Genomic DNA, 57,671 nt, shown 5'->3' on the forward strand with positions numbered 1-57,671 from the left:
GACCTGGCCGCCAAGCACTTCGAGGAAGGCCTCGCCATAACGCTCCAGCTTGCGCGCGCCGACACCGCTGACCGTGGCCATTTCCGCCAGCGAGGTCGGCTGGCTGCGCAGCATCTCCAGCAAGGTCGAGTCGGGGAAGATGACGTACGGCGGCACGCCATGTTCTTCGGCGAGCTTGCGCCGCAAGGCGCGCAAGGCTTCCCATTGTTCGCGCTCCTCGCCACGGACCAGTTGGCTCGCCTGGCTCTTGCTGCTTTTCGCCACGGTTTGCGCCTTGAGATCGCGGCGCAGCTCCAGGGTCACTTCGCCCTTGAGCAGCGGCCGGCAACTGTCGCTCAGGCGCAAGCCGCCGTAGCCTTCGAGGTCGATGTCCGCCAGACCACGGGCCACCAGTTGGCGGAACAACGAGCGCCATTCGCCCTCAGCCATCGCCTTGCCAACACCAAACACCGACAGGTGCTGATGGCCAAAGTTGCGGACCTTTTCGTTGTCCTTGCCGAGCAGTACATCCACCAGGTGCCCGACGCCGTAGCGTTGACCGGTGCGGTAGATCGCCGACAACGCCTGACGCGCCGGCTCGGTGGCATCCCAGGTCTGCACGCCGTCGACGCAGTTGTCGCAATGCCCGCAAGGCTCGGGCATGTCTTCGTCGAAGTAGGCCAGCAGCGTTTGCCGACGGCAGCGGGTTTCTTCGCAGAGCGAGAGCATGGCGTCGAGCTTGTGCTGCTCCAGGCGTTTGTGACGCTCGTCGCCTTCGGAGTTCTGCAGCATCTGCTTGAGCATCACCACGTCTTGCAGGCCGTAGGCCATCCAGGCATCCGCTGGCAGGCCGTCACGACCGCCGCGACCGGTTTCCTGGTAATAGGCCTCAAGGGATTTCGGTAGGTCGAGGTGCGCGACAAAGCGCACGTTGGGCTTGTCGATGCCCATGCCGAACGCCACGGTCGCGACCATGATCAAGCCTTCCTCATTGAGGAAGCGTTTTTGATGGTAGGCCCGCAAATCATTGGGCAGGCCGGCGTGGTACGGCAGCGCGGGGAAGCCTTGCTCGCTGAGAAACGCGGCGACTTCCTCGACTTTCTTGCGCGACAGGCAATACACGATGCCCGCATCACTACGGCGCTCGGCGAGGAATGCCAGCAACTGCTTGCGCGGCTGTTCCTTGGGCACGATGCGATAAAAGATGTTCGGCCGGTCGAAGCTCGACAGGAAGCGCTCGGCGTCTTGCAGGTGCAAACGGGTGACGATTTCTTCCCGGGTGCGCTTGTCGGCCGTGGCGGTCAGGGCAATGCGCGGCACGTCGGGGAACATTTCCGCCAACTGGCCCAGTTGCAGGTATTCCGGACGGAAATCGTGGCCCCATTGCGACACGCAGTGTGCTTCGTCGATGGCGAACAGGGAGATGTTCAGCCCCTGCAGAAATGACAGCATGCGCGGCTGGACCAGACGTTCCGGCGCCAGATAGAGCATTTTCACTTCACCGCGACGGATGCGGGCGGCCAGATCGCGCTGCTGCTCGGCGCTGAGGGTGGAGTTCAATGCGGCGGCCGCCACGCCCAGCTCTTCGAGGGTGGCGACCTGATCGTCCATCAGTGCGATGAGCGGCGAGACCACCACGGCCAGGCCTTCACGCAACAGCGCCGGGACCTGGAAGCACAGGGACTTGCCGCCACCGGTAGGCATCAGGACCAGGGCATCGCCGCCACTGGCCACGCGCTCAATGATTGCACCCTGGCGGCCACGGAAACTGTCGTAGCCGAAGATGTCCTTGAGGACGCGTTGAGCCTGTTCGAGCATAGAAACTCCAAAAATCACCGAAACATCCCTGCAATGCTGGTTCAGAACCCGCGATGCTGCACCGACAAATCGTAAGTGCGCATTGCATGACGCTTCACATTTCAGCCGTAACGCCAGCAGGGCATCACAAAACGCGCGAGTATACCCGAGCCCCGTTCGGCAAAGGGTGCCGCTGATAAGACTCACACAATCGGACTGTGGGAGCGGGCTTGCTCGCGAAGAGGGAGTGTCAGTCGACATTAATGCAGCCTGGCACACCGCCTTCGCAAGCAAGCCCACTCCCACAAAGGTGCAAATATGCCGTGCGGCTGGCCCAAGCGCTCAAGAAGGCCTAGAATTCCCGCATCGAACATTCCCCAAGGTAGTCCTTTAATGTCCTTCGCTGAGCAACTAACCCGCCTGCAAGTCTTCCTCGATGCTGATGAACTGCATGACGAGGCGCTGGACTACGTGGCCGCCCACGGCTACCTCACTGCGCTGTCGATCTGCTCCGAAGTGGTTCCGGACCGCGAATGGATCGATGCCCTCTTCGCCGAAGAGCCGCATTACAGCGGCGAAGCCCAGCGCGAAGAGATCGAAGCCACGCTGATCGGCCTCAAGGCTCACATCGCCCGTCAACTGGCCTCCGACGAAGAATTCGAGCTGCCGTGCGACCTCGACCTGGGCGACGACCCGGACGATTCCGAACTGCGCGGCTGGTGCATCGGTTTCATGGAAGGCGTGTTCCTGCGCGAAGAAGCCTGGTTCGAAACCGCCGAAGACGAAGTCAGCGAAATGCTGCTGCCGATCATGGTCGGTTCGGGCCTGTTCGACGAGCAACCGGAGTTCTCCGACATTGCCGCCGATGCCAACCTGATGGACGACATGATCGTGCAGATCCCGGAAGCCCTGACCGCGCTGTACCTGCTGTGCAACGCACCAGACGAAAAACCGGCGATCCTCAAGCCACGTCACCACTAAGGTTCTGCCTATGGACAACCCCATAGGCAACCGCCCCCTGATGTTGCGCTACGGGCTGCTGGCCATCGGCTGGCTGAGCGTGGCGCTGGGGGTAATCGGGATTTTCCTGCCGGTATTGCCCACCACCCCTTTCCTGCTACTGGCGGCCGCCTGCTTCGCCCGCAGCTCTCCGCGTTTCTATCAATGGCTGGTTGAGCATCCACGGCTTGGCCCGTGGATTCGCGATTACCTCGATGGCAACGGCATCCCGCTCAAGGGCAAGGTCTACGCCATCGGCCTGATGTGGGCGAGCATCCTGTTCTCCTGCTACCTGGTGCCGCTTCCCTGGGCACGGAGCTTCATGCTGACCAGTGCGGTGCTGGTGACCGTCTACATCCTCAAGCAGAAAACCCTGCGCAAATCCTGAAGTCTCCCGGGACCCTTGTGGCGAGGGGGCTCTGCGCAATCCCGACGATCTGCCCTCCCCCCGCAAAAACCCCACCTAAACTTCACCCATCTACACTCGAGCAGCCAGACATGGCCCGCAGTCTGCGTAGTCCAGGATGGCCAACGCTCCGACTTCGGCTCGGCGGGTGGTTACTGCTGGCAGGTTTGCTACTGGTCGCATTCAACGGGGTCCGGGCCGATTGGGATTTTGCGCAGATTCTGCTAACCGTTGAAAAACGCTACGGCCCGCTCGGACCGGCGCGTGGCCGGATCGAGGCGTGGAGTCAAATGCTGCAAAGTGCACGCGGCGCCCCCGAACGCGATCAGCTCAACGCGGTGAACCGTTTCTTCGATCAGCAGCTGAACTTCCAGGACGACACGCGCATCTGGCAACAGAACGATTACTGGGCCACGCCCGTCGAAGCCCTGATCAAGGGCGCCGCCGATTGCGAGGACTACGCTCTGGCGAAGTATTTAAGCCTGCGCCGACTCGGTATTCCCAGCGAAAAACTGCGAATCACCTACGTCAAGGCCCTGAGCCAGAACCAGGCGCACATGGTGCTGACGTTCTACAGCACCCCCACGAGCGACCCACTGGTGCTGGACAACCTGATTGGCGATATCCGCCCCGCATCCCAACGCAAAGACTTGCTGCCGGTATACGCCTTCAACGCCGAAGGGCTGTACTTGCCGGGCAAGAACGGCGGTCAGCGCAGCAGCGACTCGAAAAAGCTGTCGCGCTGGCAGGACGTGTTGAAAAAGATGCAGGCCGAAGGGTTCGACATCGGCGACGGTTAACCGCCTTGGCAAGGAGCGAAGCATGACACTGCGTAAACAGTTGTTCCTGGCCATCTGCCTGTTCCTGCTGGTGGCGTTCAGCGGCAGTTTTTTTGCCAGCCTGGAAAGCTCCCGCGAGCAAACGCTCAGCCAGCTGCGCGCCCACGCCCAGGACGCGGCCACCGCACTGGGGCTGTCGCTGACGGCACAGGTCGATGACCCGGCAATAATGGAGCTGATGGTCAGTTCGATTTTCGACAGCGGCTATTTCAGCAGCATTCGCGTCATCAGGCTCAAGGATCAGCAAACCCTGGTGGAACGCACCGCACCGACAAAAGTCGACGGTGTGCCTGACTGGTTCGTCAACCTGGTCGACCTGCGCCCGGAAGGTGGCGATGCACTGATCATGCGCGGCTGGGAACAACTGGCACGGGTCGAAGTGCTGAGCAATCCGCAATTCGCCCTGGCCAAGCTCTGGGACAGCACCCTCGGCAGCCTGATCTGGTTGCTGTTGTGCGGGTTGTTCAGCGCGGTGATTGGTGGATGGATGCTGCGCCGGCAATTTCGCCCACTCGACAGCATGGTCCGACAGGCTGAGGCCATCAGTAAACGCGAGTTTCTCAGCCTGCCGAAACTGCCGCGCACACCGGAACTGAAACGGGTGGTGCTGGCGATGAACCAAATGGTCGAGAAGCTCAAGACCCTGTTCGTCGAAGAGGCTGCGCGCAGCGAAAAACTGCGGGCCGAATCCTATCTGGACAGCCTCACCGGCCTGGCCAACCGGCGCCTGCTCGACGAGCAACTGACCGACCATTTACGCGTGTGCGAACAGAGCCGCGACGGCCATTTGCTGATGTTGCGGATCAACGACCTGAACGGCCTCAACCAGCGCCTGGGTGGCCAACGGACTGACGCGCTGATCACTGCCGTCGGTGAATTGCTCAAGCGCCTGACTCAATTGCCGCAGCGTCACACCTGGCTGGCGGCGCGCAACCGTGGCGGCGAATTCAGCCTGCTGACACCGGGTCTGGATGCTGAAAGTGCCGCGCGCCTGGCTGCCGATGTCAGCGTCAGCCTGGAGAACCTGCACCTGACCGGCGCCAGCGATTGCATGCCGGTCGCCCATCTGGGCGTTGTCGCCTACCACCCCGGTGAGCCGATCAGCACCGTACTCCTGCGCCTTGATCAGGCACTGACCGAGTCCCGGCAGCATCCCGAACGACCCTGGGTTCATTTGAGCCATCGTGACACGGCGCCGAATCACTCCCAGCACGACTGGCGCACCTGGATCGACGACGCCCTGACCCACGGCAAAATGCAGTTGTACTTCCAGCCCGTCGTGCAATGCGCCGACACCCGCCAGGTGCTGCATCACAAAGTGCTCGCACGCCTGCTCGACCCGCAGGGCGAGGCGATTACCGCCGGACATTTCCTGCCATGGATCGAGCGTCTCGGCTGGTCGGCACGCTTCGACCTGGCGATGCTCGAAGCCACGCTGGACGACCTGGTGGTCAACCGCAGGCCCTTGGCGCTAAGCCTGTCCGGGAGCACCCTGCGCGACCAGGTGCAATGGCGAACAATCCTCGACCTGCTTGATTCCCTTCCCGAACTGGCGCCGCTGCTGACCCTGGAAATCGACGAGCGCCAGTTGCCATCCCCCGAAGTGCTGCAGAACCTTTGCAGCACATTGCTCAAGACCGGTTATCGAGTCGGCCTGCAGCACTTTGGCGGGCGCTTCAGCCAGATCGGCAACCTGACCCAGTTGGGGTTGGCGTACCTGAAAATCGATGGGGCCTACATTCGCAACATCGACGAGCAGCCTGACAAGCCGCTGTTCATCGACGCGATCTTTCGCGCGACCCACAACATTGATCTGCCGCTGATTGCCGAGATGGTCGAGACACCGGGGGAACTGGAAATCATCCGGGAGTTGGGCGTATTCGGGGCGATGGGGAGGTTAATCGGACCACCGAAGCCAACGTAGCAAGGCAGCCTATACAACTTCAACCATTGATTGGAAACCAACCTGCAGCTGTTATTTATGACAGTAGGCAAGCTATCTGACCAGGTTTTAAATCACTCCGGCACCCTCACTTTTCAATACCCGGAGTCATCATCATGACTGCTAAACCACCGAACACCTCAGCACTCACGCCAGACACACAGAGTGAAGTAATCGCTAGAGTAACCCTCGATGAAATCCTAGACAGCAGCGGTGCTCTCGTTGACAAAAACAGCGTTACTTTTGACCCAATCCTGGAATTAAGGGGTACCGCCGCCCCTGATAGGGAGCTCAATATTCGCGATCGCTCATCCCCTATCAGTAATGTGACCAGCGGTAGTACAGGAAACTGGAACAAAGAACTCGACTTTCAACAGGGATTCAAGCGTTACAGCCTTAGTGCTATTGAAACAAAGAGACCTTACGACTTCTCCACATCGTATACGTTCGTTCTGGCGACCGAGACACCGATCATCGACAAAGTCACTGGCAAGGATGGTCCGATTGAAAGTGGCGCGATCTACGACGGCGACTGGTTGGTGATCTCCGGCTACGCACCTCCCGATATGGAAGTTGTAGCTTTCAACAGCGACACATCCACGGGCAAGAAAGCCACTGTTGATCGTGACGGCCTGTTCAATCTCACCTTCGATGGGATTACCGCTGGCACCTACAGCATCAAGATCAAGGCAACCAATGGCAAAGCGTCCAGCGTGTTCGAATTCCGCGTCGTATCGGATGTAAAACTGATCCTTGATACGGTCCTCGATTCCGAGGGGAGGGTGATCGCTGAAGGCACCACCACCTACGACGACAAGGTTACGGTCAGTGGCTATGCCAAGCCCGGCAAAAAGGTGCAACTGCGCAATAACGAGACCCCCATCGACGGAGCAACGGCGACCGCCCGGGAGGGCGACGGACTCTGGGAAATCGTACTTGAGGTGTCCCCCAGTTCGTACAGCCTTGACGCTCAGGCGCTTGATGACGAGAGCGAGATTTCCAAGCCGCCACGCACCTTTACCGTGGAATCCACCATCAAGCCGCACAATACCCGGGTGTACGATACGGACGGCCTGATCGAAGACAACGGTAATACCCGATACAACTATGTCGTTGTCAGGGGTAATGCTGAACCGTCAGCCGAGATCAAGCTGAAAATCAACGACGTCACCGACCCTAGGCCGGAAGCGACCGACGATAAGGGTAAATGGGCCAGACTCGTTTCAAATCTGAACTACGGAACCACTTATGAATTCCGTGCGGTGGCAGAGTATGGAGAAAATTCAGAGTCCGATTCATGGACTATTTCTGTAGAAAGCGAGCGCCTTCGTGCCGATCCTTGCCTAGTCCTGAAATAGGTTTACACCTGTTTCACCCTAACGCCCGATGCACCGCATCGGGCGTTTTGTATTTCAAAGGAGAGGTGCGGGCGCTCCTGGTTGTAGATCAAGATCGGCGCCCGCGCAGCATCGCTTTGTAATCGAGCAACCGTTGCTGTTGAGCAGACAATTTTTTGAATGTCGACATTTCGTAGTTCCTTTCCGTGACCGGACACAATGCGCCAACGGTGTAGCTATCTGACGCCCGGTAAAATCAAAAACCGGCGGTTGTTCGAAAAAGCTGACATACGCCCGAAAACGAGAAAAGCCCTGCAAGCGTAAACCTGCAGGGCTTCTCGGTCAGGCTGACCATCTCATTAAACCCGCCACTCCTTCACAGGGATGGCGGGTTCTTTAATGGTTTTTCAGATCACACGGTGTCCACCTTCAACGAATGGTCATTGAGCATGCCGTTGATGATGGTCGCCGTGTCTTGCCCGCCCGCGATCACCCCACCCGCTCCCGGCGTTACACCGTAATGGCTGGCGAGGTTGACGCCAGCCAGGTCGACGGTCTGGTTTGGCGCGGCGCCGGCCATGGCGCTGACGTCGATGCTGGTCACCGTCGACGGCCCGCTACCGGTGACGGTGAAGTGCAGGTAGTCATCCAGTGAAGCCGTGGTGCCGCTCTCCCCTTGCAGCAGTTGCGACAGATCGAGCTTGTCGGTGCCGGGCGTGAAGTCGGTGATCACGTCATGGCCACTGTTGCCCTTGAGCCACTGGAAAGTATCGGCCCCGGTTCCGCCGGTCAGGGTGTTGTTGCCCAGGCCGCCGATCAGCAAGTCATCGCCGCCCCCGCCGTTGAGGATGTCGTTGCCCAGGCCGCCATTGATCACGTTGCCATTGTTGTCACCGGTCAGGGTGTCGTTAAAGTTTGAGCCGGTTAGGCTTTCGATACCGGTCAGGGTGTCCGAGCCCGCGCCCAGGGTGTTCTGTGCAGCGAGCAGGCTGAGGTCGACCGTCACTCCGGCGCTGGCATGGGCGTAACTGGCCGTGTCGATGCCCGTACCGCCATCGAGGATGTCATTGCCCTGCCCGCTGAAGAGCAGATCATTGCCGGCGCCGCCGTGCATCTCGTTGTTGCCGGAGCCGGCAGTGAGCACATCGTTGCCGTCGCCGGCATTGATGATGTTGTTGCCCGGGCCTGCCACCAGTACGTCATCGCCGCTGGTGCCGGTGAGGGTGTGGCCGTCCTGATAGCTGATGGTCAGGTTGGCCGAGTCGCTGCCGCCATGGTTGTCGTTGGCGGTGTAGGTGCCGTGGTAGTCCGGGGTGACGTCGTGTGCCCCGGCGTAATTCACGGTCATGGTCAGCTGATAGTCTTCCGCCGCATTCGTATTGCCGTTACCGGGGTTGGTGATGTTGGTCAGGTGGATCTGGTAGGTGCCATCCGCGCTTGCGGTGATGGTGCCGCCATCGGCGATGCTGACGAACGCCCCACCGTTGAGCGAATACTCCATCGTGACGTGCCCGGCATCCAGGTTGTGATCGAGATTGAGCGTCTCGCCTTGTTTCAGCTTGACCGTGATGAGGTCTTCATTGTTGCCATTGGAGTTGTTCGCTGCGCCGAGATAGCCACTGATCACCAGCAGCGCCGTCATGGTCGCCGCGTTGGCCGCAAAGGCATTGCGCACGTCTGCCAGACTCTGGTTGGCGGGGTTGTTGTTGGTGCCGGTGAAGCTGATCGCGCCGGTGCCAGTGAAGTCCGCGCCCTTCGCTATCCAGCCGGTGTTGAACGAGGTCGGAGTCGCCGAGAGTTGATCGCCATTGGGGTCGGTGTCGTTGGCCAGCAACAGTTCGCCCGGCACCACGACAGTGCCCGAGAGCACGTTGGTGATGACGTTATCATCGGCGGCCACTGGCGGTGCATTCGGTATGACTTTGACCGTCAGGGTGGCGCTGGCCAGGTCGCCGTCGTTGTCGCTGGCGGTGAATCCGATGTTTTCGGTGATCAACACCGACGTGGTTTTCTGCGAAATGTAGGCGTATTCACCGGTGTCGAGATTGATCTGCAAGGTACCGCTGTTGTTGGTGGCAATGCTCAACGTGTTGTCCACGGTGTTGAACGTGCTGTGGTTGAGCCCGCCGCTGAAGCTCAGCGAGCCCTGATTGCTATTGCCGCTCGGATCGTAGGTGTACGTGGTGCCGTCCACCGTGATGGTCTTGATGAAGCCGCCATCGGCGCCGAATGTGCCGCCCTCGCCCAGCAGCGAACCGGTTACCGGTGCGCCGATCACCGTGCCGGACAGCACCGAGTTGAGCTGGTTGAGGTCGGTCACCACCACCGCATTGGTGTCGGTGTGGCTGCTGCCGTCATAGGCCAGTGGATTGAGATTGTCATTGCTCACACCGCTGCCCAGGCCGATCGCGTAGTTCTTGATGTTGTTGGCATTGAGGAAGACTTTCAGCGCGGTCTCGTCGGCGGTGCCGATTTCCAGGCCAGTGTTGGGCTTGCCGTCGGAGAAGAAGTAGCCGACGTTTTGCGCACCGGTCAGTTTGCCCGAGGTGTTGAACGCGGTCTGCATGGTCACCACGGCCGCGTCGTAGTTGGTGCCGCCGTTCGCGATGAGGCCGGCCAGCAGTGTCTTGGCGGTCGCTACATCGACCCACACCGAGGTCATGTCGGTGGCGCTGCTGCTGAAGGTGACGAGCTGCACTTTCACATCCCCCAAGTCGTCGTATTTATCCAGCAAGGCACTGATGGCCTGCTTGGCCAGATCCAGCCGCGACAGGTTCGACACACCGGAAGGGTCGGCCATGCTGCCGGAGACGTCGAGCACGATCAGCAGGTTGGAATCGATCTCCACCGCCGCCACCGAGCGGTCCGTTGCCACCGCCTTGGGCACGTCATCGACAATGTTGACCACGATGGTGCTGGTGCTGCTGTTGCCCAATGCATCGGTGGCTTTGTAGGTGAAGCTTTCACTCAGGCTGTTCGGCCCGTCGTTGGCATTAGGCGAGGTTTTCGGTGCCGAGGTCAGGGTGTAGGTGTAGCTGCCGTCGGGGTTGAGCAGGATCTGCCCGTAGGTGCCGGTGGCGCTGCCGACCAGGGTGTAGGTGAGCGCGCCGCTGCCACCCGAGACCGAACCGACCAGGGTCCCGGACGCGGTTTCGCCAGTGTTGCCCGGGTCGCTGCCGGTGACGGTGCCGGCGGCCAGGTCCTGCCCGTCCTTGCTCAGGTCGAGGGCTTTTTCGTAGACCGTCACGTCGCTATCGGGGTTGGCCTTGATAATGCTGTCGGCCACGTCGATGGTGATGGTGGTGGTGCTTTCATCGCCATCGGAATCACGCACGGTATAGGTGAACGTATCAGTGGCCCCCGCATCGCCGACCGAGTTCTGGTTGCTGTGATACACCGCGTTGCCGTTGGCATCGAGGGTCAGGTAGCCATAAGTGCCGTTGATCGGGTTGCCCAGCCCGCCGATGGCCGACGTCGAGGTATTGCTGCCGGCGCGTACGCCGACCACCGTCGCCGGACCATCGGCGCCGCTGATGTCGTTGCCCAGCACACTGATGTTGACGGTGCCGCCCTCCACTACCGACGACGAGTCAGGTTTGGCGCTCGGCAGGTCATCGACGATGTTGACGTTGATCTGCCCGGTCGCACTGTCGCCGTCCGTATCGGTGGCCACGACGTTGAAGTTCTCGGTGAGGCTGTTGGCGCCGTTGGCCGTTGGATGGGCTTCGTTATCGTTCAGCGTGTAGCTGTAGCTGATCACCCCGGTGGCGGCGGCGAACCCGGTGATGGTCAGAGTGCTGCCCAGTGGCGTGACGGCGGTTTGCGGGAAGCCGGCGACCACGCCACCGCTGACCACAGTGATGCCGCCCACGGTCAGTGTCTGCAGGCCGTCGAGGGCAGCCACGGTGAACGTCCCGGTCTGGGTCAGGGCCGACGTGTTGGGGCTGGTGCCGTCGCTGAGGTTTTTTTCGTAGACCGTCAGCTCACCCCCATACACGTCGAGGCCGTTGAGGGTCACCGTATCGTTGTTGTTGTAGACGTTGAGCACCAGGTTGGCAGTGCTGCTGTCGCCGTCCGAATCGGTGATGGTGTAGGTGAAGGATTCGGTGCCGTCGCCACCACCGTGCAGGGCTTTGAAGTCGGCATCATTGGGGTTCAGCGTGTAGGTGTAAGTGCCGTTGGCGTTGAGCACCAGGGTGCCGTAAGTGCCGGTAAAGGTACCGGGGGTGATCGGTCCGGTGTTTTCACCGACCGTCACCCGGTCGGCGCCTTGCACGTCGTTGCTCAGCACGTTGCCGTTGAGCGTCAGCAGGGTTTCCGAAGCGGTATTGGCATTGCTGTCGTACACGCCTTTTGGCAGGTCGTCGACGATGTTCACGTCGAGGCTGCCCGTCGCGGTGGTGCCGTTGTCATCGACCACGGTGACGGCGAACTGCTCAGGTAGGGTGTTGGCGCCGTTGGCGGTTGGGTGGGCTTCGTTATCGTTGAGGGTGTAGCTGTAGCTGACGACACCGGTCGCGGCATTGAACCCGGTGATGGTCAGGGTGCTGCCCAACGGGGTGGTGATCGATTGCGGGAAGCCGGCGGCCACACCAGCGGTGACCACGGCAATGCCGCCGACGGTCAGGGTTGTCACGCCATCGAGTGCGGTGACGGTGAAGGTGCCGCTTTGAGTCAGGGCCGGCGTGTTGGGGCTGGTGCCGTCGCTGAGGTTTTTTTCGTAAACCGCCAGCTCGCCGCCATACACGTTGAGGCCGTTGAGGGTCACCGGATCGTCGTTGTTGTAGACGTTGAGCACCAGGTTGGCGGTGCTGCTGTCGCCGTCTGAATCGGTGATGGTGTAGGTGAAGGATTCGGTGCCATCGCCACCGCCGTGCAGGGCTTTGAAATCGGCATCGCTGGTGTTCAGGGTGTAGGTGTAAGTGCCGTTGGCGTTCAGCACCAGGGTGCCGTAAGCGCCGGTGAAGGTGCCGGGGGTGATCGGGCCGGTGTTTTCACCGACCGTCATTCGGTCAGCGCCTTGCACGTCATTGGTCAGTACGTTGCCGTTGAGGGTCAGCAGGGTTTCCGAGGCCGTTGAAGCATTGCTGTCGTACACGCCTTTTGGCAGGTCGTCGACGATGTTCACGTCGAGGCTGCCCGTCGCGGTGGTGCCGTTGTCATCGACCACGGTGACGGCGAACTGCTCAGGCAGGGTGTTGGCGCCGTTGGCGTTAGGGTGGGCTTCGTTATCGTTGAGGGTGTAGCTGTAGCTCACGACACCGGTCGCGGCATTGAACCCGGTGATGGTCAGGGTACTGCCCAACGGCGTGGTGATCGATTGCGGGAAGCCGGCGGACACGCCACCGCTGACCACGGCGATACCGCCCACGCTCAGGCTCGTGACGCCGTCCAGTGCGGTGACGGTGAAGGTGCCGTTCTGGGTCAACGCCGTGGAGTCCGGTGCGCTGCCATCGCTGAGGTTTTTCTCGAAGACGGTCAACTCGCCGCCCTCGACGTTCAATCCGTCAATCGTGATCGAGTCATTGTTGTTGTGGATCTGCAGCACCAGGTTCGCGGTTCTGCTGTCGCCGTCCGAGTCGGTGAGGGTGTAGGTGAAGGATTCGCTGCCATTGCCGCCACCGTGCAGGGCTTTRAAGTCGGCACCGCTGGGGTTGAGGGTGTAGGTGTATGTGCCGTTGGCATTGAGCACCAGGGTGCCGTAAGTCCCAGTGAAAGTGCCGGGGATGATCGGTCCCGCATTTTCCCCGACCGTCACGCGGTCGGCGCCTTGCACGTCGTTGCTCAGTACGTTGCCGTTGAGGGTCAACAGGGTTTCCGAGGCGGTACTGGCGTTGCTGTCGTCCACGCCAGTGGGCAAGTCGTCGACGATGTTCACGTCCAGTGAACCGGTCGCGGTGGTGCCATTGTCGTCGACCACGGTCACGGCGAACTGCTCAGGCAGGGTGTTAGCGTCGTTGGCCGTCGGATGGACTTCGTTATCGTTRAGGGTGTAGCTGTAGCTGATCACCCCGGTCGCCGCGTTAAATCCGGTGATGGTCAGGGTGCTGCCCAACGGCGTGGTGATCGATTGCGGGAAGCCGGCGGCTACACCGCCACTGACCACGGCGATGCCGCCGACGCTCAGGGTCGTGACGCCATCGAGGGCGGCGACGGTGAAGGTGCCGCTCAGAGTCAGCACCGTGGCATCCGGTGCGCTGCCGTCGCTGAGATTTTTCTCGAAGACGGCCAACTCGCCGCCCCCAACATTCAAACCGCCAATCGTGTCCGGATCATCGTTGTTGTGGATCTGTAGCACCAAATTGGCGGTGCTGCTGTCGCCATCAGCGTCTGTCAGTGTATAGGTGAAGGTTTCAGTGCCGTCGCCACCACCGTGCAACGCCTTGAAGTCGGCATCGCTGGTGTTCAGCGTGTAGGTGTAAGTGCCGTTGGCGTTGAGCACCAGGGTGCCGTAAGTGCCGGTGAAGGTGCCCGGGGTGATCGGGCCGGTGTTTTCGCCGAGCGTCACGCGGTCGGCGCCTTGCACGTCGTTGCTCAGTACATTGCCGTTGAGGGTCAGCAGGGTTTCCGAGGCGGTGCCATTGTTGTCATCGACTGCTTTGGGCACGTCGTCGGTGATGCTGATATCCAGCGTACCGGTAATGCTGTCGCCATTGCTGTCGCTGGCCACCACGGTGACGTGTTCGACAAGACTATTGGCACCCTCGCCGCTTGCGTGAGATTCGGCACGGTTGAGGGTGTAGCTGTAACTGACCACGCCCGTGGCCGGGTTGTAACTGGTAACGGTCAGCGTGCTGCCCAGCGGGGAGATGATCGACTGCGGGAAACCTGCCGCCACGCCGCCGCTGATCAAGTTGATCCCGCCGATGCTGAGGCTGCTCAGCCCGTCGGGCGCATTGATGGTGAAGGTGCCGCTTCGCGTCAGCGAGTCTGCGTTCCTCGCTGAACCGTCGGCCAGGTTGGCTTCATTGACGGTCCGCTCGCCGTTCTGCTCCGACAGGCCGTCGAAGGTGACCGGATTGTTCGGCACTTCCGGAACCACCGGCGGCACCACAGGAGCATCGGCCGCTATAGCGTTGTCCGGATTAGCGTTCAGGCGTTCTTCTGGAAGTTCGGGAATGCCATTGAACCCGGCAGTGGGGAAGCCGATGATCGGATCGACTCGCCCGCCCACTTCTTCGAGCAGGACGAAACCATGGCCACTGCCCTGGACGCCGCCCGGCACACCGGCAGTCGTGGCAGGCCCGGCAGCGGTGGCTTCAGCGGTTTGGGTCGGGTCGTCGCCCGCCGCAATGGCTTTTTGCAGCTGTGCGACATCCGTCAGCTGCGCTTCGCTCGGCGTCAGCGCTTCAGGTGAGTCCACATGGGGAATCTGATTGGCGAGCAGCTGCGGTGTCATCTGCATGCTGCTGCCGCGCCCGAGGGTCAGTTCCTGGCCATTTTGCAGATGCACCGCCACCGCGCCTTCAACACCAGTGCTCAGTTGGTCGCCGGCGAACAGCCGGTCCCCTTCGACCAAAGCACGCCGGGAGCCGTCGCTCGCAACCGCGAACACCTGACCGATGACCTTACTGACGATACCGATGAGCGTAGCCATGTGCACTTCCTCCGCTGCCAACCGCTGTCGGCAGCTTGTTTGTGCGAAGAACGTGCTCATGGCTCAAGCGGGTTGTCTGGCGGATCGTGCTGCGGGTACCGGTTTACTTGAGTAAGCCGTGGCCCCGGCAACGATCTCGCCCAGCCAGTCGCTCACGGCGCTGTTTACGATTTCGGGAAAAACCCTCTGCAATCAATGGCATCGGATCCCTGTACGCAACAACGTTGCCTGTGAGCGGTGCGTAACGATCTTGAATCACCAAAGTGACAAAAAACCGTCACCATCAGATCGCTCGCATCCCTCCCCTCCAGCACTTCTCCGCTCTTTGTCGATAAGTGGATTGGAACTTTCCTCAAACCCCGATGAGCACCCTAGAGCTCGTAAAACAAGGGCTTTCGAATTGAACAATGTGCTGGATTTTGCAGAGCGCATAAGTTTTTTTTGGCATACCGGTTATGAAAAAAATTTCTTAGCTACGCTCCAGAATGTTCTTAGCTCTTTTGTTAAAGATGTGAAACAACTCCACCTATAAATATCGTCAAATAATTGGCGACTGATAAGCACCACCAGGAATCAGGGAGATGTACCATGCGCCTATTAACCCCCCTCTGCAGCGCGGTTCTTTTGGCCATGGCCTGCTCGTCCCAGGCTCAGGCCATGACGCTGACCGACGCAATCCAGAGCACCATCGCGACCCACCCGGAACTGGCATCACGGGTAGACAGCCGTCTGTCGGCGGATGAGGACGTGAAGGTCGCCAAAGGGGGCTTTTATCCATCGGTTGATCTGAACGCAGCCTACGGGCGCGGGTACAGCGATAACACCAATACCCGGGCGTTCGGCAATCACCACACCGAAACTCTCAACTACACCCAGTCGGAATTGCGCCTGCGGCAAATGCTCTTTGACGGGTTCAACACTGCCAATGAAGTCGGGCGCACCGAGGGCGTGGTCAACTCACGAGCCTATTACGCTCAGGGTACGGCTCAGGATCTGGCCCTGCGCACCACCGAGGTTTACCTAGAAGTGCTCAAGCGCCGCGAACTGGTGACACTGGCCAAGAACAACCTGCAAGCGCACTTGCGGGTCAACGACCAGATCGGCCTGCGCACCCAGCGCGGCGTGGGCAGCAACGCCGATGCCGACCAATCCGCGGCTCGCCGGGCACTGGCAGAAAACAACCTCGACACCGCCGAAGTCGATCTGGCTGACGCCGAGTCGAACTTCTACGCCGTTGTGGGGCGCATGCCCGATGAACTCGAAACCCCGCCGTCGATTCGCGGCGAAGTCCCCACCTCCCTCCCTGAAGCCCAGCAGAGCATGGTGGAAAACAACCCTTACCTGAAATCCGCCCAGGCCGACGTGCAATCGGCCGAAAGCCAGTACGAAGTCGCCAAGTCGCCGTTCTACCCACGCTTCGACGCCGAGGCCGCTGTGGGTGCGAACAACAACGTGCAGGGTGATGTAGGCCACGACAATGAATGGCGGGTCGGTGTGATAATGAACTACAACCTGTTCCGCGGCGGCAGCGACAAGGCGCGTCTGGCCTCTGACTCGCACAAGATCAACCAGGCCATGGACATCCGTAACAATGCCCTGCGCCAGCTCAACGAGAATATTCACCTGGCCTGGAACGCCATGGTCAATGCCAAGAAACAAACCCCGACCGCCCGTGAATACGCCGACACCAGCAAACGCGTACGCATCGCCTACCAGGATCAGTTCGGCCTCGGTCAACGGACCCTGCTGGACCTGCTCGACAGTGAAAACGAACTCTACAACGCCAACCGTCGCTACACCGAAGTGCGCTACACCGAAGAGTTTTCGATGTACCGAGTCCTGGCGAACATGGGCCAGTTGTTGAGCAAACAACGGGTCGTACTGCCCGCCGATGCAATCGCCCAGACCGAAGTGAAAAACGAAGCGCGTCTGCCTGATATGAAGTAGTGCCCGGGAGGGTTCAATGACCAGCATGGAACCTGGCAACACCGGTGTCGATCCGCGACTGAGCTTCGATGACCCGCTTCTGGACGGTCTGCTGATCCTCTGCAAACTCCACGGCGCGGCGGTCAGCCGCGCCAGCCTGAGTGCCGGGCTGCCCATGGCACACCAACGCCTGAGCCTGGACCTGCTGCCCCGTGCAGCGGCCCGGGCCGGTTTGCAGGCGCGCTTGCTGCGCCGTGACCTCAAAGACATCTCCGCGCTCAACCTGCCCGTGCTGCTGTTGCTCAACAACGGCCGCACGGCCGTCCTGCGCCGTTATGGCGAAGACGGCAAGGTGCTGATCCTGCCCAGCGAAGCCGACGGCGGCGAACAATGGCTCAGCCCCGAGGAGCTGGCCGAACACTACAGTGGCCAGGCGTTGTTTGCCCGGCCACGCCACGAACTCGAAGACTTGCGTTCGCCGCTGGTGCCACGGGTCCAGGCCTGGTTTCGCGATACGCTGAAGCTGTCGAAATGGCTCTACAGCGATGCGATCCTCGCGAGTTTCCTGATCAACCTGCTGGGACTGATGGTACCGCTGTTCGTGATGCAGACCTACGACCGCGTGGTGCCGAACCAGGCCACCTCGACCTTGTGGGTGCTGGCGATCGGACTGCTGATCGGCACCGTGTTCGAACTGGTGCTGCGGGTCGTGCGTGCGCATTTGCTGGATACCGCCGGCAAGAAAACCGATGTGATCCTGTCGGCCACCCTGTTCGAGCGCATCACCGGCATGGCGATGAAAGCGCGGCCGGCGACCATCGGTGGCTTCGCCCAAAGCATTCATGACTTCCAGGGCCTGCGGGAGTTTCTCACCGCCGTGACCCTCACCAGCCTGATCGACCTGCCCTTCTGCCTGCTGATGCTGCTGGTGATCGGCCTGCTCGGTGGCTGGCTGGTGGTGATCCCGATACTGGCATTTCCCATCACCATCCTCTTCGCCATGGTGATCCAGGTGCGCCTGCGCGACACCGTGCAGAAAAGCCTCAGCCTCGGCGCCGAACGTCAGGCACTGCTGATCGAAACCCTCAGCGGCCTGGAAACCCTCAAGGCCTGCAGCGCCGAAAGCGAACGCCAGCACAAATGGGAAAGCACCCACGGCGCCCTCACCCGCCTCGACAGCCACGCACGCAACCTCTCGGCCCTGGCCACCAACGGCACGCTGTTCATCCAGCAACTGTCCGGCATGGCAACCATCGTCGCCGGGGTCTATAGCATCATCGCAGGCAACCTCAGCGTCGGCGCCCTGGTGGCCAGCTACATGCTCGGCAGTCGGGTGCTGGCGCCACTGGGACAGATCGCCGGCCTGATCACCCGCTACCAGCAAGCGCAACTGACCATGAAAAGCACCGATGCGCTGATGGGCCTGCCCCAGGAGCGCGACGCCAGACAACGGCCGCTGGAGCGCACCCAACTGCAAGGCGCGCTGGATGTTGTCGGAGTGACCTTTCACTACAACGGCCAGAGCTCTCCCGCCCTGGCCAATGCCAGCTTCAGTGTGAAACCCGGTGAGCGCATCGGCATCATCGGCCGCAGTGGCTCAGGCAAAAGCACCCTGGCGCGACTGGTGATGGGGTTCTATGAACCGGATGAAGGCCAGTTGCTGCTCGATGGCCTGGACCTGCGGCAACTGGACGTCGCCGACCTGCGCCATCAAATCGGCTATGTCGCCCACGACCTGCCGCTGCTGGCCGGCAGCCTGCGCGACAACCTGACTCTGGGCGCGCGCTATATCAGCGACTCTCGCATGCTCGAAGTGGCGGAAATGACCGGCGTCACCGAACTGGCCCGGCAACACCCGCAAGGCTTCGACCGGCCCGTGGGCGAACGTGGGCAACTGCTGTCCGGCGGCCAGCGCCAGGCAGTATTGATGGCCCGGGCGATGTTGCTCGACCCGCCGATCATGCTGCTCGACGAACCCACCAGCGCCATGGACAACAGCAGCGAAGACGTCCTGCGGCAAAAACTTCACGGCTGGGTCGAGGGCAAAACCATCCTGCTGGTGACCCACCGCACCTCGATGCTGAGCCTGGTGGACCGGTTGGTGGTGCTGGACAACGGACGGATCGTCGCCGACGGTCCGAAAGAAGCGGTCATCGATGCACTGCGCAAGGGCCGTGTCGGCTCTGCGGCCGTCTAGGAGTCGTCCATGTCTGCCGATCAAGGATCCCGTGGCTACTTCGACAGTTTCAACAAAAGTGCCGAAACCGAGTTCATGCCGGAAACCGCCGGCGCCTCCTTGCAGGACTCACCGCGCTGGTCGCGAATCACCGTGTGGCTGGCCGCCGCGCTGGTGGTCAGCGCACTGGTCTGGGCCAAATTCGCCGTGTTGCAGGAAGTGACCATGGGCGAAGGCAAGGCGATTCCGTCGAGCAAGGTCCAGGTGATCCAGAACCTGGAGGGCGGCATCGTTACTGAAATTTTCGTCCGTGAAGGGCAAATGGTGAACAAGGGCGACACTTTGCTGCGCCTGGATGACACCCGCTATCTGTCGAACAAGGGCGAAAGCGAAGCCGATCGCTATGCCTTGACCGCGCAGGTCGAACGGCTTTCGGCCGAAGCCGAAGGCCGGCCGTTCAAGCTGTCAGAAGAAGTGATCGCCAAGGCTCCGCAAGTGGCTGAAGACGAGCGCTCGCTGTACGAACAGCGGCAACGCCGACTCGCCAGCGAGCAGCGCACGCTGTCCGAGCAACTTCGGCAAAAAACCCAGGAGTTGGCAGAGTTCCGCTCGAAACAGGGGCAGTTCAGCTCCAGCCTGGCGCTGCTGCAACAAGAGATGAACATGTCCACGCCGCTGGTGGGCACCGGTGCGGTGTCGCCGGTGGAAATCCTGCGGCTCAAACGCAGCGCGGTGGAGATTCGCGGCTCATTGAACGCTACGACCCTGGCGATTCCCCGGGCCGAATCGGCGATCAACGAGATCAAAAGCAAGATTGATGAATCGGAACAGACCTTTCGCTCGGAAGCGGCAAAAGAGCTGAACGAGAAACGCACCGACCTGTCGAAAATCACGGCCTCGAGCATTGCCATCGACGACCGCGTGACCCGTACCACCGTGGTCTCGCCGGTGCACGGCATCATCAAGGTGTTGAAGGTCAACACCATCGGCGGCGTGGTCCAGCCCGGCAGTGACATGGTGGAAATCGTGCCGCTGGAAGACAACCTGCTGATCGAAGCCAAGGTCCGTCCACAGGACGTTGCATTCCTGCATCCGGGCCAGAAAGCCATGGTCAAGTTCAGTGCCTACGACTACACCATTTACGGCGGCCTGAGCGCCAAACTGGAGTTGATCGGCGCCGACACCATCACCGACGACAAGGGCAACAGCTTCTATCTGATTCAGGTGCGTACCGACAAAAACCATTTGGGCGGGGACGTCAAACCGCTGCTGATCATTCCGGGGATGGTGGCGACGGTGGACATTATTACCGGGGAGAAAACGGTGCTGGATTACTTGCTTAAACCGGTATTGAAAGCGCGGACCGAGGCGATGCGGGAGCGGTAGTCACTATTCAAGATCTTCTGTGATTGTTCCACCGCCATCGTGAGCAGGCTCGCTCCCACATTGGCTCTTCGGTGAACACAATTTTTGTAACCACCGAAAATCCCCTGTGGGAGCGAGCCTGCTCACGATGGGACCAGTATAAACAACAACTATTTCGACCCATGGTTACGCTGGTAAACCTCCTCCCCCATCGCCGCAATCTGCCCCTCGATCAACGCCTCGAACGGCTTCAGCAACGGCGCAAATATCGCCGGTGCTTCGAGGGTTTCCAGCGCCTGCACAATCGCCTCCACCGTCGACAACGCCCCCGGCCCCGGTGCCTTGCGCAGGCGATAACGGGACACTCCGCCTTCGGCCAGCGTCACCCTCGGCAGCGCCGCCAGCAGCGGATTGAGGTGCAGCATCTTGCGCGCCTTGCGCCAGGTACCGTCGGGGACCACCAGCAACAAGGGTTCGTCCGTCGCGGCACAAGCCTGCATAGGTTGGGCATCGTCGCCGGGAAACAGCAACCGCGCCCGATACCCCGGCTGATTCAACAGCGCCGGCAAATCCTCGAACACTTCCCCCACGATCAACTCGGCATTGTTCAAGCCCAACGCCGCCAGACGCGCAGTGTTCAACGCATGATTCACTTCGCTCGGATGCTGCAACAACAGTACCCGGGTGCGGCTGTCGAGGCTGGGAATCAACGGGCACAGGCAATGAGTTTGCGGGCGCAGACAACGCGGACATTGAATTCTGGACATCGTCTTTATGCCTGATTCAGTTGTGCTTTGAGCAGATCACGGAATGTCTGGATCAGCGGCTCGCGGCTACGCCCCCGACGCACGATCATCGAGAACGGCGCCTGATAACCAAAGGTCGCCGGCAGCAACACCCGCAGGTCACCCTTGTCGGCCCAGGCCTGGGCGTAGTGCTCCGGCAAATAGCCGATGTAGGCGCCGGACAGCACCAGAATCAACTGGGCCTCCATACTTTCTACCGTCGCGGCGCTGTGCTTGAAACCGTGGCGCGCCAGTTCGGCCTGGCTCCAGTAGCCACGACCGACCATGCGCTGCTGGGTGATGACTTGCTCGGGGATGCGCCGCTCATTGAACAGCGGATGCCTCGTACTGCAATACAACCAGTGTTGTTCACGGTACAGCGGCATGTACACCAGGCCGCTCATGCGCGTGGAAAACGCGCCGATGGCCAGGTCGAGACGGTTGTCCTGCACCCCGAGTTGCAATTCGTAAGGGCTCATCACCGACAGGTGCAAGTGCACGGCCGGGTGTTCCTGGCTGTAGGCGCCGATGGCCTCGGCAAACGGCAAGGCCTTGTCACTGACAGTGGAATCGATCACCCCGAGGTTCAACGTACCGCGCAACTCGCCCTTGAGGGCGGCGGCGTACTGCTCGAAGCCTTCGAGTTCGCCCAACAGACGCAGGGTTTCCTGATGGAACAACTCGCCCTTGCTGGTCAGGCTGAACCCGCCACGGCCGCGATGGCACAACACCAGGCCGAGGGCTGCTTCGAGCTGGCTCATGTAGGTGCTGATGGCCGACGTCGAGAGATTGAGCTCCTGCTGGGCGTTGGCGAACCCCTGATGGCGCACCACGCTGACGAAGATGCGCAATAGTTTCAGGTCGGGTAAAGCGTTGGCCATGGGGACTCCTGCTCTTGTGGCGAGGGAGCTTGCTCCCGCTCGGCTGCGCAGCAGTCGTAAAACCTGCTCATGTGGTTTGTCTGCCGCACTGAGGTGAATGGTTTGGGGCTGCTTCGCACCCCAGCGGGAGCAAGCTCCCTCGCCACAGGATTCTGCGGAGCACTTTAAGTCTATCGCTGTCCCAGCCATTAGTTTAGAAAAATCTGAACTAAGTATTTGCCCGTAGCGATTCTTCCCGGCCACTACATTTCGCAGAATCGGCGCCACAAGGTTCGCCCGTACTCCCGTGAACGGCGCAATCCAATAAATAAAACAACGACGATGAGGCCCTACCCGTGGACAAGATTCTTCACCAACCACTGGGCGGCAACGAAATGCCGCGCTTCGGCGGCATCGCCACCATGATGCGACTCCCCCATTTGAATACCGCTGCCGGCCTGGACGCTGCCTTCGTAGGCGTGCCTCTGGACATCGGTACCTCGCTACGCCCTGGCACCCGCTTCGGGCCTCGTGATATCCGCACCGAATCGGTGATGATCCGTCCTTACAACATGGCCACCGGTGCTGCTCCGTTCGACTCGCTGTCGGTTGCCGACATCGGCGACGTAGCGATCAACACCTTCAACCTGCTGGACGCCGTTCGCATCATCGAAGAAGCCTACGACGACATCCTCGAACACAACGTGATCCCCCTGACCCTGGGCGGCGACCACACCATCACCCTGCCGATCCTGCGTGCCATTCATAAAAAGCACGGCAAGGTCGGCCTGGTGCACATCGACGCTCACGCCGATGTGAACGATCACATGTTCGGCGAGAAAATCGCCCACGGCACGACTTTCCGTCGCGCTGTTGAAGAAGGCCTGCTGGACCCAGACCGCGTCGTGCAGATCGGCCTGCGCGCCCAGGGTTACACCGCTGACGACTTCAACTGGAGCCGCAACCAGGGCTTCCGTGTGGTTCAGGCCGAAGAGTGCTGGCACAAATCGCTGGAGCCTTTGATGGCTGAAGTCCGCGAGAAAGTCGGCGGCGGCCCTGTTTACCTCAGCTTCGACATCGACGGCATCGACCCGGCCTGGGCACCTGGCACCGGCACCCCGGAAATCGGTGGCCTGACGACCATTCAGGCGATCGAGATCGTTCGTGGCTGCCAAGGCCTCGACCTGGTCGGTTGCGATCTGGTAGAAGTCTCGCCCGCTTACGACACCACCGGCAACACCTCGCTGCTGGCTGCCAACCTGCTGTACGAAATGCTCTGCGTACTGCCTGGCGTAGTCCACCGCTGAGGATTGGTCATGAATGAACGTGATCAGGTGCTCAAAGCCGCCGCCGATCTGGTGTCCGCTTTTACCCGTAACGATCGCGAAGTCTACTTCAGCGCGTTCAGCGCCGACGCCAGCTTCGTCTTCTACACCCTCGAACAGCCCCTGCTGTCGCGCGACGCCTATCAGGCGATGTGGGACGGCTGGCGCTCGGAGGATGGCTTCGAGGTGCTCTCGTGCACCTCAAGCAACGCATTCGTCAGCCTGCAGGGTGACGTGGCGATTTTCATCCATGACGTAGCCACCGAGTTGCGCATGCAAGGGGAGCAGCACTTTAGCCAGGAGCGCGAGACGATTGTTTTCAAGAAACAAGCGTCTGGCCAAGAACAACAAGGCCTATGGCTGGCCTGCCACGAACATTTGTCCGCGATGCCGGAAGGGCTGCCAACCCCTTAGCCAACACAGGTGACGCTCACGCACGATGAGCGCGCCTTTATGATCGGAGCTGATCATGAATAACAACAACAAAGACCAAAGCCTTACTCAAATTGAAACCCACGGGGTCGAACAGATCCCGGACAACGAACGCACCGCAGGCCCGACGGACTTGTTCCGGATGATCTTCGGTGGTTCCAACACCTTTGCCACCGCCGTCCTCGGCAGCTTCCCGGTACTGTTCGGCCTGTCTTTCCAGGCGGGCGTCTGGGCGATTGTGCTGGGCGTATTGCTGGGTTCGCTGATCCTCGCGCCAATGGGCCTGTTCGGCCCGATCAACGGCACGAACAATGCCGTGTCTTCCGGTGCGCACTTCGGCGTGCACGGGCGGATCGTCGGCTCGTTCCTGTCGCTGTTGACCGCCATCGCCTTCTTCTCGCTCTCGGTGTGGAGTTCGGGGGATGCGCTGATCGGTGGCGCCAAACGCCTGATCGGCCTGCCGGAAACCGACCTGACCCTGGGCCTTGCCTACGGTCTGTTCGCGATCCTGGTACTGACCGTGTGCATCTATGGCTTCCGCTTCCTGCTGTGGGTCAACAAGATCGCCGTGTGGAGTGCCAGCCTGCTGTTCCTGCTGGGCATCTTCGCCTTCGCCGGTCCCTTCGATGCGAACTACGCCGGCACCGTCAACATGGGGCAACCCGGTTTCTGGGCCGCCTTCATCGGTGCTGCGCTGGTGGCGATGAGCAACCCGATTTCCTTCGGTGCGTTCCTCGGCGACTGGTCGCGCTACATTCCGCGTGACACCTCCAAACGCCGCATCATGGCGGCGGTGGTGATTTCGCAGATCGCGACGTTCATCCCGTTCCTGTTCGGCCTGGCCACCGCGACCATCGTGGCGATCAAAGCACCGGACTACATCGCGGCCAACAACTATGTCGGCGGTCTGCTGGCGGTATCGCCGAGCTGGTTCTTCCTGCCGGTGTGCCTGATCGCGGTGATCGGTGGCATGTCCACCGGCACCACCTCGCTGTACGGCACCGGCCTGGACATGTCCAGCGTGTTCCCGCGGGTGCTGTCGCGGGTCAAGGCCACGCTGCTGATCGGTGTGATGTCGATTGCCTTCATCTTCATCGGGCGCTTCGCGGCCAACCTGGTGCAGAGCGTGTCGACCTTCGCCGTGCTGATCATCACCTGCACCACCCCGTGGATGGTGATCATGATCATCGGCCTGCTGGTGCGTCGCGGCTTCTACTGCCCGGATGACCTGCAAGTGTTCACCCGCGGCGAGAAAGGTGGCCGCTACTGGTTCACCCACGGCTGGAACTGGCGTGGCCTGGGTGCCTGGATCCCGAGCGCGGCCGTCGGCCTGTGCTTCGTCAACCTGCCGGGTCAGTTTGTCGGGCCGCTGGGCGAAATGGCCGGTGGTATCGACATCAGCCTGCCGGTGACCCTGGGCCTGGCTTCGCTGGTGTACCTGGCGCTGCTGAGCCTGTTCCCGGAATCGAGCGCAGTGTTCGGCCCGAACGATTCACGCAGCCAGAGCACGGATTCGCTCGCTAAACCGGCGATGCGTCAAGCCGCCTGATTTTTTGAAGACAGGGCCATGAGGTGACCTCTGTGGCGAGGGAGCTTGCTCCCGCTCGACTGCGAAGCAGTCGCAAAACAGGCTAATGGGTTTTTCCTGAAGAAACGCCTTTGCAGGGTTTGGGGCTGCTTCGCAGCCCAGCGGGAGCAAGCTCCCTCGCCACAAAAACCACCCCATAGCCATAACGCAACTTAGTTCCACCATAAAAAAGACAATCGGAGACACGCAACAATGGCTTTGGATTTATTCGTCGTACTCATCTACGCCGCCGCGATGCTGATACTCGGCTACTACGGCATGCGCAAGGCCAAGACCAACGAAGACTTTTTGGTCGCCGGTCGTAACCTCGGCCCAAGCCTGTACATGGGCACCATGGCTGCCACCGTCCTGGGTGGCGCGTCCACCGTGGGCACCGTGCGTCTGGGCTACGTGCACGGCATCTCCGGTTTCTGGCTGTGTGCGGCGCTGGGTTGCGGGATCGTGGCGCTGAACCTGTTCCTCGCCAAACCGCTGCTGAAACTGAAGATCTACACCGTTACCCAGGTGCTGGAAAAACGCTACAACCCGATGGCCCGCTCGGCGAGCGCGGTGATCATGCTGGCCTACGCGCTGATGATCGGCGTGGTTTCGATCCTGGCTATCGGCACCGTATTGCAAGTGCTGTTCGGCCTGCCATTCTGGGTGTCCGTTCTGCTCGGCGGTGGCGTCGTGGTGATCTACTCGGCCATTGGCGGCATGTGGTCCCTGACCCTGACCGACATCGTCCAGTTCGTGATCAAGACAGTCGGCCTGATGTTCATACTGTTGCCGATCTGCCTGTACCGCGTTGGCGGCTGGGATGAGTTGGTATTGAAACTGCCGGCAACCGCCTTCAGCTTCACTACCATCGGTTGGGACACCATCATCACCTACTTCATGATCTACTTCTTCGGGATCCTGATCGGTCAGGACATCTGGCAACGGGTGTTCACCGTCAAGACCGCTGAAGTGGCTCAGGTTGCCGGTACTGCTGCCGGTATCTACTGCATCGTTTATGGTCTGGCCTGCGCCCTGATCGGCATGGCCGCTCACGTGCTGATCCCGGATCTGGATAACGTCAACAACGCCTTCGCCGCCATCGTCAAACTGTCTCTGCCGGACGGTATCCGTGGACTGGTGATTGCTGCTGCACTGGCCGCCATGATGTCCACCGCCAGCGCCGGCCTGCTCGCCGCTGCCACCACCCTGACCGAAGACCTGCTGCCGAAACTGCGCGGCGGTAAACAGTCGAGCCTGGGCCTGAACCGCCTGGTCACCATGCTGACCGGTATTGTGGTGCTGGGTATCGCTCTGGTCGTGAACGACGTGATCAGCGCCCTGACCCTGGCGTACAACCTGCTGGTAGGCGGCATGCTGATCCCGCTGATCGGTGCGATCTTCTGGAAACGTGCCACCACCGCCGGCGCCATCGCCAGCATGGGCATGGGCTTCGCCACTGCCCTGCTGTTCATGTTCAAGGATGGTCTGGATGCCAACAGCCCGATCTACTACAGCCTCGGTGTAGGCCTGGTGAGTTTCGTGCTGGTGAGCTTGATGTCCCGCCGCCCGGCAGCAGTGGCCAGCGCTGCCTAAGCTGAACATAACGACTTGATGCTTTCTTCGACGGGTGTGGCGTCGGTTGCCACACTCGTTTTTTTTCGCCTGGAGAAAATGAACTATGAAGATTGTTTCTCGCAACCAGTGGTTCGAGGTGAAACCACTCAGTGACGGCATCCGCTTGATTCACGAGCCGTACATCCGCCCCTTCTACCGCTGCAACCTCTGGCACATCCAGGGCCGTGACAAAGACCTGCTGCTGGACAGCGGCTCGGGCCTGGTCAGCCTGCGCGAGCAACTGCCGTGGATCACTGAACGGCCGCTGGTGGCCGTGGCCAGCCACTGCCATTTCGATCACATCGCCGGTCATCACGAATTCGCTGAACGGCTGGTGCACCCGGCCGAGGCGGACATTCTCGCCGCACCCGATGGCGACAACGACCTGAGCAAAGCCTTCGTCGGCGACGACATGTTCGAGGCGCACCCTGATTGCCCGCTGTGCTACGCCGAATACCGGGTCAAGGCCGCACCGGCCACGGGGTTTGTCGAAGACGGAGATGTGCTGGACCTGGGCAATCGGGTGTTGCACGTCGTGCACACACCGGGACACTCACCGGGCGGCATCTGCCTGTACGAAGCCGCCACCGAGACCTTGTTCAGCGGCGACATCATCTACGACGGCCCGCTGATCGAAGACGCCTACCACTCCAACCTCGATGACTACGCGCGCAGCCTGCAACGCTTGCGTGAGCTGTCGATCCGCACGGTGCATGGCGGGCATTTCGGCAGTTTTTCCGGGGAGCATTTGCGCAGCATGATTGACGAATGGCAGCGCTCACACGGCTAAAGCCTGCTGTACTCAACGGCAGGACCTGCACCGGCAGGGAGACCTACACCCACCTCCTCGAAGAACGATCATGAAAGAAGCTGCCCTTCGTGCTGTCGTACATCGCTACATCAGCCGCCTGCTGGAAGGCCGGGATAACTTCGACGACAACGCCAGCCTGGCGCAATTGGGATTGGATAAAAAAGATATCGAAGAGCTGATCTTCCATCTGGAAGATGAACTGGGTGTAACGGCGTTTACCGCGGAGGAAGACCGGATGCTCAAGACCGTCAGGACGGCGAATGATTTGAGCCGGTTTTTGCTGGAGATTGGGCGGTACTAAGGCTGGCGTTCAAACGTACACGAAGCGGCAAGGGAGTTTGCTCCCTCGCCACGGAAAACCTTTCACCTGTCAGATGTTATCTGCCATTACCGGCGACGCTGCTGGCGTCGGCGCTGTTCGTCGTCAGTACGAACAGGCACGGGTTGCAGAGGCGGTTCGATCAAACCGAGAGCCACACCCAGGTCATGCAGCCAGTTTTGAATTTTCTCTTTCATGGTGCCCCCTTCAGGGTAGTGCCGAGCGGCCAAAGTTCTGTAGCCCCTTCGCACTGATAATAGTCCGAAGTCCTGTGCAATGCTCGCGCAAAGTCGCAATGATCTGTTACTGAATCAATCACAATCAGCCTGTGTTCAGGCAATTTCCTGCGCCCGCACCCGTGCCGGCGGAAAAACCACCTGTTGCTGCTCGATCCAGGCATTCAGGTTGGCCCCGACCATGCCCTTGCGCCACATCAGCCAGGTGGTAGCGCTGGCGAACGGTTCGGCCAACGGATGCACGGCCACACTCTCGCGGCCCGGCAGACTGGCGAGCATCGACTCCGACATCAGCGCCACGCCGGAACCGGCAATCACACACGCCAGCATCCCCGGATAGGACTCGATCTCCATCGCCCGGCCCATGGCCGCATGGTCATGGGCGAACCAGGCTTCCAGGCGCATGCGGTAGGAGCAGCCTTGGCGAAAGGTGAACACCGAACGACCTTGCACATCCAGCGCGCTACGCACGGGTGGATGGTCGGCCTCGCTGATCAGCACCAGGCGCTCGTCGCACAAGGGCACCCCGTCGAGCCCGGCCAGTTCCAGGGGGCCATCCACCAGCGCCGCATCGAGTCGACCGGTGAGCAGGCCTTCGAGCAATTCACCGCTGGGGCCGGATTGCACTTGCAGGTTCACCGCCGGATACAAACGGTGGTAGTGCGCCAATAGCCCCGGAAGGTGAATCGCTGCCGTGCTGTACATGGTGCCGAGCACGAAGTCGCCCGCCGGTTGCCCACCCTGCACTGCCGCGCTGGCTTCATCGCGCAAGGCAAACAGCCTGGCGGTGTAGTCCAGCAGGACTTTTCCCGCAGGCGACAACTGCAAGCGCTGACGCTCGCGCAGGAACAGTTCGACACCCAGTTGCTCTTCCAGCTGTTTGAGCCGGGTCGACAGGTTCGACGGCACTCGATGCAGCCGTTCGGCGGCCCGGGTGATGGACCCTTCTTCCGCCACCGCCTGGAAGATGCGCAATTGGCTGAATTCCACGACATTCTCCAAAAAAGAACAAGTTACTCACTATTATTCATTTTTAAAGAAAGTCAATCAGTCCTAGCCTGACGGTCATTGATCCTCCAGACGGAATCCAGACCATGTCTCCCCTGATCCGCTTATCCGCCAGTTTCGTTGCCCTGATGATGGCCATGGGCATCGGCCGTTTTGCCCTAACACCGCAACTGCCGCACCTGCTCAGCGAAGGCCAGATCGACCTGACCGCCGCCGGGCTGATTGCCGCCGCCAACTACCTCGGGTATTTCATCGGCGCGGTGGACGCCATGTTTTCCCGACGTCCCGCGCAAGTGCGCCGACGCTTGCTCGGCGGACTGTGGCTCTGCGTGCTGCTGACCCTGGCGTCGTTCTGGGCCAATGGTTTCTGGTCGCACCTGCTCCTGCGTTTCGGCACCGGCGTGGCCAGTGCCTGGGTGCTGGTGATGATTACCGCCCTGAGCCAGCCACTCGCGGCAGAGGCCGGTCGTCCTCGGCTCGGCGCCCTGGTCTTCGCCGGACCGGGGTTGGGGATTTTTCTGACAGGTTTGTTGGCCCTGGCCTCGAATCTGCTGGGCCAGACTTCCGCCACCTTGTGGCTGGTGTATGCCGCCGCAGGACTGGCGATGTTGCTGGGGATCCTGCCGTTCCTGCCACAACCGGCTGTCACCGCGACGGCTGCGCCCAGTGCCAGCGCGTCGGGCAATCAAGGCATCGCTCGCCTGGGCTGGATCTATGGCTTGTACGGATTGGGCTACATCATTCCGGCGACCTTTTTGTCGCAAATGGCCAACGCGCAATTCCATGGCCAATGGCAGGCCGACCTGTTCTGGCCATGCTTTGGCCTGGCGGCGGCAACCGGCGTGGTGCTGGTGAGTCTGCGGCGGCAAAAACCTGGCGCAACGAGTCACTGGTTGATGGCGACGTTATGGCTGCAAGCCGCTGGCGTGTTCGCCTGCCTGCTGGGCAACGGGCCAGGCTTGGCGTTGGGTGTGGTCCTGTGCGGCACGCCGTTCCTGGCCTGCATGCAACTGGTGATGCAACGCTCCCGGGAACTGGCGCCCCATGCCACCCAGCGCAATGCCGGCCTGCTGACAGCCTGTTTCGCCGTGGGCCAGCTCAGCGGGCCATTGCTGGCGGCGCTGAGCAGTCATTTCAGTGGCGGTTTGCAGCCGGCACTGGTGGTCGCCGGCTGCGGCTTGCTGATCGCCGGCGGTCTTTTGCTCGCGCCGGTCAGTACTGCCCGAGGGCTTTGCGCAAACGACGGCGCAACCACTGCTCGGCGCTGACAAAAGTGATGCCCGCCAATACCAGCACGGCACCGATGACGAAGTTCAGGCTCAGTTCCTCACCGAGCAGCACCACACCGAAGGTGACGCCGAACAACGGCGTCATGAACGAAAACACCGCGAGGTTGGCCGCCAGGTAACGGCGCAGCAGCCAGAACCAGATCAGGTAACTGAAGAACGACACGACCACGCCCTGAAACAGCACACTGGCCACCGCCACGCTGGTCAGGCTGACATGGCTGATCTGACCGCTGAGCAGCGCAATCAACAACAAGCCGAAGAAGCCGACAATCAACTGATAGAACAGCGTCAGGGTCACCGGCGCTTCCGACAGGCGCGAGGCGCGCACTACCACCGTGGTCGCGCCCCAGGCGGCACCCGCCAGCACACCCAGGGCATCGCCCATCAACATGCGGTAATCAAGGTTGTCCCAGGACACCCCGCCGGCAAACGCAATGGCAATCCCGATAAAGGCCAGGACAATCCCCAGCCATTGCAACGGCCGCAAACGCTCACTGGGCAGCAACCAGTGCACACCCAATGCGGTGAAGATCGGCGCGGTGTAGAGGAACACCGACATGTGCGCCGCCGTGGTCAGTTGCAGGCCTTCGGAAATGAAGAAGAACTCCAGGCCGAACAAGGCGCCGGCCAACAGACCGCCGCGCCAGGTCGCACCCACCTGGTTCCAGCCGCCCTTCCAGCAGATCAGCAGCCCGACCAGCAACGCCGACATACCGGAACGTCCGGCCGCCTGCATCACCGGCGCGATATCGGCCGCGGCCCACTTGATCATCACCTGCTGCACGCCCCAGACCAGGCACAACCCGACCATCACTTGCAGGGCAAACCCGTCGGCGCTGCGCCGGGTGGCGCTCACCGAAACACCTCGAGGACACAATCCATGGCAAAGACTCGGCAGAAAAAAAGCAAAACCCCGGCCTTCTCGTTGAAAAGAAAACACCGGGGCGAAGAATCATGTTGTCGATTATTAACCAGAAGGCCAGAAAATGCCGCCCGCCAGAGACCTCTACTTCTCTGCTTGCGCCATCCTGGCCCTCTGTCTTGTCAGCGTATCAACTGAGTTCGATACGATCGGCATGAATGACAATCTGGCCATTCTTGTACAACGTACCAATGGCCTTCTTGAAGTTGCCCTTGCTGACACCGAACAGGCTGCTGATCAACGCCGGATCGCTCTTGTCGCTCACCGCCAGGGTGCCGTTGTTTTCACGCAACTTGGCGAGGATCTTCGAGTTCAGGCTGGTGGCCGCTTCCTGGCCGACCGGTTGCAGGCTCAGACTGATCTTGCCGTCGGCGCGAACTTCCTTGATAAAACCTTTTTCTTCTTTACCGGCGCGCATGAACTTGAAGATTTCGTTCTTGTGGATCAGGCCCCAGTGCTTGTTGTTGATGATGGCCTTGAAGCCCATGTCCGTGGCTTCGGCCACCAGCAGATCCACTTCCTGACCCGCGGTGTAGTTGGCCGGGGTCTTGTCCAGGTAGCGGTCCAGGCGCGCGGTGGCGGTGATGCGACGGGTGTGCTTGTCGAGATAGACGTGCACCACCACATACTCGCCCGCCGTCATCTGACGCTTCTCTTCGGAGAACGGCAGCAACAGGTCTTTCGGCAACCCCCAGTCCAGGAATACGCCGATGCTGTTGACTTCAACAACTTTCAAACTGGCGAATTCACCAACTTGAACTTTCGGTTTTTCAGTAGTTGCGATGAGTTTGTCATCGCTGTCCAGATAAATAAAAACGTTGAGCCAGTCTTCATCTTCGCTAGGAATATCTTTTGGAATATAACGATTAGGCAGAAGGATTTCGCCATCCGCACCACCGTCCAGATATAAACCGAAGTTAGTGTGTTTAACCACTTGCAAACTGTTGTAACGCCCGACTAAAGCCATGTCCAATACCCTCATTGCGTGGGCGGCATTCTACCCGGTTTTAAGCGCTGCGTTTGGCAGCCGGCCCGGTGGCGCAAGAAAATCCTCTGAAACCCTTAATTTTCCCGGGGTTTCATCCCGCGCCTGGCCGCTCGTCAGGCCGATCCGGGCATTTACGCCATGCCCAGGCAAGCCTAACGCGGTATTTTTGCGGGCAATGTTTTTAGTTAAAACAGCGGCTTAGGTGCTTATTTCGAATATTGGCCGACGACTAATTACCCCGCCCTCACGAATATGCCGAGGGGATATTTGCCAAGCAATTATCAGGTAATTCCTGTACGATGCCTGGCCAAGTTAATTTTCTATAGGTTAATGGCCGCCATGCGTGTAAAAGCATCCACCAGCAAAGCAAAGCCAGCTCCAGCCGTCGAAACCAGCGAATCGATCAACAGCCAGATCGCTGCGTTCCTCAAGTCCGGCGGTGAAATCCAGCAAATTGCCAAAGGCGTCAGCGGCCAGACGTTCGGCCCGTCCAAGCAGATCACCCTGGGCAAAAAGTAATCCCCTCGCGTCACCTGGTCCCAAAGCGCTTTGAGCTTCGAAGCGCTTGGACTGGAACCCTCGCTTCTCCCCTGCGCCACACTATCAAATCCTCTGAAAATCGACGAACGGCCTTCATTGCCGATCATTCGCCGGTATCCTTGCACGCGTCTGGATCAAGCGTTCCAGCGGGCTCACCAGCCTGCCCTCGCTGTTCATGGAGTGACGCATGTTCAAACCTTTCTATCTATCGGCATTGCTCGCCAGCCTGCTGGCCTGCTCCGTAGCACACGCACAAATCTTTCAGCGTGAGCTGGGGGGCTTCGACCTCAAGCTAGGCACCACCCCCACCCGCAGCATGGCCCAAGGCCTGGTCAAACCCTCGGCCGTCGGCTCGTTCCACGGCGGCCTGGACCTGAGCCACGACAGCGGTTTCTACGTGGGCCAATGGTCGCCCAGCATGGGCATCAGCCCGGGGAAAAACCTCGAGATCGATTCCTACATGGGCTTTAAACAACCCTTCGACCAAACCCTCGGCTACGAAGTGGGCCTGATCCGCTACAGCTACCCGGAAGTCACGACACCCGACAGCCAGGAACTGTTCGGCGGCCTGACCTTGCTCGGCAGCCGTTTCGGCATCGCCTTCAGCGACGACCCGGACAAACAGAACAACACCCTGTTCGCTGACTTGAGCGGTAATCAACCGTTCGGTGTCGGTATCAGCCTGAAATACACCGCCCACCAATTCAATACGCCAGTGGCGGTGGATGGCGGGTATGTAGGCAGTTTTACCGATTGGTCGCTGAAATTGTCCCGCCCGTTCATGGGCGTCGACCTCGACCTGATCTACAGTGACTCCAGCCTGAGCGGCAGCGGTTGCTCGGCCTATGCCGGACACAACAGCCAATGCGACGGGCTGGTTACACTCAAGGCCGAACGCCCGTTCTATTGATCGGCTGAACTGCCGGGCTCCTCCCGGGTTCACATGAGAATCAGACCCCGAAGGCTGGCTTTCGCAAGGATTCGCCCATGTCCCGCTGGTTCAAACATATCGCCTTTGTGCTGACCATCGCCCTCACCCTCGGCGCGTGCAGCCGCGTGGGCCTGGCCTACCGCAATCTCGATGTGATCATCCCGTGGACGCTCAGCGACTACCTGGACATGAACGGCGAGCAAAAAAGCTGGCTGAACGAACGCCTGAAGGAACACCTGAGCTGGCACTGCACCACCCAATTGCCCGGCTACCTCGACTGGCTGGACCGCCTGCAAACCATGATCGCCACCAACCAGGTCACCGATGCCGCCTTGCAGGCCCGCGCCCACGAAGCCGAACAGGCGATCGCCGAGACCGCGCGGGAAATCACCCCGTCGGCCATCGAGTTGCTGCAAGGGCTGGATGACAAGCAAGTCGCCGAAATGAACGACGCCTTTGCCAAGGACCAGCGCAAACGCCAGGAGGAATACCTCAAACCTTCCCTCGACCAGCAGATCAGGGAACGCGGCGCACGCATGGAGAAGCGCCTGAATGACTGGCTCGGGCCACTGAGCACCACCCAGCAACAGCGGGTAGCCACATGGTCCAGCGCCCTGGGCGAGCAGAACACCCAGTGGCTTGCCAACCGCGTCCATTGGCAGAAGCAGTTCAGTGCGGCCGTTGCGCAACGCCAGAGTCCCCAATTCCCACAACGCATCGAGACACTTCTGGTCAATCGCGAGAGCTTGTGGACACCCGCCTATCATCAGGCCTTTGCCAACACCGAGGCCCAGGCGCGTTCACTGTTCGTGGATCTGATGGCTGAAAGCACGTCGAACCAGCGTGAACGCTTGCTGAAGAAAATTGAAGGTGTGAGGAAGGACTTCAGCGACTTGAAGTGCCTGAAAGCGGCGAAACAAGGCTGACTGCAACACAAGTCCCATGTGGGAGCGAGCCTGCTCGTCCAGCACCTGTCGCTGGTGATCATTGCCGGGAATACTGCTGTCCATCAGCCGGGCATTTGCTGACGACCGACCGGCGGCATGTCGAAATCCACGCAAGCCAAACGACTAGGCTGTGTAAGTCACCTCCCCGCCCCACGCAGGAGAAATCAATATGAACATCCAGAACCATCCCGTCGTGTCGCGGGAAGAATGGCTCGCCGCCCGCAAACAGCACCTGGCCCGCGAGAAAGCCTTCACCAAGGAAAGGGACAAGCTCAGCGCCGAACGCCGTGCCCTGCCCTGGGTTAAAATCGACAAGGACTACCGCTTCCAGGGGCCCAACGGCGAACTGAAACTGGCGGACCTGTTCGGTGGCCGCAGTCAGTTGATCATCTACCACTTCATGTTCGCCGAGGGTTGGGACGAGGGCTGCCCCGGTTGCTCGTACCTGAGCGATCACATCGACGGCGCCAACCAGCACCTGGCCCACCATGACGTGGCCGTGGTAGCGGTTTCCCACGCACCTTTCGCTGAATTCCAGGCGTTCAAGCGGCGCATGGGCTGGAAGTTCGACTGGGTGTCGTCGGCAGGATGCGATTTCAACTACGACTTTGGCGTCTGTGCCCGAGCCGAAGAGGTCGCCGCCGGAAAGGCTACGTACAACTACGAAAAAACCGACGGCTCCGAGGAAGAACTCCCCGGTCTCAGCGTGTTTTATCGCAACGAAGCCGGCGAAATTTTCCATACCTACTCCACCTACGCCCGAGGCCTGGACCTGCTGGTCGGCGCCTACAACTACCTCGACCTGACGCCCAAGGGTCGCAACGAGGAGGAAATCATGGAGTGGGTGCGGCATCACGACAAATATGAGGAACAGGAGAAGTCGAGCTGCTGTCATGGTGGTTAGCCCCCCAGGCACCGAGGCGCGGCCTTCGCGGGCAAGCCACGCTCCCACAGGTTTTGTGTTGTACACAAGATATGTGCTCACACCAGGCCCCTGTGGGAGCGGCGGTGCGGCGATCCGACTTGCCCGCGAAGAGGCCCAACCATTCAACACAAAGTCCCCAGATTAGAAACAAGGCCAAGACAATGAACGTCACCCTCAAAACCCTGCCCCCCGCCCGTGTCGCCTACCTGCGCTACACCGGCCCCTACGGCCCGGAAATCGGCACCTTCTGGCGCGAAACCGTCGCCCCCTGGATGATCGAAAACAACCTGCTCAACCGCGTGCGCTACGGCATCGGCCACGACGACCCCAGCGCCACGCCAGCGCAATACTGCCGCTACGACGCCTGCGTCGAAGTGCCCGCCGACTTCGAACCCAAATACCCGCTCGCCGTCACCCACCTGCCCGGCGGGCGCTACGCCGTCGCTCACTTCAAAGGACCGGCCAGTGAAATCCCGGCGGCGTGGGGTGAGTTGTGCGGACAGTGGATGCCGGAAAGCGGATTGGCCTACGACCAGCGTCCGGGTTTCGAACGGTACCCGGTGGAGGCTTCCTACGATGAGAACACCGGCGTGATGGAAATGGACATGTGCATCGCAATAAAAGACCAATAGTCCCCAAAACCCTGTGGGAGATCATTGCCCGCGGTGGCCGATAGGTTGTGGGTAGCGCGCAAGGTGCCGGTGTTGTTCAGGTCCTGGCCGGCGATCAGGGTGACGTCGCTGCCCTGGATCAGCGCACCGTTGGCGGCCAGGCGGTTGTTGGCGTTGGCCAGGTACAGCACCGGCACCAGCACCTGTTCGCCGTTCACCACGGCGTTTTCCATCCAGACAATGTCGTGGGTCAGCGCCGCGACTTGCTCGGCCGTCAGGCTGACGCCCAGCGCCAGGTTGAGTTCCTGTTTACTGGCGATGGCGTTGTTCATCAGGTACTTGAACAGCGCTTCGTCCGAGGTCTGGCCGTCGATAAACCGCTGACCGGTACGCGCCACGACGGCCTGCTGGATCAGGCGCTGTTCATACAGACCATCGCCCAGTCGCTTGGCGCTGTTGTCCGGGTCGTAACCAAAATTGGACAGCAGGTAATCCGAGCTCAGAACTGCTTGAGGTCGGTGAGGACCGGGTTGGTTTCGATCAGGTATTTATGGGCGTTGCTCGACGCTTTGATGTCCGGTAGGACGGTAACACGGCTGACGGGGCGGTTATCGGAAATAGCGGACAGATCTATTTACTGGTCATCACACAAACCAAACAAATAAATCCGTCCCCTTTTCTGTCCCCTTTTCTCTTCTTTTCTCTTGGGAGACAGTAATCAGTAGCGTATTAAACATGCACGACGCTAAGCGCTGGACACAAGCTGCGACTAATCAAATTTACCCGGCGCAATTTCGATACCTTTTGTACCTTATGAGCTATTACCCATTAACTCCCCAAGCATCCTCTTCAAATTTGAAGAATCCCTTAATAGCTCAGCATCGCTAGTTAAATGTTTTACTTCATTCAAAGCACAGACTGTTTGCAGCATCGCATTTGAGCTCGCTTGCCAGTAACACGTATTCACACCTGCAAGAGCGGCTATCAGCTCACCGTCATACCGCTCTCCCGCCAGAACATCATCGTTTAATAGGGCTACCGCAATAGGAAGTATCTCGCAAACAAAAAGACCCTGTCTTAATGTGCGACACACATCCCCTACGCTTAACTGCTCTAGAGGGGTGTCGCGCACCGACAAATACCACTCGGTTAAAGGCGATGGATGATTTTCAGGCAACCAATAATTTGGAGCTTCTTTTTCTAAATCGCGAAACTTCATATCCCCGCACCATTTAAAGCTGACTCAATACGATTAATAGAATCTATTGCTCTTTGACGTGCAGCTTGCGCTGCAGGATCACTCACACCCTTTAGAGGGCCTGCATGGTTTCGTAATCCTCGAAGCATGTCGTTCATCTCTTTCAAGTGATCCCAATAACCGCCACCCGGCTTCGGAACAGGAGTACCGGCCATATCCTTTAAGGTACCCGTGATATCGCTATCTTTGAAGTTACTGAGAATATTGTCAATTTTGCTGATAGCTCTTTGTTGTCCTTGGCTCAGTTTCGCCAAAGAATCCCCAGTCCCTTTTGCACCACTAGAGAAAACCTCTAGCTAGCGTAATTTTCCTTCATCAGATCAATCGCAACCTCGAGCTTTCGGCGGCTCTCAATGGAAAGGCGACGCTCCTTATATTTATTTAAATCTAACACTTCGACTGATACGTCTTCCAAGTCACTACTTAATCGCGAGATTTCTACAGTTGCAATACGATCTAAGTCGATCAGCACCCAGTAAATATCCTCGGCCTGTTCAGGAATCCAGTTTACGATCAGAGCAAAAGACAACCAGGGAAACGCCGCTTTAAGAGCAGCCAACAGCAGAGGATTAGTGTCCCCTGAAAACAGCGACGCCATAGAGCTCAGCAAATCCGCTCGCACATGGTCACGAGAGCTCATTTGAGCACCCCTGGGAATGCTGTTACTAGATTCCCAAATTTATCAGTCATAACAGTCATTATCGAGGTTGACTGTCCACCACTGAATTTATCCGTACCAATAGAACGCCCAACTTCAACTTCGCGCACATAGCGCACACCATCAGCACTGTCTACCATTCGTGTGACAGGTGTACTCACAACCGTTTTGCTTTGCAGAAGACCACGCAACTCAGGCTCCCCGATAGAAAACTGGCTTGCATTTACTTTGCCCGACAAGTGACGTGAAGCCAAGTGCTCCATACCATCATTAGCTAAGTTGACTCGGGACTGGACTCGACCAGGAACACCTTCCAAGGTATTCAAAGGTCCTTTTGCACCTCCCTCCGCCAACGCCGCACCGAACTTTTTCTCCAAGGCCTCCAGAATCTCTTTGCCTACCGGGCCAGAGATGGCAACCGCCGCTTTACCCTTCCCTGTTGGCGTGGGGAAAAACAGGTCAATGCCCAGCCCGACAATTTGCTCCGTCAGAGTCGGCTCAAAGAAAATTTCACGAAGATCCCCAGGAGAGAATTGATTCAGAAATTCAACAGTTCGAGGGTTCAGCTTCGCAGGGTCTTTTTCACCATCGGCAATTTTCTGCAGGTCTGCCAGTACATCCTGTGGCTGCAGATCCACAAACTGGTTTTGCTCATGCAGAGTAGCGAAGCCTTTCTCCAAACGGGCTGCTGCCTCTCTATGCACTTGCTGATTGTAACGCTCGGCATTGCCCGCCACCCAGCTTGCAATCTCTGGATCGCCACTACCCATGGCGCCAGCCAGGACACCGATAATCTGAGCGGTGCCCACCTTGAATTGATCATCGGTGGCAAAACGCGAATCCAGATAGTTACCCAAGGCCTCGGTTGTAATCGCATTCAGGCCCTCCACCGCCGCACCTGCCAGGGCTCCGGTCTTGAAGTCGCCCCCTCTTGCCGCTGAAAGTGCACCTCCCAAGATCGCATGCATCAGTATTTTCTGTGCCGACCCTGGATCGACGTTCAAATGATCGGCAAGGTCTCCAACCTGTTTATTACCAAAGGCAGCGGCAAGATCCAGGCCTTCAGAGACCAGAGAGGTACCCAGATTGTCTTTTAAACTGCCTCCATTGATGGCGGTGTTGATCGAGCCTACAACCAGTGCATGTGCCGTGCTGCGCAGGACATTCTGACTGACGGTGTTCCAATCCAGCATGCTTGCCGAGTAGCCGGGATTCATGACCCCGTCCGCTTTCAGAATGAGCGCTCCATCGGTACTCCAGCCACTCACCATCCCATCAAGACCATTCAACGCATAGCCGGTAGCAAATTGCGTGGCATAACCCTTGATTGCATCTTTGCTGACGGTAGCTTTCAGGCCCGCCCCCAAATCGCCACCGTTGTTCACGGTACCCACTGTAAAGTTGGTGGCCATCGCCCCCATCAAAGGACCGAGAAACATGCTGGCGACAATGGCAATGACTAACGCAGATGCAGCCCCGAGTCCGGAGTTGTCATATTTCCAGCTGTCATGGATTTCCTTGACCAACCTCCAATCGACCTGACCGTTGGCTTCCGCCTGTTTTATCCACGCTAGTTCGGGCTCAGCTTTCACCATTGCATCAATGGTTTCACTAACGGTTTTCTGATCAATCTGTTTTATGTCGATCGTGATTTTTCCAGCGGCCCTCATCGCCAGCTCGCCCTGAGCCACCAGTTGGCTTTGGCGCAGGGTCTCGTCGGTGTTGCCCTTGCCTTTCGATGAGGTCCAGAACGCATCACCATTGCTCTTGGTATGGCTTTCATCATGAACGTCCTTCACCGCCTCGAAAGTGATGCTGCCACCACTGTCCAGCGTGATGTCCTTGCCACCCTCCAGCTTCGCCACCTGATAGCGCTGATCCCCACCGCTTTTCAGCGTCAGGTCACCGCCGGTGGTGATTTCGCTGCCGATGTTTTTCACATCGGTGACTTCATCGTGTTGGGTTTTCTTGGCGCCGAAAGAGCCCTTTTTCTTCATGTCGTACAGCGAGTAATCGCTGTCCTGTGCGGCCAGCAACTCAAGATTGCCGCCCGCCACCAGATAGGCTTCGTCGCCGGCGCTGACCCGACTGGAGAGCAGGGTCAGGTCCTGGCCGGCGCTCAGGGCGACGTTGCCGCCGGCGGTGAGGCTGGTGCCGACCTGGCTGACGTGGTCTTCCTGCGTCGTGACTTTTTTGGTTTTGCTGTAGCTATGCCCCTCGTCCGCTGCCGAGGCCAACGTGAGGTTGTCCGTGGCGGCCAGGGCGATGTCGCGCTTGGCGTTGATCTGGCTGGCGATGACGCTGATGTCACGCCCCGCATTGACCGAGAGGTCACGACCGGCGCTGACGGAGCCACTCATCTGGGTGATGTTTTGCTCGAGAAAGCTGCTGCCGTTCGCAAGCTTGTTTTCGGCCTGCGCGGACACCACGTTCACATCCCGACCGGCGTTGATCGTAGTGTCGCGGCCGCTCTGGAGCACCCCGCCGATGTTGTTGACGTCACGACCGGCCTTGATGGTCAGGTCGTTGGCGGCTTCGATGCGGGCGGCGCTATCGGCGTACGCGCGGCCGGTGCTGAAATCACCGTTGCTGGCTTGCGCGGCGGTCACGCTGCGTTCGTTGATCACGTCACCGTTGACGGCAGTAAGGGTGACGTCACGGCCCGCGATGATGCCGCCGGCCGTGTTGACGAGGTTGTTCCCCGCCAGCAGGTCGAGGCGATTGCCGGCTTCGGCCAGGCCGCTGTTGACCAGGTCATTGCCCGCGGTGGCCGACAGGTTGTGGGTGGCGCGCAGAGTACCGGCGTTGTTCAGGTCGTGGCCGGCGATCAGGGTCACGTCGCTGCCCTGGATCAGTGCCCCGTTGGGTGCCAAGCGATTGTTGGCGTTGGCCAGGTACAGCACCGGCACCAGCACGTCCTCGCCATTGACCTGCATGGTTTCCATCCAGACGATGTCGTGGGTGAGTGCTGCGACCTGTTCGGCGGTGAGGGATACGCCAAGCGACAGATTCAACGTCTCCTTGCTGGCGATGGCGTTGTTCATCAGGTACTTGAACATGGCCTCGTCCGAGGTCAGGCCGTCGAGAAAGCGTTGACCGGTACGGGCGACCACTGCTTGCTGAATCAGGCGTTGTTCATAAAGGCCATCGCCGAGGCGCTTGGCGCTGTCGTCGGGTTCGTAGCCGAGGTTGCCCAGCAGGTAATCCGAGCTCATGAACTGCTTGAGGTCGGTGAGGACCGGGTTGGTTTCGATCAGGTATTTTTGCGGTTTGGACTGACCGCTGCTGCTGGGCAGGCCTTGCACCCGGGCGACGGTCTGGCTGGCTGCCGGGGTGATTTGCGCAATGGCAGGCGATGTCTGGCCGAGCAGCGGAGCGACGGCGGCGGGCTGACTGGATAGGTTCGCGCCGGTTATATCGCTGACCACGGTGGCAGCGGGCGCATCGGCGCTGTGCCCCGGCACGACGACGCTGCCGGCACCGCCATCGCTCGGCGCCGTAACATTGATCGACGATGCATTGCTGACAACGCCGACACCTTGACGGGCGTCCGCGACTACCTGACGGCTGGCGACCGAGGTCTGCGTGATATCGCTCAGTTGGATGTCGCGCACCTGAGCATCCGGCACTGCTTGGTCGCGTTGAGCCAAGGCGACACTGGCACCACCGAAGGTCCAGCTTTGTGGCGCAGCGTTGGCCTGAGTTGCCTGGGCACCGCTACCGCCATGCCCGCTCAGGCGGAACAGACCGTTTTGGCCGGTTGGCAGGTTGAAGCCCGGCAGTGTCAGGGGATTGACCTGCTGTTGGGCTAGGTTGGGCGGTAGTTGGGCGTTGAGGTTGACGATGGTCGGGGCGGTCTGCCCATTGAGCTGGGTCGAGCCGACGCGTGATGCACCGGAACCGTTGACCACCCCTTCGCGGATCACACTGTTGGTGAGATTTTGCGACGCGGTGATATTGACTGCACCACCCGCCTGCACGACCGCATTAGCGTAAGACGATGGGCTGTTGTAAGTCACCGTGGTGTCGAAGGGAATTGCGGACTGGATCGCGTCCGGTGCATCGGTCCGCACACCGTCGCCGTAATGAGGAAGCGTAAAGTCGTACCATAGGGATCCAGCAGGCACGGTGATATATACCGAACCAAACCTAATGTAGGTTTCCAGGTTTTTGCCGTCAGGGTGAGGTGCTACCTGTATTACGGATTCAGCGCCGGAACTGTTCCAGAAATGGAGATTAGGCCTTGAGAAGGTCGGGTTGCTGCCGCCGACGTATCCCAATGATCCCGGATCGTAGGAAGGATCATTGGCAGCGTTGTAAGCCATGATCGAATTCCATAGATTCAAATCGGTAGTCTGTTGCCCGGCAGTAAGAGCAATAGATCGCCGCACGTTATAGTCGCCTACAGAAGCCCCTTGATTCGTAAAGGCCTGCAGGTTGAACGTGAGGTTGTTTCCTGCGCTGAGGGTCGACGCCTGATTGAGTAACACCCCGCCGGTTGCCAGAAAGTTACGCCCAGCCGTCATACTGGCCGAGGCTGAATCCTGAACAATCTGCGACTGGTAGTTTTCCACCCAGACCGCATAACTGTTTAAGCCCAACGGGGCAAGAGGATCGAGCGAAGAGCAGGTGTAGCATTGCACCCCGATCTCGCCAGAGACCAACCCGCCCGTGGTCTGGAATACGTCTTTGCGGTTCTCGATGGAGTTGGACGCCAGGCTCAGGTCGCCACCGCTCTCGATGGTCGCCGACACGTTGGAGATCGACGCACTCAATCCATTGTTGTCGTCCCTGGCAATGCTGACGTTGCCGAGGCCATAGACATCCGCGTAGCGGTTGGTGAAGTTATCAGTGTGCAGCGCCATGTCGCCGCCGCTGAAGATCAGGCCATTCTGGTTGAGGATAGTGGGGGCGTTGACGCGCAGGTTGGCACCACTGCCCAGGGTGCCCTGGTTGTTCAGGTAGGCGGCATTGACCGTCAGTGCCCCGACTGAAGTGAGGCGTCCGAGGTTGGTCAGGCTGCCACTGCTACCGACGGTTCCACTGGCGCCAGCCGTGATACTCGCCACAGAGGTAAGGTCGATCTGCGCAGCACTCAGACCAAGATTGCCGACACTGCTCACGCTGCCGTTGCCGCTATAGACACCGCCCAGGTTGAGGGCAAGACTGCCACCGCTGGCAATCAACCCGTCGTTGTACCAGTTGCCCCCGCTCCCCGTGAAACTGTCGGAGGCCAGGAGTTGGCCGCCGGCGGTTTGGCTGAAGTTGTTGACGTTGACGTTCAGGCGCCCGGCCTGAATGACGCTGCTGTTGGTCCAGGTGTCCGCGTTTAGAGTCAGGCCGCCACGGGTGATCAGGCTGCCGCCGGCGTTGACGACGTTGGCCATGGACAGGCCAAAAGTGCCGGTGCCGACATGCAACAGGGTGCCGCCAGTGTTAAGGAAGCTGCCGGCAGCAAGGGTCAGGTCGCTGTTGGCGCTTTCGACGGTGCCATTACGGTTATCGAACAGGCCATCGACATTGAATTGGGTCGCGCCACTGGTGCCGAGGGCACGTAGTTGGCCCGTCTGGTTATCGATACTCGCCGCGGTGATCGCCAGGGTACTGTCGCTTTCGATGATGCCCAGGCGGTTGTTCAGACCACCGCTCAGGGTCAGGTCGATCTGGCTGCCGGCGATCTGGCCGTCATTGCTGCCGCTGTTGTCGAAGTTGTTACCAGTGACACTGACTCGGCCTTGGGCGTAGAGGCCGCCGTTGCGGTTGTCGAAGTCAGCGGTATGAATGATCGTATCGCCGGCTTGCGCGGCGATACGCCCACCGTAGTTGTCGATGCCGGCCAGCGCGGTCAGGTCCAGGCGCTGGGCCTGGGTGACGCCGCCCTGGTTGTTGTTGCTTGGGTCGTAGCCGTTTTTCAGCACGCCGGTGAGGTGGGCGCTGAACGCGCCTTGCAGGCTGGCCAACACGCCGCCACGGTTGTCGAGGTTGCCGGCAATGATGGTCAGGTCGCCGCCTTGGGCGATGATGCGACCGCTATCGTTGTCGATGTCGCCGGTGAAGTTAAGGTTCAGCACGCCCTGGCTTTGCAGTGCGCCATGACTGTTGGCTAGACTCGCGGCTTGCAGTTGCACGCCACCATTCTTGCTGTAGATCAAGCCATCGGCGTTGTTCTGCACGGTGCCCGTTGCCGTGAGCGATAGTTGACCGTTGGCGGCCACGGTGCCGCGATTGCTGTTGTCGAGGCCGCCGGTGAGCAGGGTCAGCAGGGACTGGCTCGCCAGTTGCCCACCCCGGTTGTTGATTTGGCTCGCACCTTGAATCAGTAGCGGGCCGGCACTGGCGAGTTTGCCGTTGGTGTTGGTTAAAGCGCCGAGCAGATCGAGGCTGACCGTGCCATTGCCGATCAGGTTGCCGGCCGTGTTGTCCAAGGTGGTGCCGGTGAAGCTCAAGCCCTGTTGCGCGTTGATCGCACCCGTCGCGTTACCGAGGGTCATGGCTTGCATGACCAGGGCCGCACCACTGTCGATCAGGCCGTTCTGGCCGTTGTCCAGCAGGTCGCTGACGGTCAGGGTCTGGCCAGCGCCACTGGACAGGATGCCGCCGCTGTTATCGAGGCTGGAGGCGTTGACGCTGAGTGTATTCTGGCTGACCAGTRCACCGGCGCCACTGTTGAGCAAGGCGCCACTCAAGGTCACGCCGAGGTTGCCGCTGCGGCTGGAGAGCGTGCCGCCGTTGCGGTTGTCGAGGCTGGCGCCCGTTACGGAGAGGCCCTGCCAACCGGAGATCAGGCCGTTCTGGTTGAGCAGGCCGCCGGTGGCATCGAGGCTCAGCAGGTTGCTGCTGATCAGCTTGCCGCCGCTGTTGTCAAAGATGCGTCCGACCAGGGCAATGCTCTGAGTGCTGGAGACTTCACCACTGCGGTTGTTCAGATCGCGCAGGTTGCTGATGGTCAGCGGCCCTTTGGCTGTGATCAAACCGTTGTTGTTGCTCAGGTCTCCACCGCCCAGGTCAAGCGTGATACCGGCATCGCCCAGCAAGCGACCGCCGTTCTGGGTCAATGCACCAAGGTTCAGGCCGATAGCGCTTTTGGCCGACACTTCACCGCCATTGCTGGAGTCCAGGCTGTTGGCCGTCAGGCTCAATCCGCCCTGACTGTTGATCAAGCCATTGGCGCTATTGTCCAGGGCTGCCGCGTTGACCGTCAGCGCCGTGCCGCCGAGCAGTTGGCCGCCCTGGTTGTTGAGGTCGGCGGAAGCGACATTGAGCGCCTGCGCCGCGTTGATCAGGCCGTTACTCTGGTTACTCAGCAAACCATTGACGTCAAGTGCGAGGTTGCCTCGGCTGGTCAGGAGGCCGCCGCGGTTGTCCAGCGTGCCGGCGCGCGTATCAACACTGGCGCCCGCAATCATGCCGTTGACGTTGCTCAGCGCTTGATTGACGCGCAGGGTCAGGCCCTGGTTGCTCAGCAGTTTGCCGCCGCTGTTGTCGAAGTTTTGCGACGCCAGGGCAAAGGCTTGGACGCTGGAGATTTCCCCGCTCTGGTTAGCGACGCCGTTGAGGTTTTTCAGCAGCAGAACCGGCCCATTGATCAGACCGTTCTGGTTGTTCAACTGGCCGTTGTTCAAGTCGAGGGTCAAGGCACTGTTGCTGAACAAGGTACCGTTTTGCTGGTCCAGCCCCGTGACGCTGACGGTCAGTGCATCGCTACTGCCGATGCTGCCGCCTGCCTGGTTGGTCAGTTTTGCGGCGGTCACGTCGAGGCGACCGGCGCTGCTGACGCGGCCACTCTGGCTGTTGTCGAAGGCTCCGGTTTGAATCGAGACGGGGCCTTTGCCGCTGATCCGGCCCTGCTGCCGGTTGTCGAGGCTGGCACTGTGCAAGTCGAGGTTGGCATCGGTGACCAGTTGCCCGCCCTGATTGCTGATTGCCCCAACGCTATTGACGCTCAAGCTACCGGCGCTGGAAAAGCTGCCTGCCGTGTTGATCAGATTGCCCACGCGCGCGCCGAGCGAACCTTCACTGCTGAACAGACCGAGGCTGTTGTCCAGCGTAGCGCCGAGGTCAACGTCGATGCTCTGCTGGCTGAGCAAGGATCCGCGGGTGTTATCCAGCCCGGTGCCTGTCACGCTCAATCCGGTCTTGCCAAAGAGCAGGCCTTTGTTGCGGTTGATGATTTGATCGACTGTCAGCAGCAGGGTGTTCTGGGCAAGAATTTGTCCATTGTCGCTGTTATCCAGTTGCTGGCCGACCAGGGTCAGGTTGCCCTTGGTGGAGAGTTCACCACCACGGTTGTCGACGATGCCAACCTTGATATCCAGTGTGCCCGTCGCACCGACGATGCCGTTCAGGCGGTTGTCCAGGCGATCGCCGGTCAGGCTCAAATTACCTTGGGCAATCAGCTGTCCGCCCTGTTGTTGCAAGCTGCCAACGGTGGCGGTGAGGTCTTGTTTACCGGCGATCTGGCCGAGGCTGTTGTCCGTTGTGGTAGCGCTGAGCAGCAGATTGCCGTCGGCGATCAAGGTGCCGTTGTGGTTGGTGAAGCTGTTGTCAACGGCCAGTTTCAGGCCATCACGGCTGCTGATCAAACCGCCGCTGTTGTCCAGGCTGGCGCTGTGGGCGTTCAGCGCGGCAGCGGAAATGATGCCGTTGATGTTGCTCATCGCCTGCGCCAGTCGCAGCGTCAGCGCTTGATTGCTGAGCAGCTTGCCGCCGCTGTTGTCGAGTGTTTGAGCGTCAACAGTAAAGGCTTGGGCGCTGGAGATTTCGCCATTATTGTTGGCGACGCCATTGAGATTTTTCAGCAGCAACGCACCGGGGGCATTGATCAAGCCGCCCTGGTTGTTCAACTGGCCGTGGTTCAGATCGAGGCTCAACGCGGTGTTGCTGAACAGTTCACCACCCTGCTGATCGAGGCCGGTGACGTTGGCGTTCAGCACCATGGCACTGGCGATGCGACCAGCGTCTTGGTTGGTCACTTGGGCAGCGTTCAGGTCCAGGGGGTTGGCACTGGTCAGGCGACCGCCGTGGCTGTTGTCGAAAGCACCGGTGCTGACCCGAGTCGCGCCTTTGCCGGACAGTACACCGCTATTTCGGTTATCGAGACTGGCACTGTTGAGGGTCAGTCCGGCGTCGGTGGTGATCGAGCCACCCTGGTTGCTCAATATCCCGGTGGTGGTGACGTTCAAGGCACCGGCGCTGGACAGACTGCCCGCGCCGTTATTCAGGCTGGCGGCATTGACCGTCAAGGCGGCTTCGCTGCTGAGCAGGCCGGCAATGTTGTCCAGGTCGCCTGTGAGGTTGAGGCCGAGGCCGTTCTGGCTGGCCAGCGTGCCGCCGGCATTGTTCAGGCTAGCGCCGTTGAGGTTGAGTGTGTCGCCGAACAGCAACCCCTTGTTCTGGTTGATCAGTTTGGCGACGCTCAGGCCCAGTGCGGTGCCCGCCAGCACCTTGCCGCCGTCGCTGTTGTTCAGTTGTTGGCCAATGATGGCGACATCAACCTGACTGGAGATTTCACCCGCGCGGTTGTCGATGTCACCGACATTGAGTTTCAGCGCTTTTGTCGCCCCGACCAAACCACCCTGGCTGTTATCCAGTTTGGTGCCAGTCAGCGTCAGCGTGCCTTGGGCGACCAGTTCGCCGCCCTGCTGGGTCAACGCGTCGATGTTGACGTTCAGGTCGCTCTGGCTGGCGATGCGACCGGCATTGTTGAGCACGACGCCTGCTTGCAGCTGTACGAGGCCTATGGCGCTGAGCAGCCCGCTCTGGTTATCCAGACGCTGGCCGGTGAAGCCGATACCGGCCTTGCTGCTGAGCAGACCTTGCTGGCGGTTATCCAGTTGATCGATGTAGAGCTGCACGTCCTTGTCGGCACGAATGACACCGCCGCGATTGTCCGACGAGCCATTGCGCAAGGTCAGCAGATTTTTGCCTGAGATGCGACCACCGCGGTTATCCAGGCTCAGGCTTTGCAGGTTCATTACGCCCTTGGCCTGCACGCTGCCGCCGCTCTGGTTGTTCAGCAAGCCGCCAAGGCCGAGGTCGAGGTTACCGTCAGTCACGAGGCTGCCCGCCTGACTGTTATCCAGACTTGCGGCGCTGAGGCTCAGCCCTTGCCCGGCCCCCAAAGTACCGGCCTGGTTATCCACGGCGCCGCTGATCATCAGGCTCAGGCGTTGATCAGCCAGCACCTGACCGCCGCCATTGCCCAGGCTCATGGCTACAAGGGTGGTGTTTCCGGCGCTGGACAGTTCACCGTTCTGGTTGAGCAGCGCGCCAGCCAGTTGCAGGCTCAGGTCGGCATCGCTGCTGATGCTGCCGTTGCTGTTGTCCAGCCGAGCGGCGCGCGCATCCACACTCGCTGCCGAAATCAATCCTCTGACGTTGGTCAGTGTCTGATTGAGGCGCACGGTCAAACCCTGGTCGCTGAGCAACTTGCCGTCAGTGTTGTCGAGGCTTTGCGCCGTCAGGCTGAACGCCTTGGCACTGGAAATTTCACCGCCCTGGTTAGCGACGGCATTGAGGTTTTTCAGCAGCAGTTGACCCGGTGCCGTCAGCAAACCACCCTGGTTGTTCAACTGGCCATTGCTCAAGTCCAGGGTGACATCCGTGCTGCTGAACAATTGCCCGTCCGCGTGCTGATCGAGGCCGGTGACGGTTGCGGTCAACGCCATGGCGCTGGCGATGCGGCCAGCCACACTGTTATCCACTTGGCCGGCCGTGAGGCTGAGCGCGCCAGTGCTGGTCAGGCTCCCGCCTTGCTGATTGGTGAACGCACCGGTGTTGAGTACCACGCCGTTACCGACGATGCGGCCTTGCTGGCTGTTGTCGAGACTGCCGCTGTTCAAGGTCAGACCGGCGTTGGTCAGCAGGGCGCCGCCCTGGTTGGCAATCGCACCGCTGCTGGTCACGGTCAATCCGCCCACGCCAGATACGCTGCCCCCCTGGTTGCCGAGACTCGCCGCTTGGAGCGTGAGCGTGCCGTCGCCGCGCAGAGTGCCCTGCGCGTTGTTCAGTTGATTGGCCAGGATCAGGTTGAGATGGCGTTTCGCGTACAGGCTGCCCGCCCCGCTGTTATCCAGCTGCCCGGCGTTGAGCTGGACATCACGCTGTCCGGCGATCACGCCATTGAGCTGATTGTTCAAGCTGTCGAGGCTCAGTGCGATGTCGCCGTTGGTCAGGATCTGGCCGCTGCTGCTGTTGTCCGCCTGACTGGCGCTTAATGTCAGATCGCCGACACTCGACAGATGGCCGTTGCGGTTGTCCAGCGAATTGGCGGTGAGTTGCAGATTGCCGCCTGCGTTGATCAGCCCGAACTGATTGAGCAGTGCTCCGGCAATTCGGGCGGTGAGCGCACCGACACTGGTCAGCTTGCCTTGCTGATGGTTGTCCAACGTCCCAGCCACGTTCAGGCCCAACGTGCCTTGACTGACCAGCGAACCTTGCTGACTGTTGTCCAGTGCACCTGCGCTGATCTGCAGGTCCTGCTGGGCAAGAACACGCCCCCCCTGATTATTCATCTGGCCACTGGCGGTGATACTCAGGCTCTGCCCGGCGCCGATCAAACCGGCAACGTTATCCAGAGCCCCCACCTGCACGGTACTGACTGTCAGGCTGGACAGTTCACCGCCGCTGTTATCCAGATACCCGGCGTTGGCATTGAGGTTGCCAGTACTGGTGATCAGGCCGCCTTGGCTGTTCAACACCTGATTGGCGGTGACGCCCAGGCTGCCCTGGCTCAACACTCGACCTCTCTGACGGTTATCCAGGGTCGAGGTGGAGATTTGCGCGCTGCCTTGACCGTTCAGCGTCCCACCTTGGTTGGACAGGGTCTGTGCCACCGTGGCTTGCAGCGAACGGCTGGCGATCACGCTGCCACTGTTGGTGAGGTTCCGCGCAGTGAGGCTGACATCACCGCTGGTGTTGCGGCTGTTGTCGGCGTTGACGCCGGCTTCGATCACCGCCTGATTGCTCAGTTGCCCGTCGCTGGACAGGCTGATGCGGTCGCGGGCAGCGAGGTTTTGTTGTGTGTTGAGGTCTCCCGAGGTTGTGACTGCAAGGCTGGTGCCCGCATAAACCGGTCCCTGGGCATCGAGACTCGCGGCTGTGACGTTGACTGCACCAGCGGCAGCAGTCTGGGCCAGGCTCAGATGACCATTGGCATCGATCTGGATGTCACCGCCACTGGCGGCCAGATTACCGGCCAGCTTCACCCCGACCCCGGCCTCGGTGCCGACCAGTTTGATCGCCCCGGCGTACATGCCACCCAGCGCCGAACTGTCGATGGCCAATTGTGGTTTGGCGCTGCCGTCATCGGCGCGAACAGTAGCACTGAGCGTCTGGGCGTTGACGTCGTTGCGACCGGCCACAATCGTCAGGTTTTTTGCTTGAATCTTGGCGTTGATCTTCGCGCTGCGGGTGATGATTTCGAAGCTGTCGACGTTGTTGGCATTCAGCCCTGCGCCGTCGATGGAGACGCTGCCCTGATCCACCTGATAACGATCCACGCGCCCGTTATCCAGCACGGGTTTACCGGTGGTCAATGTCACGCGCGGGGTATTGATGAAGCCGCAGCCGTTGCAGCTGATTCCATAAGGGTTGGCGACAATGACCCGTGCCGATTGGCCGGCCACTTCGGTGTAACCGTTGAGTTGGCTCGGGCTGCCGCCGTTGACTTCGTTGAGGATGATCTGCGCGGCGACCCCATTGAAGTTCGGGTTGCCGACGATGATCCCGCCCAGTTGGGTGGATTGAGTACGCGCGGTGGCGTTGTTGAGAATGACGCCCTGGGTACCGACGTTGTAATCGTGAAACTGGTTATGTGACAGCCCGCTGCCATTGGGCGCGGTGATGTTGACGATCGGCACGCCGTTGCCCGCCTGACCGAGGCTGGTGCCCGGCGTGGCTACCACGATGCCGTCGGCCTGCGCCCACATCGGTTGCCAGAACATCACGTTCGCCAACAGGAACGCCAGACCGCGCTTGGGCATGCCGCAGAAGTGCTCGCGCGATCTCACTGCGGCAGAAGGCTGGCGGCTCAGGAAGGCGTATTGGCGGGCGTCCATGTCGAAGGTCTCGGTGAGGCGAAATCAGAGAAAGAAATCCATCCGGAACCAGATCGGCGCTTCGCGCTCGGTCAGGGCGTCCGGACGTTCAAGGGAATGGGCAAAGGTCACGCTCGCGGCGAGGTGCTGGCCGCGAGCAAACACCTCCACCGAGTTGCCGGACATGCGCCCGTGTTGATCGCCGTTGAAGCGATCGTTGCGAATCACGCCCTGGTCGTAACCGAGGCTGGTGCCGTATTCAGCGAACACAGAGCGCAGCCAATCCAGGGTGACCTGCCGGCTCCAGCGCAGGTCGTTGCGCCAGTAACCGCCGCTGTCACCGGACAGGGATTGGTCCTTGTAACCACGGATCGACGACAACCCGCCGAGGCTAGTGCGCTGCGGGCCGAACAGTACGTCTTCACTGCGCTGGCCGGTCATCAGGCTGCTGAAACTTAGTGACTCGCCCCATAGCTTGAACGGCTGCAAGTAGCTCGCCGTGGCGGTGTATTTGCGGTAGCGCGCGTTCGGTTCGCCAGGGCCTGGGTGATCGTTGCCCTGCGCATCGAACGCACCGATACCCTCTTGCATCCCGAGGTCGAGGTTGACGAATGCGCTGCCGACTCGCCGACCGTGATTGATCCCAAACTTTGCTTCGCTGATGCGGTTACTGCTCAGCTTGAGCTTGCTACCTTCGATGAAGTTGTTGGTGCGCAGGTACGACAAGCCAGTGCTGAGCGAGGTCTTGCTCACTGCATCGCGATGGATCACCCGCTCAGCATGTAGTTGATGGTTTTCGCTGTCGCCGATCTGTTTGAAATTGAAGCCGTTGGCCTGGGCCAACGAGCGATAGTCACTCTGGCTGTAGGCGTAACTGAAGTTCCACCAGCCCACGGCAGGCTGTAATTGAGCATTGTGTTGCTGGAGGTGCGCTGGTGATCGCTCACCGCATCGTGACCACCTCGCAGATTCAACTGATCGGCCAGCCCTAGCGGGCTGTCCCAATCAAACGTCGTGCCCCACTGCTGCTCGCCGGTGCTGCGCATGCCGTCGTTGCTGCGGGACAACCCGGCGCGCCAGGGTTTTTGCGGGGAGTTTTTGACCAGTACTTCGCTGCCCCCAACGTTCTTGCCCGGTGCCAACTCCATCTGTGCCTGATTCGATGGCAAGCGGTTGAGTTGATCGACCAGTTGCTCGATTTCGCGCAGGTTGACCAACTCACCGGTTTTTCCGGGGAATGCCATGCCCAGCTCACGGTCCGACAGCTTGCTGCCCTGCGCGCCTTTCAACCCTTCGAGCTTGCCCTCGACCACCAGTACCTTCGGTGCTCGCCGGACAAATCCTGCTGCGGCAAATAAGCACGGCTGGTGACCAGGCCTTTTGCGATGTAGTGATCGGTGATGACTTTCAGCAGTTCGTTGAGCTGAGTGACGCCCAGGCATTGGCCAATGTAAGGCTTGAGCAGACGTTTTTTTTTGCTATCGGAAAGGCTGTCGGCGCCCTTGAGTTCGATGTCTGTGATGGGGAAACAACGGGTGTCCGCAGGCGCCGCGGGTTGAACGGGTTTGGTTTCCTTACTGGGCAATTCCTTGAGATCTTCGAGACGCCGACGTTGCTCTTCGAGCAGACGATCCTGACGTTCGCGGATGAGATCAGTGTCACCCGGGGTGGTGACAGTACTAGCAGAATTCAGCGGAGAAAGGCACAGCAAAGCCAGGCACAACCTCGCCACAAGGGCGGGTGAGTACATGTTCGATCCCTCGAAGCGGAAGGTGATAGCACAATAGCGGCGCGATATTAGAGAGCCGTCATCCTGACGTCAGATAATGGATCCATTCGAAAAGTATGGGGGACGAACGGTAGCGGTTAAATCGGGCGATTCCGACCGGTATGCAGGACGTTTCTTGATACAAGGGGGGAAAGCGGCGGCCAGGCGACGGTATTTCCGAGAGCGTATTTATCCTACAGAAGCAGCGGTATGAACTTTCCGAACCCCACAGCCTCAACCGATTAACCGCCCAACACGGATCCCGAGGCCTCTCATGAAATCCCTTCTGACGCTCACTCTCGCCACTAACTTCGCCTGCGCCCTCCCCGATTGGGCCTCCCCCCCCCGAGAAAGCTACCGCCAAGCGCGAGCAACTGGCCCGGGAAGTGGCCAAGCTCACCGAGCAAAAACCCGGCCAAAACCAAAGAGATCAACGACGAGTTGCAGAAGATGGGTCTGGGCACGGCCAGCAAGGATTTGCCGGATAAATACCAGTTGATTGATTAGCGTTTGAAAAAGTTGCAGACGACAGACAAGAAAGCCGAAAGCTGATCGTTTGAGGAATTTCGAGCATAAAAAAACCGGACATTTGTCCGGTTTTTTTGGTCACGGCATCGACTTACTCAGCCGCCGGCGCTTCCGGCTTGCGGCGCTTGAGCGGGGCCATGCCGTCCTTGCTGACCAGGGAATCGCTCTTCGGCCGGTTGGCGCTCTTGCGCTTGGTCGGGGTCTTGGCGGCAGTTTTCTTCTTGTCGCCCTTGGCGTCGGTCTTTTTCTTCTTCACGCCGACGGCCTTGCCCGAGGCCTTGACCTTTTTCGGTCCGCCGTAGGTGCCTTTGACTTCCTTGATGGTGCGGCGCTCGAAGCTCTGCTTGAGGTAGCGCTCGATGCTCGACATCAGGTTCCAGTCGCCGTGGCAGATCAGCGAGATGGCCAGGCCATCGTTACCGGCGCGGCCGGTACGACCGATGCGGTGCACGTATTCGTCGCCGCTGCGCGGCATGTCGAAGTTGATCACCAGGTCCAGACCGTCGACATCCAGACCGCGGGCGGCAACGTCGGTAGCCACGAGGATTTTCACGCCGCCCTGCTTCAGGCGGTCGATCGCCAGTTTGCGATCCTTCTGGTCTTTCTCGCCGTGCAGCACGAACGCTTTGTATTCCTGCGCCACCAGGCGGCCGTAGATACGGTCGGCCATGGCCCGGGTGTTGGTGAAGACGATGGCCTTCTGGTAGGTCTCGTTGGCCAGCAGCCAGTTGACGATCTGCTCTTTGTGCTGGTTGTGGTCAGCGGTAATGATTTGCTGGCGAGTGGTGTCGTTCAGCTGGCTGACCGCGTTGAGCTGCAGGTGCTCAGGGTTGTTCAGGACCTTGGCGATCATCTCGCGCAGGCCCGAACCACCGGTGGTGGCGGAGAACAGCATGGTCTGCTGACGGTTGGTGCACTCGTCCACCAGACGCTGAACGTCTTCGGCGAAGCCCATGTCGAGCATGCGGTCGGCTTCGTCGAGCACCAGTACTTCAACTTCTTTCAAGTCGAGGTTGCCGGCGTTCAACTGCTCGATCATCCGGCCCGGCGTACCGATCAGGATGTCCGGCACCTTGCGCAGCATCGCTGCCTGGACCTTGAAGTCTTCGCCGCCGGTGATCAGGCCGGACTTGATGAAGGTGAACTGCGAGAAGCGTTCAACTTCTTTCAGAGTCTGCTGGGCCAGTTCGCGGGTCGGCAGCAGGATCAGGGTCTTGATGCTGACGCGGATTTTCGCCGGGCCGATCAGACGGTTGAGGATGGGCAAAACGAATGCAGCGGTTTTGCCGCTACCGGTTTGCGCCGTCACCCGCAGGTCACGCCCCTGGAGCGCCAGCGGAATGGCCGCGGCTTGCACAGGCGTTGGCTCGACAAATTTCAGCTCGGCCACGGCTTTGAGCAGGCGTTCGTGCAGGGCGAATTGGGAAAACACGGGTGCTACCTCGAAGAAATGCAAAAAAACAGCTGCATAGGGTAACGGTTTCGAGCGCTCAGGCCGAGTTTCTTTATACAAATGGCGGTAAACAGTTGGTTTTTTGTTGCCTGATTTTTCCCCGAACGTAATACAAAGCGTCTTAAATGCTCTAATCCCCTTTCGCGCCTTACAGAAGAATCGTTTTCGACCATGGATATCAAACAGCTCTGGATCAACATCCTGGACCTTTGGGGGGCCCTCGACCAGCACCCGCTCGTGCACTCCAGCCTGTCGCTGTTGCTGCTGTTGGCAATTGCGCTGTTCCTCGGACGGGTGGCGCGTTACCTCATTCTGCACGCGGCCAAAATGCTCGGCCGCCAGCCGGCCTTGCACTGGGTCAATGATTTTCTACAGAACAAGGTGTTCCATCGCCTGGCGCAGATCGCGCCTTCGCTGGTGCTCCAGTTCGGTCTCAATCTGGTGCCGGACCTGAGCAAAACCAGCCTGAATTTCCTCGGCAACGTCGCGCTGTCCTTCACTTTCCTGTTTCTGCTGCTGGCGGTCAGCGCCTTGCTCAACGCCCTGCTGGACATCTACGCTCGCACCGAGCACGCCCGCACCCGCTCGATCAAAGGCTATGTGCAACTGGCGAAAATGGTGTTGTACGTATTTGGCGCGATCATCATCGTCGCCACGCTGATCGACCGCTCGCCGCTGTTGCTGCTGTCGGGTCTGGGTGCCATGTCGGCGGTGATTCTATTGGTCTACAAGGACACGCTGCTGTCGTTCGTCGCCAGCGTGCAGTTGACCAGCAACGACATGCTGCGGGTCGGCGACTGGATCGAGATGCCCCAGGTGGGCGCCGACGGCGATGTGGTGGACATCACGCTGCACACGGTCAAGGTACAAAACTTCGACAAGACCATCGTCTCGATCCCTACCTGGCGCCTGATGTCCGAGTCGTTCAAGAACTGGCGCGGCATGCAGGCTTCCGGTGGCCGCCGGATCAAACGCAGCCTGTTCATCGACGCCAGCGGCGTACGTTTTCTGCGTGACGACGAAGAGCAGAAGCTGTCCCAGGTGCACTTGCTCACCGACTACATGAGCCGCAAACAGGCCGAACTCAAGGCCTGGAACGAAGCCCAGGGCAACGTCGCGGCCATGTCGGCCAACCGTCGGCGGATGACCAACATCGGCACTTTCCGCGCCTATGCGCTGGCCTACCTGAAGAGTCACCCGGGGATCCAGCCGAACATGACCTGCATGGTCCGCCAAATGCAGACCACGGCCCAGGGCATTCCGCTGGAAATCTACTGTTTTACTCGCACCACGGCGTGGGCCGACTACGAGCGGATCCAGGGCGATATTTTCGACTATCTGTTGGCGGTGCTGCCGGAGTTTGGGTTGAGTCTTTATCAGCAGCCGAGTGGATCGGATTTGCGGGCGGGGATATTGCCGGCGGTACTGGGCGCAAGCCATCTTCCCGAAGCCGAAAAACGCAGGATGTAACACCCAAAAACAAATGTGGGAGCGGGCTTGCTCGCGAATGCGGTGGGTCATTCAACATTGATGTCGACTGACACTCCGTTTTCGCGAGCAAGCCCGCTCCCACATGAACCGCATCGTTACTGATGTATTTATGGATTACTTCACCTGCCGCTGCGGTGCCTTGTGCACCATGGTGTAGGCGTAATCCACGCCCATGCCGTACGCGCCGCTGTGTTCCAGCACCAGTTCCATCACCGCCTCGTAAGTGTCCTTGTGTGCCCAGTCACGCTGGTATTCGAGCAACACTTGTTGCCAGGTCACTGGCACCGCGCCGGCCTGAATCATCCGTTGCACCGACATGTCGTGGGCTTCTTTACTGGTGCCACCCGAAGCGTCGGTGACGATGTAGACCTCGTAGCCTTCGGCCAGGGCTTCCAGCGCCGGGAAAGTCAGGCAGACCTCAGTCCACAGCGCGGCAATGATCAGCTTCTTGCGCCCGGTGGCTTTCACCGCGTCTACCAACGCCTTGTCTTCCCAAGAGTTCATCGAGGTGCGCTCGATCGGCTTTTGATCCGGGTGCACTGCCAGCAATTCAGGCCAGATGTAGCCACTGAAGCTTTCGGTTTCGACCGAGGTGTAGATGGTCGGTACGTTGAAGATCTTCGCCGCCTTGGCCAGGCCCACGGTGTTGTTCTTCAAAGTCTGACGGTCGATGGACTGCACGCCGAATGCCATTTGCGGCTGGTGGTCGATCAGGATCAGGGCGGAGTTGGTTGGGTTGAGCAGTTCACGAATAGACATGGCGCGTTCCTTTTGATGTCGATACTTCGAATGGGTAAGGGGTTAGTCGACGTTGCCTTCAGCGGCGTTGTTGTCGGCTTGGATGTCACTTTAGGGACTGGCGATAAAAGGGACAATTACCTAAAATAGAGAATCATTGATTCTAAAATAGGGACAATATGGATCGCATCGAATGCATGCGCGCCTTCGTCGTCACGGTCGGCGAGAACGGCTTCGCCGCAGCCGCCCGCGCCATGGACGTGCCGC

At 60.0% G+C, this 57,671-nt stretch carries 36 protein-coding genes and 3 pseudogenes (2 of these 39 cut by a window edge); 23 read left to right on the plus strand and 16 right to left on the minus strand.

The genetic code is table 11. From position 1 onward, the window contains the following. A protein-coding gene (recQ, locus tag AC1DVE_RS12420) for a DNA helicase RecQ (RefSeq protein WP_223456409.1) crosses the window boundary here: on the minus strand, positions 1-1,797 show its 5' portion. Its footprint begins 330 nt before the window's first position; 1,797 of the gene's 2,127 nt are visible here — the first part of the coding sequence; its start codon is at positions 1,795-1,797; the stop codon falls past the left edge of the window. 372 nt (positions 1,798-2,169) lie between these two features. Here recQ and AC1DVE_RS12425 point away from each other — a divergent pair, with 372 nt between their 5' ends. The 5 genes from AC1DVE_RS12425 (at position 2,170) to AC1DVE_RS12445 (ending at position 7,320) form a co-directional block, all read left to right on the plus strand. Further along, a complete protein-coding gene (locus AC1DVE_RS12425; RefSeq protein WP_007975277.1) occupies positions 2,170-2,757 on the plus strand; it encodes a UPF0149 family protein in 588 nt (195 codons plus the stop codon). 10 nt (positions 2,758-2,767) lie between these two features. Next, on the plus strand, positions 2,768-3,163 hold the full coding sequence (locus AC1DVE_RS12430) for a YbaN family protein (protein ID WP_223456408.1): 396 nt from the start codon (positions 2,768-2,770) through the stop codon (positions 3,161-3,163). 110 nt (positions 3,164-3,273) lie between these two features. Then, positions 3,274-3,981: a cysteine protease LapG gene (lapG, locus tag AC1DVE_RS12435; protein WP_223456407.1), complete on the plus strand. Its 708-nt coding sequence runs from the start codon at positions 3,274-3,276 to the stop codon at positions 3,979-3,981. Positions 3,982-4,003: 22 nt separating this feature from the next. Continuing rightward, positions 4,004-5,944, plus strand: coding sequence for a cyclic di-GMP receptor LapD (gene lapD, locus AC1DVE_RS12440; RefSeq protein ID WP_223536578.1), 1,941 nt, complete (start codon positions 4,004-4,006; stop codon positions 5,942-5,944). A 134-nt stretch (positions 5,945-6,078) separates the two neighbouring features. Further along, on the plus strand, positions 6,079-7,320 hold the full coding sequence (locus tag AC1DVE_RS12445) for a carboxypeptidase-like regulatory domain-containing protein (protein ID WP_223456405.1): 1,242 nt from the start codon (positions 6,079-6,081) through the stop codon (positions 7,318-7,320). Between the two features lie 391 nt (positions 7,321-7,711). On the opposite strand, the gene AC1DVE_RS12450 is transcribed toward AC1DVE_RS12445, so the two are convergent. Continuing rightward, complete coding sequence (locus tag AC1DVE_RS12450; protein ID WP_477783953.1) at positions 7,712-14,896, minus strand: retention module-containing protein; 7,185 nt, start codon at positions 14,894-14,896, stop codon at positions 7,712-7,714. Positions 14,897-15,484: 588 nt separating this feature from the next. On the opposite strand from AC1DVE_RS12450, the gene AC1DVE_RS12455 reads away from it, so the two are divergent. Genes AC1DVE_RS12455 through AC1DVE_RS12465 form a run of 3 tightly spaced genes read left to right on the plus strand, consistent with a single transcriptional unit; the run spans position 15,485 to position 20,384 of the window. Next, positions 15,485-16,843, plus strand: a complete 1,359-nt coding sequence (locus tag AC1DVE_RS12455; protein WP_223458078.1) for a TolC family outer membrane protein — start codon at positions 15,485-15,487, stop codon at positions 16,841-16,843. Between the two features lie 16 nt (positions 16,844-16,859). Then, positions 16,860-19,019, plus strand: coding sequence for a type I secretion system permease/ATPase (locus AC1DVE_RS12460; protein WP_223458076.1), 2,160 nt, complete (start codon positions 16,860-16,862; stop codon positions 19,017-19,019). Positions 19,020-19,028: 9 nt separating this feature from the next. Further along, positions 19,029-20,384: an HlyD family type I secretion periplasmic adaptor subunit gene (locus AC1DVE_RS12465; RefSeq protein WP_223458075.1), complete on the plus strand. Its 1,356-nt coding sequence runs from the start codon at positions 19,029-19,031 to the stop codon at positions 20,382-20,384. A gap of 149 nt (positions 20,385-20,533) precedes the next feature. Here the strand turns inward: AC1DVE_RS12465 and AC1DVE_RS12470 are convergent, their stop codons facing one another. Both AC1DVE_RS12470 and AC1DVE_RS12475 read right to left on the minus strand, forming a co-directional pair. Further along, a complete protein-coding gene (locus tag AC1DVE_RS12470) occupies positions 20,534-21,130 on the minus strand; it encodes a tRNA-uridine aminocarboxypropyltransferase (RefSeq protein ID WP_223458073.1) in 597 nt (198 codons plus the stop codon). 5 nt (positions 21,131-21,135) lie between these two features. Continuing rightward, complete coding sequence (locus AC1DVE_RS12475) at positions 21,136-22,029, minus strand: LysR family transcriptional regulator (RefSeq protein WP_007972518.1); 894 nt, start codon at positions 22,027-22,029, stop codon at positions 21,136-21,138. A 335-nt stretch (positions 22,030-22,364) separates the two neighbouring features. On the opposite strand from AC1DVE_RS12475, the gene speB reads away from it, so the two are divergent. The 6 genes from speB to AC1DVE_RS12505 all read left to right on the plus strand — a co-directional run bounded on the left by speB (position 22,365) and on the right by AC1DVE_RS12505 (position 28,058). Further along, positions 22,365-23,315 (plus strand): agmatinase, encoded by a 951-nt coding sequence (gene speB / locus AC1DVE_RS12480; RefSeq protein WP_008018246.1) that lies wholly within the window; start codon positions 22,365-22,367, stop codon positions 23,313-23,315. Between the two features lie 9 nt (positions 23,316-23,324). After that, on the plus strand, positions 23,325-23,747 hold the full coding sequence (locus tag AC1DVE_RS12485; RefSeq protein ID WP_477783954.1) for a YybH family protein: 423 nt from the start codon (positions 23,325-23,327) through the stop codon (positions 23,745-23,747). Between the two features lie 55 nt (positions 23,748-23,802). Further along, the gene (locus tag AC1DVE_RS12490; RefSeq protein ID WP_223458069.1) at positions 23,803-25,314 is read left to right on the plus strand and encodes a purine-cytosine permease family protein; all 1,512 of its coding nucleotides are present in this window, start codon (positions 23,803-23,805) and stop codon (positions 25,312-25,314) included. Positions 25,315-25,545: 231 nt separating this feature from the next. Then, positions 25,546-26,925: a sodium:solute symporter family protein gene (locus AC1DVE_RS12495; protein WP_223458067.1), complete on the plus strand. Its 1,380-nt coding sequence runs from the start codon at positions 25,546-25,548 to the stop codon at positions 26,923-26,925. A gap of 85 nt (positions 26,926-27,010) precedes the next feature. Beyond that, positions 27,011-27,736, plus strand: coding sequence for an MBL fold metallo-hydrolase (locus AC1DVE_RS12500; protein WP_223458066.1), 726 nt, complete (start codon positions 27,011-27,013; stop codon positions 27,734-27,736). A gap of 70 nt (positions 27,737-27,806) precedes the next feature. Further along, the gene (locus AC1DVE_RS12505; protein ID WP_223458064.1) at positions 27,807-28,058 is read left to right on the plus strand and encodes an acyl carrier protein; all 252 of its coding nucleotides are present in this window, start codon (positions 27,807-27,809) and stop codon (positions 28,056-28,058) included. Between the two features lie 86 nt (positions 28,059-28,144). Here the strand turns inward: AC1DVE_RS12505 and AC1DVE_RS12510 are convergent, their stop codons facing one another. Together AC1DVE_RS12510 and ptrR are read right to left on the minus strand one after the other, a co-directional pair. Beyond that, positions 28,145-28,273, minus strand: a complete 129-nt coding sequence (locus AC1DVE_RS12510; protein ID WP_007972508.1) for a PA1414 family protein — start codon at positions 28,271-28,273, stop codon at positions 28,145-28,147. A gap of 135 nt (positions 28,274-28,408) precedes the next feature. Next, positions 28,409-29,302, minus strand: coding sequence for a putrescine utilization regulator PtrR (gene ptrR, locus AC1DVE_RS12515; RefSeq protein ID WP_223458062.1), 894 nt, complete (start codon positions 29,300-29,302; stop codon positions 28,409-28,411). A 104-nt stretch (positions 29,303-29,406) separates the two neighbouring features. Here ptrR and AC1DVE_RS12520 point away from each other — a divergent pair, with 104 nt between their 5' ends. Next, positions 29,407-30,588 (plus strand): MFS transporter, encoded by a 1,182-nt coding sequence (locus AC1DVE_RS12520; protein WP_223458060.1) that lies wholly within the window; start codon positions 29,407-29,409, stop codon positions 30,586-30,588. On the opposite strand, the gene AC1DVE_RS12525 is transcribed toward AC1DVE_RS12520, so the two are convergent. Then, positions 30,533-31,465, minus strand: coding sequence for a DMT family transporter (locus AC1DVE_RS12525; RefSeq protein WP_223458058.1), 933 nt, complete (start codon positions 31,463-31,465; stop codon positions 30,533-30,535). The genes AC1DVE_RS12520 and AC1DVE_RS12525 overlap by 56 nt on opposite strands. A 196-nt stretch (positions 31,466-31,661) precedes the next feature. After that, positions 31,662-32,498 (minus strand): CvfB family protein, encoded by an 837-nt coding sequence (locus AC1DVE_RS12530; protein WP_223458056.1) that lies wholly within the window; start codon positions 32,496-32,498, stop codon positions 31,662-31,664. 351 nt (positions 32,499-32,849) lie between these two features. Between AC1DVE_RS12530 and AC1DVE_RS12535 the strand changes: the two genes are divergently transcribed. The 5 genes from AC1DVE_RS12535 to AC1DVE_RS12555 all read left to right on the plus strand — a co-directional run bounded on the left by AC1DVE_RS12535 (position 32,850) and on the right by AC1DVE_RS12555 (position 36,494). Beyond that, entirely contained in the window at positions 32,850-33,038 is a 189-nt protein-coding gene (locus AC1DVE_RS12535; protein WP_015096330.1) for a hypothetical protein, read from the plus strand. Between the two features lie 208 nt (positions 33,039-33,246). Beyond that, positions 33,247-33,969 (plus strand): TorF family putative porin, encoded by a 723-nt coding sequence (locus AC1DVE_RS12540; RefSeq protein ID WP_223458054.1) that lies wholly within the window; start codon positions 33,247-33,249, stop codon positions 33,967-33,969. A 77-nt stretch (positions 33,970-34,046) separates the two neighbouring features. Next, entirely contained in the window at positions 34,047-34,916 is an 870-nt protein-coding gene (locus AC1DVE_RS12545) for a DUF6279 family lipoprotein (protein ID WP_223458052.1), read from the plus strand. 190 nt (positions 34,917-35,106) lie between these two features. Beyond that, on the plus strand, positions 35,107-35,841 hold the full coding sequence (locus tag AC1DVE_RS12550) for a DUF899 domain-containing protein (RefSeq protein WP_223458050.1): 735 nt from the start codon (positions 35,107-35,109) through the stop codon (positions 35,839-35,841). A gap of 182 nt (positions 35,842-36,023) precedes the next feature. After that, on the plus strand, positions 36,024-36,494 hold the full coding sequence (locus AC1DVE_RS12555; RefSeq protein ID WP_223458048.1) for an AraC family transcriptional regulator: 471 nt from the start codon (positions 36,024-36,026) through the stop codon (positions 36,492-36,494). 17 nt (positions 36,495-36,511) lie between these two features. Here the strand turns inward: AC1DVE_RS12555 and AC1DVE_RS12560 are convergent. The 6 genes and pseudogenes from AC1DVE_RS12560 to AC1DVE_RS12585 all read right to left on the minus strand — a co-directional run. Then, a pseudogene (locus tag AC1DVE_RS12560) lies at positions 36,512-37,074 on the minus strand (hemagglutinin repeat-containing protein); the annotation flags it as partial. A 210-nt stretch (positions 37,075-37,284) separates the two neighbouring features. Then, positions 37,285-37,692: a contact-dependent growth inhibition system immunity protein gene (locus AC1DVE_RS12565; protein WP_223458046.1), complete on the minus strand. Its 408-nt coding sequence runs from the start codon at positions 37,690-37,692 to the stop codon at positions 37,285-37,287. Further along, on the minus strand, positions 37,689-37,985 hold the full coding sequence (locus tag AC1DVE_RS12570; RefSeq protein WP_223458045.1) for a polymorphic toxin type 28 domain-containing protein: 297 nt from the start codon (positions 37,983-37,985) through the stop codon (positions 37,689-37,691). Before AC1DVE_RS12570 ends, AC1DVE_RS12565 begins: the two co-directional genes overlap by 4 nt. 38 nt (positions 37,986-38,023) lie before the next feature. Then, on the minus strand, positions 38,024-38,371 hold the full coding sequence (locus AC1DVE_RS12575) for a hypothetical protein (protein ID WP_223458043.1): 348 nt from the start codon (positions 38,369-38,371) through the stop codon (positions 38,024-38,026). Further along, positions 38,368-51,447, minus strand: coding sequence for a two-partner secretion domain-containing protein (locus tag AC1DVE_RS12580; protein WP_477783955.1), 13,080 nt, complete (start codon positions 51,445-51,447; stop codon positions 38,368-38,370). Before AC1DVE_RS12580 ends, AC1DVE_RS12575 begins: the two co-directional genes overlap by 4 nt. 24 nt (positions 51,448-51,471) lie before the next feature. Further along, positions 51,472-53,176 (minus strand): annotated as a pseudogene (locus AC1DVE_RS12585) (ShlB/FhaC/HecB family hemolysin secretion/activation protein). Positions 53,177-53,468: 292 nt separating this feature from the next. Here AC1DVE_RS12585 and AC1DVE_RS12590 point away from each other — a divergent pair. After that, positions 53,469-53,701, plus strand: a pseudogene (locus AC1DVE_RS12590) (hypothetical protein). Between the two features lie 112 nt (positions 53,702-53,813). On the opposite strand, the gene AC1DVE_RS12595 reads toward AC1DVE_RS12590, so the two are convergent. Beyond that, complete coding sequence (locus tag AC1DVE_RS12595) at positions 53,814-55,154, minus strand: DEAD/DEAH box helicase (RefSeq protein WP_007972492.1); 1,341 nt, start codon at positions 55,152-55,154, stop codon at positions 53,814-53,816. A 192-nt stretch (positions 55,155-55,346) separates the two neighbouring features. Between AC1DVE_RS12595 and AC1DVE_RS12600 the strand changes: the two genes are divergently transcribed. Further along, positions 55,347-56,645, plus strand: coding sequence for a mechanosensitive ion channel family protein (locus AC1DVE_RS12600; RefSeq protein ID WP_223456361.1), 1,299 nt, complete (start codon positions 55,347-55,349; stop codon positions 56,643-56,645). A gap of 135 nt (positions 56,646-56,780) precedes the next feature. Here AC1DVE_RS12600 and AC1DVE_RS12605 read toward each other — a convergent pair whose 3' ends face one another. Continuing rightward, complete coding sequence (locus AC1DVE_RS12605; protein WP_008018228.1) at positions 56,781-57,425, minus strand: hydrolase; 645 nt, start codon at positions 57,423-57,425, stop codon at positions 56,781-56,783. 158 nt (positions 57,426-57,583) lie between these two features. Here AC1DVE_RS12605 and AC1DVE_RS12610 point away from each other — a divergent pair, with 158 nt between their 5' ends. Beyond that, a protein-coding gene (locus AC1DVE_RS12610) for a LysR family transcriptional regulator (RefSeq protein WP_223536046.1) crosses the window boundary here: on the plus strand, positions 57,584-57,671 show its beginning. Its footprint extends 800 nt past the window's final position; only the first 88 of its 888 coding nucleotides appear in the window; the start codon lies at positions 57,584-57,586; its stop codon lies off the right edge, out of view.

It is taken from the genome of Pseudomonas sp. P4_B4, from assembly GCF_056402255.1.

Bases quoted from the DNA above. Each gene is read 5' to 3' on its own strand.
- AC1DVE_RS12425 (WP_007975277.1), top strand. From the start codon at position 2,170: ATGTCCTTCGCTGAGCAACTAACCCGCCTGCAAGTCTTCCTCGATGCT.
- AC1DVE_RS12430 (WP_223456408.1), top strand. From the start codon at position 2,768: ATGGACAACCCCATAGGCAACCGCCCCCTGATGTTGCGCTACGGGCTG.
- lapG (WP_223456407.1), top strand. From the start codon at position 3,274: ATGGCCCGCAGTCTGCGTAGTCCAGGATGGCCAACGCTCCGACTTCGG.
- lapD (WP_223536578.1), top strand. From the start codon at position 4,004: ATGACACTGCGTAAACAGTTGTTCCTGGCCATCTGCCTGTTCCTGCTG.
- AC1DVE_RS12445 (WP_223456405.1), top strand. From the start codon at position 6,079: ATGACTGCTAAACCACCGAACACCTCAGCACTCACGCCAGACACACAG.
- AC1DVE_RS12455 (WP_223458078.1), top strand. From the start codon at position 15,485: ATGCGCCTATTAACCCCCCTCTGCAGCGCGGTTCTTTTGGCCATGGCC.
- AC1DVE_RS12460 (WP_223458076.1), top strand. From the start codon at position 16,860: ATGACCAGCATGGAACCTGGCAACACCGGTGTCGATCCGCGACTGAGC.
- AC1DVE_RS12465 (WP_223458075.1), top strand. From the start codon at position 19,029: ATGTCTGCCGATCAAGGATCCCGTGGCTACTTCGACAGTTTCAACAAA.
- AC1DVE_RS12470 (WP_223458073.1), bottom strand. From the start codon at position 21,130: ATGTCCAGAATTCAATGTCCGCGTTGTCTGCGCCCGCAAACTCATTGC.
- AC1DVE_RS12475 (WP_007972518.1), bottom strand. From the start codon at position 22,029: ATGGCCAACGCTTTACCCGACCTGAAACTATTGCGCATCTTCGTCAGC.
- AC1DVE_RS12485 (WP_477783954.1), top strand. From the start codon at position 23,325: ATGAATGAACGTGATCAGGTGCTCAAAGCCGCCGCCGATCTGGTGTCC.
- AC1DVE_RS12490 (WP_223458069.1), top strand. From the start codon at position 23,803: ATGAATAACAACAACAAAGACCAAAGCCTTACTCAAATTGAAACCCAC.
- AC1DVE_RS12495 (WP_223458067.1), top strand. From the start codon at position 25,546: ATGGCTTTGGATTTATTCGTCGTACTCATCTACGCCGCCGCGATGCTG.
- AC1DVE_RS12500 (WP_223458066.1), top strand. From the start codon at position 27,011: ATGAAGATTGTTTCTCGCAACCAGTGGTTCGAGGTGAAACCACTCAGT.
- AC1DVE_RS12505 (WP_223458064.1), top strand. From the start codon at position 27,807: ATGAAAGAAGCTGCCCTTCGTGCTGTCGTACATCGCTACATCAGCCGC.
- AC1DVE_RS12510 (WP_007972508.1), bottom strand. From the start codon at position 28,273: ATGAAAGAGAAAATTCAAAACTGGCTGCATGACCTGGGTGTGGCTCTC.
- AC1DVE_RS12520 (WP_223458060.1), top strand. From the start codon at position 29,407: ATGTCTCCCCTGATCCGCTTATCCGCCAGTTTCGTTGCCCTGATGATG.
- AC1DVE_RS12530 (WP_223458056.1), bottom strand. From the start codon at position 32,498: ATGGCTTTAGTCGGGCGTTACAACAGTTTGCAAGTGGTTAAACACACT.
- AC1DVE_RS12535 (WP_015096330.1), top strand. From the start codon at position 32,850: ATGGCCGCCATGCGTGTAAAAGCATCCACCAGCAAAGCAAAGCCAGCT.
- AC1DVE_RS12540 (WP_223458054.1), top strand. From the start codon at position 33,247: ATGTTCAAACCTTTCTATCTATCGGCATTGCTCGCCAGCCTGCTGGCC.
- AC1DVE_RS12545 (WP_223458052.1), top strand. From the start codon at position 34,047: ATGTCCCGCTGGTTCAAACATATCGCCTTTGTGCTGACCATCGCCCTC.
- AC1DVE_RS12550 (WP_223458050.1), top strand. From the start codon at position 35,107: ATGAACATCCAGAACCATCCCGTCGTGTCGCGGGAAGAATGGCTCGCC.
- AC1DVE_RS12555 (WP_223458048.1), top strand. From the start codon at position 36,024: ATGAACGTCACCCTCAAAACCCTGCCCCCCGCCCGTGTCGCCTACCTG.
- AC1DVE_RS12565 (WP_223458046.1), bottom strand. From the start codon at position 37,692: ATGAAGTTTCGCGATTTAGAAAAAGAAGCTCCAAATTATTGGTTGCCT.
- AC1DVE_RS12575 (WP_223458043.1), bottom strand. From the start codon at position 38,371: ATGAGCTCTCGTGACCATGTGCGAGCGGATTTGCTGAGCTCTATGGCG.
- AC1DVE_RS12600 (WP_223456361.1), top strand. From the start codon at position 55,347: ATGGATATCAAACAGCTCTGGATCAACATCCTGGACCTTTGGGGGGCC.
- AC1DVE_RS12605 (WP_008018228.1), bottom strand. From the start codon at position 57,425: ATGTCTATTCGTGAACTGCTCAACCCAACCAACTCCGCCCTGATCCTG.